Source organism: Actinosynnema sp. NPDC023658, assembly GCF_040639995.1.
GTDB lineage: Bacteria > Actinomycetota > Actinomycetes > Mycobacteriales > Pseudonocardiaceae > Actinosynnema.
The window spans coordinates 1-45,955 of sequence record NZ_JBFAAX010000008.1 but is presented as its reverse complement, the minus strand read 5'-3'; the positions used below and the strand labels follow the sequence as shown (position 1 = coordinate 45,955).

Genomic DNA, 45,955 nt, shown 5'->3' with positions numbered 1-45,955 from the left:
ATCACCGCAGGCGACTACAACGGCGACGGCCGCACCGACATCGCCGCCATCGACCCCGGCGACAACCTCATCCTCTTCGCCGGCAACGGCGCAGGTCAGATCGGCTGGACCGGACCCATGTGGCCCACCGGCAGCCAATGGGCCGGCTACAAGGCTCTCATTTGACCATCCCGGCATCCCGGCATCCCGAATCGTTGCTGCAGAGCAGTCCGTAAAAGTGGGGGAATTGTGAAGGCACGATATTCCAGGAAAGTGTTCAACGTGCTCGCCTTGGGTGTGGCCGTCACGGTAGCGCTGGCCAACGAGTCCATGGCCTCGGCGGACCCGGGTGATCCGTTGCGGGCGACGTCGACCGTCGCGACTTGCAGCCCCTCGGGCGTGACCTCCGAGGACGCCGCGCTGGCCAACGTGTTGCGCCCGCAGATCAGCTGGATCTCGGCGTACAACGTGTCGTGCGCCCGGGCTGTCATCAGACAGGTCAGAGCACGTGGGTTGAACCAGCGAGCCGCTCACATCGCCATCACGACGGTGCTCGCCGAGACGGACCTCAACAACTACGACGTCGCCTTGGACCACGACAGCCTCGGCCTGTTCCAGCAGCGGGAGAGCCAGAACTGGGGCACTCCCGCGCAACTGATCGATCCGGTGTACGCGACCAACGCATTCCTCAACGCCATGTTGCGGGCGTATCCGAACGGCAGTTGGAACTCGGGTGACATTGCGACCATCTGCCAGTCGATCCAGCACTCGAATTACCCCGATGGTTCCAACTACCGGGCGCGGATCAGCCAGGCCTCGGTGGTCGTCAACGGCCTGTGGAACTCCTTCGGCGAGCTGAGCCGCGATTTCAACGGCGACAACCGTGCGGACATCGTGGCGATCGATCCCGGCGACAACCTCATCCTGTTCACCGGCAACGGCGGGGGTCAGGTCGGCTGGGCAGGACCGATGTGGCCCACAGGAAGTCAGTGGGCCGGCTACAAGCACATCACGTCCGGAGACTTCAACGGCGACGGCCGCACCGACATCGCCGCGATCGACCCCGGCGACAACCTCATCCTCTTCGCCGGCAACGGCGCAGGGCAGGTCGGCTGGAGTGGGCTCATGTGGCCCACCGGGAGTCAGTGGGCCGGGTACAAGCACATCACCGCAGGCGACTTCAACGGCGACGGCCGCACCGACCTGGCGGCGATCGACCCCGGCGACAACCTCATCCTCTTCGCCGGCAACGGCGCAGGGCAGGTCGGCTGGACCGGGCCCATGTGGCCCACCGGCAGCCAATGGGCCGGCTACAAGAAGATCACCGCAGGCGACTACAACGGCGACGGCCGCACGGATATCGCCGCCATCGACCCGGGCGACAACCTCATCCTGTTCGCCGGCAACGGAGCGGGCCAGGTCGGCTGGAGTGGGCTCATGTGGCCCACCGGGAGTCAGTGGGCCGGCTACAAGCACATCACGTCCGGAGACTTCAACGGCGACGGCCGCACGGATATCGCCGCCATCGACCCCGGCGACAACCTCATCCTCTTCGCCGGCAACGGAGCGGGCCAGGTCGGCTGGACCGGGCCCATGTGGCCCACCGGCAGCCAATGGGCCGGCTACAAGGCATTCGCCTGACAGGGCCTGCTGACGCCAGTGGCCATCGCGGCGACACCGCGATGGCCACTGGCGTTCGAGCGATGACTGCCGATCAGGAGATCGCGACGGCGACCACCAGGCCCAGGGCGAGGTGCGCGGCGGCCACGACGACGCTGGCCGGGGCGAACCGGTCGGACTCGATCAGCGAACCGATGTCGAGCCTGGTCACCCACTCCAGCAGCCGGACCGCGAGGACCTGCACGATGATGCCGACGAAGCCGAAGATCAACGCCGACAGCAGGCCCTCGTCGAGCTTGCCCGCGGAGCTCCAGATCGCCACCACGATGATCAGTGCCATGCTCACCAGACCCGCGGAGGTCACGATGACGGCGTTCGGCGCACCATTGCGGACGATGGTGCTCAGCTTGCCGGGCGTCGTCCAGTCGATGGCGTAGAAGCCGAAGACCATCAGCACCAGGCCGACGATCGCGTAGAGCGCGATCGCGCCGAGACCCTGGCCGATGGCGCTGCCGAAGCCGGCGTCCAACGCGAGTTGGGAGTTCACGGACCCTCCATGTTGTGCGGGTTGACGCTCATTCGACGATCCTGTGCGGCACGAACGCCGCGCCGTCGTCGGTCACCAGGCCGACGGTCTCGCGGATGCCCAGACCCGCCGAGGCGTCGCCCACGACCCACGCACCGAGCGCCGGGCGGTAGCCGTCGAACTCGGGCAACGGGTCGAACAGCTGGTAGACGAAGCCCTCCTTGCCGTAGACCCCGCCGGTCTGGGTCTCGTAGCCGGGGGCGACGATCTGGATGTTCTGGCCCTCGCGCCCGAGCCTGGGCTTGCGCACGTACTCGGTGAGCAGACCGGGGTCGTCCAGGAACGCGGGCAGCAGGTTGGGGTGCCCGGGGTACATCTCCCACAGCACGGCCAGCAGCGCCTTGTTCGACAGCAGCATCTTCCACAGCGGCTCGACCCACAGCGTGCCGGGCAGGCTCTCCACCGCGTAGCGGCCGAACTGCTCGTCGACCACCCACTCCCACGGGTAGAGCTTCACGACGGTGCCCATCGGCGCGTCCTCGAGGTCGACGAACCGCTTGAGCAGCGCGTCCCAGCCGATCTCCTCGATGGCCAGGCCGACGGTGTCCATGCCGGCTTCGGCCGCCGTCTCCTGGAGGTAGGCCACGGTGACGTGGTCCTCACCGGAGGGGTCGGCGCCCGACCAGGTGAAGTGCAGCTCGTTGGACGGCAGCCGGCTGCCGATCTCGGCCCAGCGCTCGACCAGCTTCTCGTGGAGGGAGTTCCACTGGTCGTCCTCGGGGTACACGTCGGTCTTCCAGTTCCACTGGACGACCGACGCCTCCAGCAGCGACGTGGGCGTGTCGGCGTTGTACTCCAGCAGCTTGGCCGGTCCGCGACCGTCGTAGCGCAGGTCGAACCGCCCGTACACGTGCGGGTCGCGCCGCTTCCACGACTCCGCGATCGCGGGCCACAGCCACTCGTTGATGCCGAAGTCCCGGTAGCGCTCGGTGAGCACCACGTTGTCGACGGCCTCCAGGCACATGTTGTGCAGCAGCTCGACGTCGGCCTCCAGCGACAGCACGTCGCTCATGTCGAAGACGTAGTGCGCCGACTCGTCCCAGTACGGGCGTGGGCTGCCGTCCGCGGCCCTGGCCGGCGCACCGAACACGAGTCCCTGCTCGGAGACGGTGCGCTGCCAGTTCGGCCGCGGCGTGGAGGTCTCGCGACGCACTCAGCTGCCCCCGCTCTTGCTTCCGCCGGACACGCCGAACCCGCCGCGCTGGACGACGGTGCCGGACTTCGTGCTGATGTTCGCGCCCTTGGGCATGGTGTAGGTGCCACCGGTGACCTTGGAGCCGACCGGCACGCTGGAGCCGCCGTAGTGGTAGCGGTACGAGCTGCCGCCGATGTAGATGAAGCCGCCGCTGGAGTACCCGCCGTGGCTGCTGGCGTAGCTCTCGTCGCAGTACTGGTCGTCGACGACCACGTCGTCACGGGTGCACTGCGCCTCGACGTCGTCGGGGCTGGACACGGCGTACCAGATGGCCACCACGCCCACCACGCCGACGGCGACGCCACCGCCGACGAACAGGCGCTTGCGCACCTTGCGGCGGCGTGCCTCCTCGGCCTCGACGGCGAGCTGCTGCTCGCGCTGCTGCTCGATCGCCGCGGCGCGCGCACGCTGCTCGGCCAGCGTCGGCGGCCGGGGCTTGGTCCGGCCCGCCTCCTGGCTGCGGATCTGGCCGCGGCCACCCGTGGCCGGCGGTTCCTGCGGCGTCGGCGGCACGTAGGGCGGCGGCGACGCGCCACCGGCCTGCGGACCCGGTCCGTTCGGTTCGCTCGGTCCACCGCCCTGACCAGGCGTCGCGGCGCTACCGGCGTTGTCGTTCTCAGTCATCAGCCACTCCCGGCGGGGACGGTACAGAGATCGGCCGCCGAATGGGTGACGAGTGTCCCAAAAGCAACACAGCACACCCGCCCACACCCCTCGGCTACCGACACAGGCATCATTGAGTAGATGTCCGCGACCGCACGCTGGTTTCGTCGTGGTGACCACATGGTCATGCTCGGCGCGTTCGCGGGCGCGTTCTTGCTGCTCGCGCTGAGCACCTTCACGTCCTGGCCGGTGGGCGCGGGCGGTTTCGACGGCGCGGGCACCACTACAGTTAACCCCGTCATGGCCGCTCAGGCCGGCGACTGCCTGAACTGGACCAAACCGGACCTGTCGGACGTCGCCAAGGTCGACTGCGCCACCCAGCACCTGTTCGAGGTCACGGGTGTGGCGGACATCTCCGCCGCGCACGGCCCGCAGGCGCCGTTCCCGAACGACGAGCAGTGGCAGAAGATCAGCCAGGAGCAGTGCTCGCGGATGTCGCTGGACTACCTCGGCGGCAAGTTCGACCCGTTCGGCAAGTACACGGTCGGCCCGCTCAACCCGGGTGAGCGGCTGTGGGCCGAGGGGCAGCGCACGCTGCGCTGCGGCCTCCAGGTGGCGGGCCCGGCGGGCGGCCTGCTCCCGGCCTACGGCACCGCCCGCACCCAGGACCAGTCCGACGTCTACGACCCGGGCGTGTGCCTGGGCATCACCGAGGCCAAGTCGGTGGGCGACCCGGTGGACTGCGCGAAGCCGCACACGTTCGAGATCACCGGCGTGGTGCCGATGCCGCCCGGCGAGTTCGTGCCCCTGGACCAGCAGGACCGGCTGATGGTCGTCGAGTGCGCCCGGCTGACCGCCGAGTACACCGGCGGCGCCGACCTGAAGGCCCGCGGGCTCCTCGTCACCTGGGACAACAGGGTGGAGGAGAGCTGGGCCGCCGGGTCCAGGCTGGCGAACTGCAAGGTCGGTGCGCCGCCCGTGGACGACACCCTGCTGAGCGCGTGGGAGGGCAGCGTGCGCAACCCGAACGCGCCGCCGCTGACCACGTCGAACCCGCCCCAGACCACCGCCGTGCACCAGGACGAGCCGACCGGCGCCCCGCTGCACTCCGAGTCGAACTCCAGCTCCTCCGCACCGCCCTCGTCCGGCTCCAAGCCCCCGAAGTCGGACGAGACGACGACCGCCACGACCACGACCACACCGTCGAGGTGACGACATGCCGGTGGAGATGACCCGTCAACGGTTCGAGGAGCTGGTGGGCGAGGCGTTGGACTCCATCCCACCGGAGTTCGCGACGGCGATGAGCAACGTGGTGGTGCTGGTCGAGGACCGCAACCCCGAGGTGCCGAGCCTGCTGGGCCTGTACCAGGGCATCGCGCTGACTCGCCGCACCACCGACTACGGCGGCGTCCTGCCGGACCGGATCTCGATCTACCGCGAGGCGATCCTGGACATCTGCCGCACCGAGGACGACGTGGTGGAGGAGGTCGCCGTCACCGTGGTCCACGAGATCGCGCACCACTTCGGCATCGACGACGCCAAGCTGCACGAGCTCGGCTGGGGCTAGTCAGCCCTCGACCACGTCCACGCCGGTCCACGAGGTGCAGCGCCAGCCGTCCGCGCCGCGTTCCAGCACGACCCGGCCGGTGTTGGGCAGCAGACCCGCCTCGGCCAGCGCCGGGGTCACGTTGCGGGCCAGGGCGAGGGCGCCCATGCGCAGCGACGCGCCGTGGCTGACCAGCACCACCGTGTCGTCGTCACCGTGCCCGGCGGCGATCTTGTCGACCGCGGCCAGGTAGCGGTCCAGGACCTGCCGGCCGCTCTCGCCGCCCGGCAGCGGCACGTCCAGGTCGCCCGCGGCCCACTGCTTCACGGTCGCGATGAAGATCTCGAACGCCTCGCGGTCGTGACGGCCTTCGAGGTCGCCGCAGAAGATCTCCTGCACGCCGTCCACGACCTCGACCGCCAGGCCGTGCGCCGCGGCCACGGGTTCGGCGGTCTGCCGCGCCCGCAGCGCCGTGCTGGCGTAGACGGCCGTGACGGGCTCGGCGGCCAGCTCCTCGGCCAGCGCGGCGGCCTGGGCGACCCCCGCGTCGGTCAGCGGCGGCCCGGGTGGCAGCGAGTCCAGCGCCATCTTCACGTTCGACGCCGTCTCGCCGTGTCTGACCAGGATCAACCTCACGCGCCGTGCCCCCTCCGGACTGTTTCCACCCATTCGACCGCCGCCACGAAGTCCACGTTGCCCGCCACCTCGCCGCCCGGTTCGGCCTTCGGGTACGAGCCGAGGAACCGGGTCTGCGGGCAGTGCCGGTGCAGCGCGGCCAGCGCGTCGCCCACCCGGGGCTCGGCCACGTGGCCGTCGAAGTCGATGTAGAACCGGTACTCGCCCAGCCTGCCCTTGGTAGGCCGGGACTCGATGCGGGTCAGGTTGATGCGGCGCAGCGCCAGCTCCAGCAGCAGCTCCGACAGCGCGCCGGTCCGGTCGGCCGCCGTGCAGACGACGGACGTGCGGTCGTGGCCGGTGGGCTCGGGCAGCTCGCCGGGCGGTCGCAGCAGCAGGAACCGGGTCTTGGCGTCCCGCACGTCGGCCACGTCGGTGGCCAGCACCTCCAGCGAGTAGTGCCGCACGGCCACCGGCGCGCTCACGGCGGCGTCGAACTCGCCGTTCAGCACGGCGCGCGCGGCGGCGGCGGTGGAGGTGGTGGCGACGACGTCGGCCTGCGGCAGGTGCTCGGCCAGCCAGTGCCGGACCTGAGCGAGCGCGTGCGGGTGGCTGGCGACCGTGCGCACCGGCTCGCCGCCGGGCCGCACCAGCACGCTGAACCGCACCGGCAGCACCGACTCCGCGACCGCGACCAGGGGCTCGCCCTCGGTCAGCGCGTCCATCGTCGCGGGCACCGCGCCCTCGACCGAGTTCTCCACCGGCACGCACGCCGCCAGCGTGTCCCCGCGGCGGGTGGCCGCGAGCGCGGCGGGCACCGTGTCGAACGGCACCAGCTCCTGCTGCGGAGAGGCGAAGCCGCGTGCGGCCTGCTCGGTGAAGGTTCCCTGCGGTCCGAAGTAGGCGAGCACGGCCGCAACGATACGAGGACCACGGCCGGTGACCGCGTTGAGGCGAGGATCACCCGCCTGGCGGGTGCCCGCCCCCGTTCCGCACCAACGGGTTCTCCTGGAATGCTGGGAGATGTGTCCGCCGCCGATACGGAGGGTGAGATCAACGCTCCGGTAGCAGTTCCCCGTCTGGTGTTGTGCGCCGTCGACGAACCGCTGGCCCGTGCCTGGCTCGCGGTGGCCGAGGGCAGGACCGGCGTCGAGGTCCACCGGGGCTCGGTGCTCGACATCCTGGCCGAGGCCGTGGTGAGCCCCGCCAACTCCTCCGGCTGGATGCGCGGTGGCATGGACGCCGTGTACGCGCGGGCGTTCCCGCTGGTCGAGGGCCACGTGCGCAGTGCCGTGCTCGGTCTGCACGGCGGTGAGCTGCCGGTGGGCGAGGCGCTGGTCGTGCCGACCGGCGAGTCGGAGCCCGAGTGGCTGATCAGCGCGCCGACCATGCGGCAGCCCGGCGAGCTGCTGCCCGAGGACACCGTGCACCCGTACCTGGCCGCGCGGGCCGTGCTGCGGCTGTGGCTGGGCGGGCGGCTGGACGACGGCCGCCCGCTGCGCGCGGTCGTGCGGACGATCGCCATGCCCGGCCTGGGCACCGGTGTCGGCGGTGTCGCGCCCGCCACCTGCGCCCGTCAGGTCGCGGCGGCGTGGGACGAGGTGTTCAGCCCGCTGCCCAGCAGGTGACCGCCGAGTTGTGCACAACTTGTGGACAGCTCGGCTGGGGCCTGTGGACAACTAGCGCGGCGCGATCCAACGCTCCAGGTCCAGTTCGTCGGTCATGGGGATGCCGTACTCACCGACGCTGGGGATCTCCGGCTTGAGGCGGCGTGCCTCGCGCACCGCGTCCGGGCGCAGCGCGATGAGCCGGAAGCCGCGTCGTTGGTAGAAGCGCAGGGCGTCGAGGTTGTCGTTGGTCGTGGTGAGCCGCACCCGGGAGCAGCCGAGCTGGCGGGCGCGGTGCACGGCGGCGTCGACCAGCGAGCTGCCGACACCCCTGCCTCTTCGCAGGGCGTCGATGGTGACGATCTCCAGGTGGGTGTCGCCGGTGGCGTAGGTGAGCAGGCCGACGACCTGGTCCTGCTGCTCCACCAGGAATCCCGGCAGGCTCGCCGGGAAGAACACCCGGCCGTGGGCGACCGCGGTGTGCGCGCCCCACAGTTCCAGCACCAGCCTGCCGACGACGATCCGGTCGGCTTCCTCGATCGCGCGTACCAGCATTCCTGCACTGTCTTGGCGACCGCGCGCGGTGGGTACCGGCATTCGACCTATGGTGGGTTCGTGCCGGTGCGAGTGTTGCTCGTAGACGACCATGAGGTGGTGCGCAGGGGGCTGCGCGAACTGCTGGAGGACGAGGACGACATCTCGGTGGTGGCCGAGGCGGGCGGGGTGGACGAGGCCCTGGTCCGGGCCGGTGCGGCGCGGCCCGACGTGGCCGTGGTGGACGTGCGGCTGCCCGACGGCGGCGGGGTGGAGCTGTGCCGCCGGCTGCGCGCGCTGCCGGACGGGCCGAGGTGCCTGGTGCTGACCGCGTTCGACGACGAGGAGGCGCTGGTCGGCGCGATCATGGCCGGCGCGTCGGGGTACCTGCTCAAGCAGGTGCGCGGGCAGGACCTGGTGACGGCGGTGCGCGAGGTGGCGGCCGGCCGGTCGTTGCTGGACCCGCAGACGACGGCCCGCGTCCTGGACCGGATGCGGCGACCGGTCGAGGTGGACGTGCTGGACGCGCTGACGGAGCAGGAACGGCGGGTGCTGGAGCTGATCGGTGAGGGCCTGAGCAACCGGCAGATCGCGGAACGGCTGTTCCTGGCGGAGAAGACGGTGAAGAACTACGTGACCGCCGTGCTGTCGAAGCTGGGCATGGAGCGCCGCACGCAGGCGGCCGCCTGGGTGGCCCGCCGGTCGCGCTGAGCCCCGGGCGGATCGCGCCGGGGCGGTTCGCCGCCGGTCGTCACCGCAGCGGCACGTGCCAGGTGATCGTGGTGCCGGTGCGCGGCGACGACGTGATCTCGCACCCGCCACCGGCGGCCAGGGCGCGTTCCTCCAGGTGCCGCAGCCCGCGCTTGGCCACGCCGCGCGGGATGCCGCAGCCGTCGTCGACGACCTCCAGGTCCAGCCGGTCGGGCGTGCGGCGCAGCGCGATGCCCACGTGCCGGGCCCCGGAGTGCCGCACCACGTTCGACAGCGCCTCCCGCAGCGCCGCGCGGGCGTGGTCGGCCAGGTCCGCGGGCACGTCCGCCAGGTCGCCCTCGACGCGCACCTCCGGCTCGAACCCCAGCAGCTCGCCCGCCGTGCGCGCCTCCGCCAGGACCGAACCGCGCAGGTCGACGTCGCCGGGCCGGCCGGGGTCGGCGCTGCGCAGGGCGCGGACGGTCGCGCGGACCTCCGCCATCGTCCGGTCGAGCTGGTCGACGGCGTCCGCGAGCCGCTGCGCCTCCCGGCCTTCGAGCTTGAGCCGCCGGTCCAGCAGGTCGAGCTGGACGCCCGTCGCGTAGAGCCGCTGGATGATCACGTCGTGCAGGTCGCGGGCGATGCGCTCGCGCTCCTGGTAGACCGCGACCCGCTGGCGGGCCGTGGAGCCCTCGGCCAGCACCACCGCGAGCCCGGCCTGCGCGGCGAACGCGGCGAGCACCTCGACGGTGTCCGCGCTGAACGGGTGCGCGCCCTTGCGCCGGTAGACGGCGAGCGCGCCGATCCTGCGCTCCGTCGTGCCGAACGGCGCGACGGCGAACGGCCCGTACCCGCGCAGCGCCTTGGGCACGAACGGCGCGGTGCGCGGGTCGGTGGTGAAGTCGTCGGAGACCACCGGCACGCCGGTCCGCGCCGCCCGCGCGGCCGACGAACGGCTCGACAGCACGACGCCGACCGGGTCGTCGTCGCCGGTGGGGTGGCCCGAGGACGCCTCGACGGTCAACGTGCCGTCGTCCGCGGTGACCATGGCCAGCCCGAGGTCCGCGCCGGCCAGCTCCACGGCCCGGCGCACGACCAGCGGCAGCACGGCGTCCGGGTCGTCACCGGCCAGGGCGGCCGACGTGATCTCGGTCGACGCGGCGAGCACGCGGGCGGGGTCCACGGTGGTCAACGGTAGGCCTTGGCCCGCATCCGCCCCCCGGTGACTTCCAGCACCAGGTCGGCGCGCTCGGCCTCCCCCGGCCGGTGGGTGATGTGGATGACGGTCTTGTCCCGCAGGACGTCGTCCAGGCGCTCCAGCAGCGCGGCGGCGGTCGGCTCGTCGAGGTGCGCGGTCGGCTCGTCCAGCAGCACGAGGTCGGCGTCGTGGAGCAGCGCGCGGGCCAGCGCGACCCGCTGCGCCTCGCCGCCCGACAGCAGCGTGGGGCCGATCACCGCGTCGAGGTCGAGCCGGACGCCGGCGACGTCCAGCGCCCACCGCAGCCGTGCGTCGTCCGCGCGCGGGTCGCCCAGCCGGAGGTTCTCCCGGACCGTGGTCGACACCAGCATCGGCTCCTGCGGGCACCAGGCCACCCGCTCGGGCCGCCACACGAGCCCCTGCTCGGGTTCGAGGAACCCCAGCAGCAACGCGAACAGGCTCGACTTGCCCGCACCCGACGGACCCACCACCGCCACCTTCGCGCCGGCCGGCAGGTCGAGCGTCACCCGTTCCAGCACCGGTGCGGCGCCGCCCGGCCACCGCACCGCGACGCCTTCGAGCCCGACCGCTCCCCCGACCGCGCCCCGGTCGACCCGCGATCCCGGCGCGTCGAGCGGCGGCGCGGTGATCCGGCCGTACGACTCGCGCAGCGCGGCGCGGTGCTGCGCGGCGGTGGGCAGCGCGCCCAGCACCTCCGCCAACGCGAGCGGCACGAGGCCGAGGACGGGCACCAGCAGCGGGTCCACGCCGCCGGCCAGGCCGATGCACACCGCCGAGGCCAGCCCGGTCGTCAGGTGCACGACCGCGATCGCCGCACCCGCGCCGAGGGCCTGGCGGCGGGCCAACCGGGCCAGCTCGGCGTCCCGGCGGGCCAGCTCGGCGCGAACCGCGCGGTCGGCGCCGAACGCGATCAGGTCGGGCGCGGCGGTGAGCAGCGTCAGCACCTGCTCCGACACCTCCCGCCGCCCCCTGGCCAGCACGGCCGTCGCACGCCGCTCGGTGAGGACCGCGACGACCGGCGCGAGCGTGCCGCCGACGACCAGCGCCACCGCCAGGGCGAGGCCGGCGGCCGGTTCCACGACGGCGAAGAGCGCCACGGCCGCGATCGACACGCCCACCGCCACCAACGGCGGCTGGAGGACCCGAGGCACCAGGTCGCGGACCGCGTCCACGTCGTCCACCAGGCGGGTGAGGTCGGCCTGGCCGGGGCGCAGGCGGCGCCACAGCCGGACCCGCAACGACTCGGCGTGCCGGAACGCGGCGTCGTGCGACACCAACCGCTCCAGGTACCGCAGCACGCCCTTGGCCAGCGCGAACGTCCGCACGCCCACGACCAGCACGGACAGCGTCAGGATCGGCGGCTGGGTCGCGGCCCGCGCGATCAGGTGGGCCGCCACCGCCGTCAACGCCACCCCGCTCAGCGACGCCGCCGTGCCCAGCAGCGCGCCCGCCAGCAGCCGGCGGGTGGGTCGCGGCGTGCGCGGCGCGGTCGCCCGGTCGGCCACCACCTCGACCTCACGGCTCGCCGGGACGTCCTCGGTCGTGCCGCCGACCAGCCGGTGGGTGGCCTGCACGACGGCCGCACCTCCCGCAGCGGCCCTCCGCACGGCGGCCATCACCTTCGCCGCCGTGGCCTGGTCGAGGTGCGCGGTGGGTTCGTCCAGCAGCAGCACGGTCGCGCCGTCCCGGACCCGGGTCAGCGCCCGCGCGACCGCGACCCGCTGCCGCTCGCCGGTCGACAGCTCCGCGATCGGCCGCGCCACCAGGTGCTCGGCCGCCACCGACGCCAGCACGTCGTGGTCGACCCGTCCCGCGGTCAGCTCCAGCTCGTCGGCCACCGTCCGGCCGGCGAACGCGGGCCGCTGCGGCACCCAGGCGATCGTCGACCGGTCGACCGAGACCGAACCGCCGTCCGGCTCCACGAACCCCAGCAGCACCGCGAACAGCGTGGACTTGCCCGCCCCGCTGGGCGCGTCGAGCCGGTGCACCTCGCCGGGCCGCACGCGGAACGTGACGCCGTCCGGCGCGAACCGGTCCCGCCGCCGGACCCGCAGGTCCCGGACCTCCACCCCGGCGGGCGTCGGCCCCCGCTCGTCCACCGGCTCCGGCGCGGGGATCTCCGCGACCCGCCGCACCGCCTCCACGCCGTCCTCCGACGCGTGGTGCGCCGCACCGGCCGCCCGCAGCGGCAGGTAGCACTCCGGCGCGAGGATCAGCACGACCAGGCCCGTGACCAGCGTCATCTCCCCCGACACCAGCCGCAGCCCGATCCCCACCGCGATCAGCGCCACCGACAGCGACGCCAGGACCTCCAGCACCAGCGCCGACAGGAACGCCACCCGCAACGTCCCCATGGTCGCCCGCCGGTACCGCTCGCCCACCTCCCGCACCGCCGTCGCCTGCGCCGCCGCACGCCCGAACGCGGTCAGCACGGGCAGCGCGCGCACCAGCTCCGCCAGCCGCCCCGACAACCGCTCCAGCGCCGACGCCGCCTCGGCCACCCGGGCCGACGTGAACCGGCCGATCAGGATCGCGAACACCGGGATCAGCGGCAGCGTCACCGCGATCAGCACCGCCGAGGTGGGGTCGGTGAAGAAGATCCACGCGCCCACGGCCACCGGCACCACGGCCGTCGTCACCAGGGCGGGCAGGTAGCGGGTGAAGTAGGCGTCCAGCGCGTCCAGGCCCTTGGTCGCCGTCACGGTCAACGACGCCGGCCCCCGCGCCACGATCCACGACGGACCGAGCCCCAGCGCCCGGTCCAGCACCGCCGCCCGCAGCTCCTCCTTCGCGCCCGCCGCCGCCCGTGCCGCCACCGACTCGGTCGCCCAGGCCAACGCCGCGCGCACCACGACCGCGCCCGCCAGCACCCACAAGGACCCGCCGGTCACCAGCGCCGACGCCAGCGCCACGGCCTGCCACACCAAGGCGCCCGCGGTCAGCCCGGCCAGCAGCGCGCACCAGGCCAACGCCCGGCGCGCTGAACGCGAGAGCGCGGGCAGCGCGCCGAGCGGGCCCTTCCCCGGCTTCGTGGCGGAAGGGGCTCCGGGGAAGCTCACGGGACCTTCACCTCCGGGATGTGGCTGGTGCCGATCCGCTTGCGGAACACCCAGTAGGTCCACCCCTGGTAGACGAGCACCGCGGGCGTGCCGAACGCGGCCACCCACGTCATCACGGTCAGCGTGTACGGGCTCGACGCCGCGCCGGCCACCGTCAGCGACCACGCCGGGTCCAGGGTCGACGGCAGCACGTTCGGGTACAGCGCGCCGAACAGCGCCGCCACCGTCGCCGCGACGGCCACGCCCATCAGCGCGAACGCCTGCCCCTCGCGCCGCAGCACCAGCCGCCCGTACGCGCCCAGCGCGGCCAGCGCCACCACGATCGACGCGCCCCACGTCCACACCGACCCGAACCGCAGTTGCACGACCAGCAGCAGCACCACCAGCGGCAGCAGCGCGAGCGGCGCCACCTTCAGCGCCAGCGCACGCGCCCGTTCCCGCACCTCGCCCTCGGTCTTGAGCGACAGGAACACCGCGCCGTGCACGAGCGCGTACCCGGCCACCGCCGCCGCGCCGAGCAGCGTCTCCGGCCTGATCGCCGCGAACGGCGAGCCCACCCGGTCACCGACGGCGTCCAGCGGCATCCCGAACACGGTGGCCGACAGCACCAGCCCGACGCCGAGCGGGGCCACCCACGACCCGATGACGATCACCGCGTCCCACGCCCGCCGCCACCGCGCCGAGTCGACCTTGCCCCGGTACTCGAAGGCCACGCCGCGCCCGATCAGCGCCACCAGGAACAGCACCAGCGGCAGGTACGCGGAGCTGAACAGCGACGCGTACCAGTCGGGGAACGCGGCGAACGTGGCACCGCCCGCCACCAGCAACCACACCTCGTTGCCGTCCCACACCGGTCCGATCGTGTTGATCAGCACCCGCCGCTCGCGCTCCGACCGCCCCAGCACCGGGAGCAGCATCCCGACGCCGAAGTCGAAGCCCTCCAGGAACAGGTAGCCCAGCCACAGCAGGGCGATCACGCAGAACCAGAGCGTCTCCACGACCCGTTCCCCTCAGTACGCGAACGACAGGACGTCGTCGCGCTTCTCGTTGTCCTCATCGGGTTTCCGGTCCGGCAGCACGCCCGCGACTCCAGCGCGGACGTACCGCCGGACCAGGAACACCTCGACGACGGCCAGCACCCCGTAGACCAGCGTCAAGGTGATCAGCGACGTCAACACCTCCCCCGGTGTCGACGACGACACGGCACGCGCGGTGAACATCCACACCCCGTCCACCCCGCTCGGGTTCGGCACCACCACGAACGGCTGCCGACCCATCTCGGTGAAGATCCAGCCCATGCTGTTGGCCAGGAACGGCGTCGCGATGCTCCCCAGCGCGAGCCACCGGAACCACCGCCCGCGCGGCACCCGACCGCCGCGGGTGAGCCAGAGGACCAGCAGCCCCACGCCCGCCGAGATCGCGCCGAACCCGATCATCAGCCGGAAACCCCAGTACGTCACCGGCAGGTTCGGCACGTAGTCGATCGGCTGCCCCGACAGCTCACCCAGCCGCGGGTCGACCGGGTAGTTCGTGCCGTACTTCTCCTGGTACAGCGGCACGAGGTCCTCGATGCCCTTGACCTCGGTGGTGAAGTCGTTGTGCGCCAGGAACGACAGCAGCGCGGGCACCGTGATGCTCTTGACGTCCTCGCAGTCCTGCCGCGACACGTCCCCGATCGCGAACACCGAGAACGACGCGGGCGCCTCGGTGTGGCACAGCGCCTCGGCCGCCGCCATCTTCATCGGCTGCTGCTCGAACATCAGCTTGCCCTGGAAGTCGCCGCTGATCGCGAGCCCGGTGAACGCCACGACGCCCACCCACGTGCCGAGCTTCACCGACGCCCGCCACACCGGACCGTCGTCGTCGCGTCGCCGGTCGGCCCCGCGCCGCCACAGGTGCCACGCCGCGATGCCCACCAGGAACGCCGCCGCGACGGCGAACGCGCCGAAGACCGTGTGCGGGAACGCGGCCAGCACGGTGTTGTTGCCCAGCACCGCCCAGATCGACGTCAGCCGCGGTCGCCCGTCCACCAGCTCCACCCCGACGGGGTGCTGCATCCACGAGTTCGCGGCCAGGATGAAGTACGCCGAACCGATCGAGGCCAGCGAGAACGCCCACGCGCAGGCCAGGTGGACCTTCTTCGGCAGGCGGTCCCAGCCGAAGATCCACAGCCCCAGGAACGTCGACTCGACGAAGAACGCGACCAGGCCCTCCATGGCCAGCGGTGCGCCGAACACGTCCCCGACGAACCGGGAGTAGGCGCTCCAGGTCATGCCGAACTGGAACTCCTGCACGATGCCGGTCACCACGCCCATGGCGAAGTTGATCAGCAGCAGCTTGCCCCAGAACTTGGTCATCGCCAGGTACTTGCGGTCACCCGTGCGCACCCACGCGGTCTGCATCCCCGCCACCAGCAGGGAGAGCCCGATGGTCAGCGGCACCATCAGGAAGTGGTAGACGGTGGTGATGCCGAACTGCCACCGCGCCAGGTCGAGTACGTCCACGGGACGAACGTAGGCCGGGACCAGGGGCGTTCCTCAGGTACGACGGTCCCTCCCGGACCGGGACCTAGGTCCCGTGCGCACCGTCACGTGGGGGTCGTGCGCCCGTCCGGGGTATCGTGGGGACGCCAGAGGGGAGTAGTTCCCCCGGGTCACCACGACCGGGGCGAGAGGATCGACACACTGGTCCGCCGCGTGCGGACCCGGTCCCTCACCCGCTTCACCACGAGCGGGCGAACGAGACCTCCGGCCGGGCAGTGCACCACGCCCGGTCGGGGTCGTGCTGCCTCCGTCCGGGTTCACATCGGACGTCGGAGGTACCCGTGGCACCCGAACTCGTCGCCCTGGTGACGGCTTTCGCGATCGTCTTCCTGGCCGAGCTGCCGGACAAGACCATGGTCGCCACCCTCGTGCTCACCACCCGGTACCGGGCGTGGCCGGTGTTCGCGGGCGTCACGGCGGCGTTCGCCGTCCAGTGCGTCGTGGCCGCCACGTTCGGCGGCGTGCTCACCCTGCTGCCCGACCGGGTGGTCGCGGGCGTCGTCGCGGTGCTGTTCGCCGTCGGCGCGTTCCTGCTGCTCAAGGAGGGTTTCTCGACCGACGGCGACGAGTCGGGCGAGGCCTCTTCCGGACCCGGTCGGGTGACGTTCCTGCGGGCCGCGCTCACGTCGTTCGGCGTGCTGTTCGCGGCCGAGTGGGGTGACGCCTCGCAGCTGGCGACGGCCGCCCTGTCCGCCCGCTACGCCAGCCCGGTGTTCGTGGGCCTGGGCGCGTTCCTGGCGCTGGCCACCGTCGCCGCGATCGCGGTCCTGGTGGGCCGCCGCATCGCGACCCGCATCCCGACCCACCTGATCCAGCGGGTGAGCGGCTTCGTCTTCGCCGCGTTCGCCCTGTTCGCGCTCTGGCAGGTGATCGCGGGCTGACCGGGGACCACCGGCCGGTTCCCGCTCGTCGGGGGAATGGCGAACCGGCCGGGGTTCGTCCCGCGAGGAGGCGCGGACCTGCCGTCCGCCCACGTGGAGTCCACCGTCGTTCCGCGGCGACTTCGACGAGCGCGACGTGGAAACCGCGCAGCGCGCCTGTCGGGGCGCAGGACCGTGCTCACTGCGGACGGCTGCCCCGAAGTCCACCCGGCCTAGTCAGTCAATCCACGGCGGGGTGTCGAGATTCGGGTACTCGTTCACCGCAGCCGCGAGCTCGCCGTTGCTGATCACGGCGAGCACGCGGTACCGCGACTTCAGCACTCCGCGTTCCTGGTAGACGAGGATGTAATCGCACGCCTGCGGACCTGACCGGTCGAGATCGTGGAGCGTGCCTGCGACCGCGTCGAGTTCCTTTTGGCGCTGTCGCGAGACACCTCTTCTCCACCGCTTGTCCCCGAGCGGACCGCCATACTGCGACGGTGGGAGATCCAGGGCGTCCCGACTGATGGCCAGGAGTTCCTCTGCGACATCCGAGGGAGCCTTCAAGTACAGGTCTTCCGCCGCAGCATCAGTCCACTCCACGTCATACACGATCGACATTGTGTTCGATCACTCGATCGGGTATCCCCCAATTCGCCAAGCGACCACCCGTCCGGCCCAACAGCCCTACTCACCGTCAGGATGATCTCTACCGATTTCTGCGGTCCTCGATCTGCTGGGCCACTTCGGCAGGGGAGAGCACCTTCGGGTTCTCCTCGGCAGCGCGTTCGTCCAGTACTTGGCCGATCGTCCCGTGGGTGAGCACCAGTTCCTCGACTCGGACGTCCCGCAGTGGAGTGATGAGAGCGATGAAGCGACCATGCTTGGTGATGATCGCCGGCTGATCCGAATCGTTGATCTCGTCCAATACCTGAGCTGTGCTCTGATTCAGCTCACGCATGGTGTAGGTCTTGACGTTCGCCAGCTCGGTCCTCGTCCTCATCGCTTCTCCCCGGGATCAGTCACACTTCGACAAGCTAGTCGGAGGTGGTCGACACGTCATGCGGAATGGACGCAGTCACTGCGTTGAACGACCGGACTGACGCCTTCGCCCACCCATGAAGACGGGAACACGCTGCTTCGGTCGACATCCCGCGTCGGCCCGGCGCGGTGGTCCACTGCTGTCTGAAGCGCTTCGGCGCAGTAGGGCTAAGTCGGCCACGTCTTCTCGACGGTCGGAACGGAGCGACCGGGTGGTCATCATCGCCCGGTGGACCCGCAGCAGGTGTGCCAGCGCAGGCACTTCACGTTCTCGTGGACCGCTCTTGCGCGAGGGAGCCGTACCGCTCCCGCGTTCTGCCGGTCTCATGCGCCACTCCTCACGTCCACCGCCACGAACGGTGGTTGTAGTATTTTTGTATTACAACTCCTCCCGTTGTCAAGGGATACGGCCCATGGACGCCAAAGACACAGGTCAGAGCTTCAGCGGCGGGCTGGGCGGATCGACTCAGGAACTCGAGTCCATCCGGTCCGCGGCACGATGGCTCGTAGGCGCCTCGGCCGCGATCCTCGCCGTCCTGCTGGCCGGCGTGCAGGTGAACGCGATCAGCCGGATCGACGAGCTGACCCTCCTCCGGTTCCTCGGCTCGGTGCCAGCGGTGTTCCTCGCGCTCGGCTGCACCGGCGCGGTCCTCTACCTGGCGGCCCGGGTTCTCATCCCGCCCGGCTGGACCCTGACCGGCCTCGCGCATCTCGCGTCGACCAAGCCGCAGGTCTGGCACAGACACTGGGCGTACGAGGAGCTCCAGGGCAGGCGTGGGCTCCTGACCCCGACCGCGGAACTCGACCTGGACAAGCTCTACCGGCACCACCGCGCCATGTTCGTGGCACTCGTGGAACTGCGGGAAAGAGGAAGCACCACGCTGGGCTCGAGCCTGGTGGGGAATCCCGCCGGGAGCACCTCCTACTCCGTCGACGTGGACGGCGACGAGGAGCGGCTGACCCAGCGGTTGCACCTGGTCGAGGACATCACCGAACGCATCACGGCCACGGTGAACCTGGCCGACGTGCGACGCCGATACCGGCGGCTCATCCGGAGTCTGCCCTGGCTCGGAGTCGTCACCGCCCTCTCCGTCGCGGCATTCATCTGGGCGACCGCTCCGGCGACCGGCGCGCCGATCACCGCACCGGTCCGGGTGGAGGTCCACTTCATCGACGATCAACGCGTCCTGGTCGGCGAACGGATCCCGGTTGGCTGCGCCGGACGCACCGTCGCGGGCGTCGCACTCGGGGGCACGTTCGAGGAACCGGTCGTGACCAGCGTCGGAGATGCGGGGTGCATGCTCAACCAGGTGCGCCTCAGGAAGGGCGCGGCAGCGGTGGCACCGGCACCGTCAACCACCAAGTGACGCTCAGCGCAACGCGTCGGCCACCTCCTGGGCCGCCCGCACCACCTGCGGCCCCACCACGTCACCGTCTAGCCGTTCCAGGGCCACCACGCCCACGCTGGCCCGCAAGCCGGGCACCCCGCGCACCGGCGCCGCCACCCCGAACGCGCCCGGCTGGAGCTCGCCCGTCGAGTGGACCCACTGCCGCCCCTCCGGCGACAGCCCGATGGCCTTGCCCGCCGCACCCCGGTGCACCGGGTGGCGCGACCCGACCCGGTACGCCACGTGGTAGGCCGTCCACGACGGCTCGACCACGGCCACCGCCTGCGCCTCGCTGCCGTCGGCCACGGTCAGGTGCGCGGTCGCGCCCACGGCCTCCGCCAACGTCCGCAGCGCGGGCTGCGCGGCCAGCCGCAACTGCGGCAGCACGTTCGACGCCAGCCGCAGCACGCCCAGCCCGAGCCGCACCTTCGACCCCTCGCGCCGCACCAGCCCGCGCGACTGCAACGGCACCAGCAGCCGGTACACCGCGGCCCGCGACGCGCCGATGGCCGCCGCCAGCTCGCTGATCGACGGCGCCTCCGACTCCGCGTCGGCCACCGCCTGGAGCAGGGCCAAGCCCCGCTCCAGGGTCAACGAGCTCTCCTTGGACGCGGGTGCCGGCAGCCGGCCGCGGGGATCGGGTCTGACCACGCTCTACCTCTCGTCGGCGGGCGCGACCGTGCCGACCACCTCGGCCAGCCCGACGACCGAACCGCTCTCGCCCGGGGCCGTCGCGGTGATCCGCACCGTGTCGCCGTCCTCCAGGAAGGTCCGCTCGCCGTCGTCGAGCACCACCGGCTCCTTCCCGCCCCAGCTCAGCTCCAGGAAGGAGCCGCGCTCGCCGCGGGCCGGGCCGGACACGGTGCCCGACGCGATCAGGTCGCCCGGCCGAACGGTAGCGCCGTTCACCGACAGGTGCGCGAGTTGCTGGGCGAACGTCCACGACATCTCGCGGAACGGCGGCCTGGACACCACCGTGCCGTTCCACTCGACCTCGATGTCGATGTCGAGGCCCCACGACTGGTCCTCGACCAGGTACGGCAGCACGTCGTTGCCCAGCGGCGGCGGGGACACGCGGGCCACCGCGAACGCCTCCAGCGGCGTGATCCACGCCGAGATCGACGTGGCGAACGACTTGCCCAGGAACGGCCCGAGCGGCTGGTACTCCCACGCCTGGATGTCGCGCGCGGACCAGTCGTTGACCAGCGCCACGCCGAACACGTGGTCGACCGCCCGCGACGGCGTCAGCCGCGACGCGACGGGGCCGCCGCACACGAACCCGACCTCGGCCTCGATGTCCAGCCGTCCCGTGGGCCCGAACACCGGACCCGTCGACGACTGCCGCTGCCCGTGCGGCCGCACGACCGGCGTGCCGGACACGACGACCGTCCCGGCCCGGCCGTGGTAGCCGACGGGCAGGTGCGTCCAGTTCGGCAGCAGCGCCTGGCCGTCGGGCCGGAAGATGCGGCCGACGTTCTCCGCGTGGTGGCGCGACGAGTAGAAGTCCACGTAGTCGGCCACGGTGAACGGCAGCACGGCGCCGCCCAGGTCGACCAGCTCGGCGCCGCGCGGCGCGGACGTGGCCGACACGATCTCGACCAGCCGCGCCCGCAGCTCGCTCCACGCCGGCCGCCCGGCCGCCAGCAGCGCGTCCAGGGACGCCTCGGCCACCAACGGCTTCAAGCGCTGCCCCAGAGCCAGCCCGCGCAGCAGCAGCGCCCGGTCGCCCACCCGGACCGCGACACCGCCGGGCACGACGCCGTAGGGCAGCGTCTGCGGCCCGAACGGCGCGTCGGCGGTGAACGCGGGGTCCTCGATCCAGCTCACAGCAGACCCAGCTCTTCGAGGTCCGCGATCGGCTCGTCCAGCGAGCACGACCCGTAGGAGGCGAACACGCCGCGGACGGCGTGCGCGGCCTGGTCGGACAGCCCGGCGGCCTCCTCGCCCAGCGCGACCGCGTCCGTGCTGGACAGCGCCTCGCGCACGTCGCCCCCGGACAGCGACCGGGCGGTGGCGACGAGCAGGTTGAGGAAGCCGTGGTGGGTGAACCCGGTTGCCTCGTCGGTGCGCCGGACCGCGTGGTGCAGGCCGGCCGTCGCCTTGAACGCCACGCCGCCGCCGCTGACCACCGACAGGAAGTCCGCGACCTCGTCGACGCTGGGGAAGTTCTCCTTGCTCACGCCGCCGCAGCGCAGCTTGGGCCAGCTGCCGTGCTCGATGACGCGGCGCACGCCGTCCAGCCACTCGGCGCCGCCACGCCGGGGTTCGACGACCCTGATGACGTCCTCGGGCACGAACTCCGAGACGCGTTCGAGCCACACCTCGTCCACGTCGGACGGGGCGGGCATCTCGACCATCCGCAGCGCCAGCAGCTCGCTGCGGGACTCGACGATCGACACGGCCTTGGGCACACCCCCCAGACCCGTGTCGATGACCAGCGACAGGGCGACCGGCTTCACCGGCTTGACCTTGATCAGCTCGGTGATCAGCTCGGCCAGTCGGGACGCGGGGCACAGGAACAGCCCCACCGCACCGGCCCATTCCCCGGTACGTGCGTCGAGGTGGCCGCGGACCGCGTCGGACATGGTCGCGTTGCCCGGCGGGAACAGTGCCGCGTCGTCCACAAGCCTCGCGAGCAGGGGCGGAGTGCCGCGGGGACCGGGCGCACGGAGTTCGAAGGCGCTTGACACGGCTGACACGCTAGTGGCGTACCGGTCAATGAACAAAGATGTCCGACTATCGAACGCCCGGAGTGAACCATGGCGTACTACCGCCAGGTGGGTGAGATCCCCCGAAAGCGCCACACGCAGTTCCGCACACCGGAGGGCGGGCTGTACGCGGAAGAGCTCATGGGGGTCGAGGGCTTCTCAGCCGATTCGGCGCTGCTCTACCACCGCCACCTGCCGACCGCGATCGTCGACGCGGTCACCGTGGAGGAGACCCGCGGCGCGCTGGCGCCGAACCTCCCGCTCAAGCCGCGGCACTTCAGGACACCCGCCCTGACCTGGGACTCCGACACGGACGCGGTCACCGGCAGGCGGACGCTGCTCGGCAACTCCGATGTGGTCATCGGCTTCGTGACCGCCACCGCGCCCAGCCCGCTGTACCGCAACGCGGCCGGCGACGAGCTGCTGTACGTGCGGTCCGGCGAGGGCGTCGTGGAGACGATCTACGGCGCGCTGCCCGTCGGTGAGGGCGATTACGTGGTGCTACCGACGTCCTGCACCTACCGCGTGGTGCCGTCCGAACCGATGGACATCCTGGTGCTGGAGGCGACCGGTCACATCGGACCGCCGAAGCGGTACCTGTCGTCGAAGGGGCAGTTCCTGGAGCACTCGCCGTACTGCGAGCGCGACCTGCGCGGGCCGGTGGAGCCGTTGGTGGTCGACGGCGAGGACGTGGACGTGCTCGTGCGGCACCGCGCCGGCCTCACCCGGTTCACCTACGCCAATCACCCGTTCGACGTCGTCGGCTGGGACGGCTGCCTGTACCCGTGGGCGTTCAACATCCGCGACTTCGAGCCGATCACGGGCCGCGTGCACCAGCCGCCGCCCGTGCACCAGACGTTCGAGGGGCCGAACTTCGTGGTGTGCTCGTTCGTGCCGCGCAAGGTCGACTACCACCCGCTGGCAGTCCCGGTGCCGTACAACCACGCGAACGTGGACTCGGACGAGCTGATGTTCTACGTCGGCGGCAACTACGAGGCGCGCAAGGGCTCCGGCATCGGCCTCGGCTCGCTGTCGCTGCACCCGTCGGGCTGCACGCACGGACCCCAGCCGGGCGCGGTCGAGGCGTCGCTGGGCGTGGAGCGGTTCGACGAGACCGCGGTCATGGTGGACACCTTCCGACCGCTGGACCTGGGCGAGGCCGCGCTGGCGACCGAGGACCCGAAGTACGCCTGGTCGTGGGCACGTCGGGGTCCTGACCTGGATTGATCGACTTTTTGTCGGTGCCTGGCCCTAACGTCTGCCGGCATGGACGCACGAGCGCTTCTGGAGCAGGCCCCGGACGGCCAGGTGGCGAGCAGCGCCACCCGGCTGGCGGGGTCCTCCGGGTGGCAGGGGACGGGTCGCAGCGACACGGCCCTGTGGGGCCTGTGCAAGGGCAGCGGCAAGAACCCGTACCAGGTGTGCGTCGACCTGGGTGACCGCGCGACGAAGTGCTCGTGCCCGTCCCGCAAGTTCCCGTGCAAGCACGCGCTGGCGTTGCAGCTGCGCGACGCGCGCGAGCCGCTGCCCGCGGCGGAACCGCCCGACTGGGTGGACGAGTGGCTGACCCGCCGCCACCGCGCCGCCGCTGCCCCCGCCCCGGTCGACTCGCCGGAGGCGGCGCAGCGGAGGGCCAGGGCCAAGGAGAAGACGGCCTCGGCCAGGGAGAGCGCGGTGCGCGCCGGCGTGGCCGGGCTGACCGACTGGCTGGCCGACGTGGCCGGTGCGGGGCTGGCGGGGCTGCCCGCGCGGGACGCGGCGTGGTGGCACTCGATCCAGGCCCGGATGGTCGACGCGCAGGCCAAGGGGTTGGCGTCGGCGGTGGACGAGGTGCGCGGCATCGTCGCGGCCGGCGGGCCGGACTGGGCGCACGACGCGGCCGACCGGTTGGGCGGGCTGCACCTCTTGGCCCGGTTGGCGGAGTCGCCCGATCCGGTGGTGCGCCGCCGGTTGGGGTTCTCCGTGGCCGAGGAGGAGGTGCGCGGCGGTCCGGGGTGGTCGGACGACTGGGTGCCGTTGCTGAAGCTGGAGTCCGACGACGGCCTGGTGCGGACCGTGCGGCAGTGGGCGTGGGGGCGTGCGCACGGGTGGGTGGTGGCGGTGCGGCACGCCGGGGGCGGCGCCCGTCCGGTGCCGCCGTTGACGCACGGGGTGCTGGTCCAGGGGGTGCTGCACCCCTATCCCGGCGTGCCGCCGCACCGGGTGGCGGTGGGTGAGGTGCTGGCGGAGCGGCAGCCGTCGCCGGTGCCGGCGCCCGGGTCGTGGCGGGAGGCGCTGGCCGGGCTGGAGGAGTACCTGAAGGCCGACCCGTGGCAGCGCCTGCACCCGCTGGGGTGCGCGTCGGTGCGGGTCACCGAGGACACCGCGCGGCTGGTCGACGGTGCGGGTCACGGCGTGCGGGTCCGGGGGGACCTGGCGCTGGACCAGGCGCTGGCCGTGACGGGCGGGGGTCCGTTCGACGCGTGGGGCTTGTGGAACGGCCGTGAGCTGCGCCTGGGTGCCGTGGCCACGCCAGGCGGAACCCCGGAGGTGGTGGGATGATCATCCAGGCAAGGCGGCGGGCGAGCCTCCGGCTCCTGCGGCAACGGCTCCGGCCACACGATCGGGTGATCATGGCCCGAGAATGTACGGAAACACCGTTACCGCACCTCGGTTGCAAACGAGGAACCGCGACCCACCAACCCGCCCCGACCAACACCCCCGCCACGCCCGGCGGACACGACGAGCCGGTCAGGCTCAGCGGTGGACCGGGCGAGCCCGACCGTCCCCACCGGACCGCCCGAGCCAGTGCCGGCAGCCCGACCGACCGCAGTCGCCCCACCGTCCCGACCGACCGGGATCGCCGGACCAGCCCGGCCAACCTGAACCGCCTGATCGCCCCGGCCGACCGGGCTGATCGGATCGCCTCGGCCGACCGCGGTCTCCGACCCAGCCCGGCCCACCGGTCTCACCAAGTCGTCGCGGCCCACCGGTCTCACCGGGTCGTCGCGGCCGGCCGGGATCGTCGGGACATCCGGGCCGGTCGCACCAACGGACGTGGCCGGGGTGGTCGAGCGTGACCCTCCACGCCGAATGGGACGAGGCCGTGCAGGCGGCCCTGGTGGGTGCACACCGCTCGGGCACCACACCGGCCGCCCTGCTGGACCGGGTGGCCGCCTTGGGCGTGGCCGCGCACGGCGCGCAGCTACCGCCGTCGGTGGACGCACCGCTGCTGCCACCCGCCCCCGGGTCCGCCGACGTGCGCGCGCACCGGGCCGCGAGGTCCGTGCTGGCGCAGATCCTGGCCCTGGACGACCAGGTGCTGCTGACGGAGTGGTGCGGCATGGCCAAGGCGGCCGGCGTCGTGGCCGACCACCGCGAACTGCCCGCCCTGCTGGGCCTGGGCACCGCGCACCCCGGCCTGCGTCCGGCCGTGTCCGCCGTCCTCGGTGCCCGCGGCCGGTGGTTGGCGGGCATCCGGCCGGGCTGGACCTGGGCCGCGACCGGCACGACCACCGAGGAGGTCGACCTCGACCAGGCCCTCGACCTGCCCGGCACGTCCCGCCTCGCCGCCCTGCGCCGCGCCCGCAACCAGGATCCCGCCAGGACGCGGGATTTCCTGGCCGCCCAGTTCGACGTCCAGCGCCGCGCCACCGACCGTCAGGTGCTGGTCAGCGCACTGGAGGCGAACCTCGGGCCGGCCGACGAACCGCTCCTCGAACACGCGTTGGACGACCGCGCGATCGGCGTGCACGACGAGGCATTGCGCCTGCTGCGCACGCTGCCCACGTCGGCGCTGGCCGAACGCGCCGCCGAACGCCTGCACCGCGGCCTGTGGCTGACCAACGACGGGTTCGACGTGCAGACCGACGAGCTGTGGGCCGAGACCGCGCCCGAGCCCGACGAGGCCCGTGACCTGATGAAGGACGGGTCCGAGGCCGGTGTCGCGGGACGCATCCGGGGTGCGGCGGCGAGCGTCCCGCCGCAGCACTGGACCGGCCGCCTCGGCACCGACGACGCGGGCGCGGCGGCCGAGCTGGCCCGTGGCCCGTGGGCGAGTTCGCTGCTGCGCGGCGTCGCGCAGAACCTCAAGCTGGCCGACGACGCGCGGCCGTGGGCGGTCGCGGCGACCCGGTCGCTGACCGGCATGGAGCAGCTGGAGATGCTCGGCGGGTTGCCCGCCGACCTGGCCGCGCGCACCGTGGTCGAGGTGTCGCGCCAGTGGAACTACGACCTGCTCGACCACGCCTGTTCGCAGTTGCCCGGCCCGTGGAGCGCGCAGGCCACCGCGGACCTGCTCGACCGCTACGCCGCCATGCGCGACCCGAGGTGGCGTGCCGGCCGACCGCCCGCGGTGCTGCTGGCCAGGGGCGATGCCGAGGTGCTCGGCGCGAACTGGGCCCGCATCACCGAGCGCTGGCCCGAGCACACCGTCGAGCTGGACGTCCTGCGCCTGCGGATGCAGCTGCGCGAGGCGTTCAGCGGCGACGCGCCCGACCACCAAGCGTCAGACCACCAAGCGTCAGACCACGAGGCGTTCAACCACCGGGAGGAAAGCCAGTGACCACCGAAACCGTGCTGCGGCCCGCCGCGGAACAGCAGTACGCCGCCGAGCTCGCGGCCGTGGCGGCGGCGGACGACCGGCCCCGCCCGCCGCGGTGGCGGATGTCGCCCCAGGCGGTGGTCACCTACGTGCTCGGCGGCAGGCTCCCGGACGGCACGGTGATCACGCCGAAGTACGTCGGGGACCGGCGGCTGGTCGAGGTCGCCGTCGGCACCCTGGTCACCGACCGGGCGTTGTTGCTGGTCGGCGTGCCGGGCACGGCGAAGTCGTGGCTGTCCGAGCACATCGCGGCGGCGGTGAGCGGGAACTCGATGCTGGTCGTGCAGGGCACCGCGGGCACCGGCGAGGACCAGGTCCGCTACGGCTGGAACTACGCGCGGCTGATCGCGGAAGGTCCGTCCGAGGCGGCGTTGGTGGCGAGCCCGGTGATGACGGGGATGCGCGAGGGCGCGGTGGTCCGGGTCGAGGAGCTGACCCGGATGCCCGCCGAGGTGCAGGACTCGTTCATCACGATCCTGTCCGAGAAGACGTTGCCGGTGCCGGAGCTGGGCATCCAGGTGCAGGCCGTGCCGGGGTTCACCGTGATCGCCACCGCGAACGACCGCGACCGGGGCGTGAACCAGATGTCGTCCGCGCTCGCCCGTCGCTTCAACACGGTCGTGCTGCCGCCGCCCGCGACCGAGGACGACGAGGTGGAGATCGTGTCCGCGCGCGCCGCGCAGCTCGGTCGCGCGTTGCAGCTGCCCGCCGAGCCGCCCGCGTTGGAGGAGGTGCGCCGGGTGGTGCGGATCTTCCGCGAGCTGCGCAACGGGTCCACGGTGGACGGTCGCACGCAGCTGAAGAAGCCGAGCGGCAGCCTGTCCACGGCCGAGGCGATCTCCGTGGTGACCAGCGGCATGGCGCTGGCCGGGCACTTCGGTGACGGCACGATCACGGCGGACGAGCTGGCGTCCGGGCTGCTGGGCGCGGTGGTGAAGGACCGCGTGTCCGACGCGGCGGCGTGGCAGGAGTACCTGGAGGCGGTGGTGAAGGAGCGTGCCGAGTGGCGCGACCTGTACCGGGCCTGTCAGGACATGGTGGGCTGATGGTGCGGGAACAGCCGTTGCCGGAGCGGGTGACGCTGCTCGGCATCCGTCACCACGGTCCGGGTTCGGCGCGCATGGTCGAGGCGGCGTTGGCGGCCGTGCGGCCCGAGGTGGTGCTGATCGAGGGACCACCGGAGGGTGACGCGCTGCTGCGGCACGTGCCGGACCTGACGCCGCCGGTGGCGTTGCTGCTGCACGACGAGGCGGAGCCGGCGCGGGCCGCGTTCTGGCCGTTCGCGGAGTTCTCGCCGGAGTGGCGGGCGATGAGGTGGGCGCACGCGAACGACGTCCCGGTCCGGTTCTTCGACCTGCCGGCCGCGGCGTCCCTGGACGACACGACCAGCGAGTCCGACGGCTCGGACCAGCCGAAACCCGCGCTCGACCCGTTGGGCACGCTGGCGGAGGCGGCCGGTTTCGACGACCCGGAGCGCTGGTGGGAGGACGTGGTCGAGCACCACACCGACCCGCGTGACCTGGCGGAGGCGGTCGCGGAGGCGATGGGCGCGCTGCGGGAGGAGTTCGCCGATCAGGTGGACGCCCGCACGTTGCGCCGGGAGGCCGCGATGCGGCAGAACGTGCGGCAGGCGTTGAAGGACGTCGAGGGGCCGGTCGCGGTGGTCGCCGGGGCGTGGCACGTGCCCGCGCTGCGCACCCTGCCGCCCGCGTCGGTCGACGCCGCGGCGTTGAAGGGGTTGCCGCGCAGGAAGGTCTCGGGCACGTGGGTGCCGTGGAGCCACGGCCGGCTGGCGTCGTCGTCCGGTTACGGCGCGGGTGTCGACTCACCCGGTTGGTACGCGCACTTGTGGGAGTGCGCCGAGCGCGGTGACGCGGTGCCTCGGTGGTTCGCGAAGGCGTGCGCGGTGCTGCGGGCGGAGGACCTGCCCGCGTCGACGGCGAGCGCGGTGGAGGCCGTGCGGCTGGCGGACGCGTTGGCCGCGATGCGGGGTCGGCCGTCGCCGGGGTTGTCGGAGGTGATGGAGGCGTCGCTGGCGGTGTTGTGCGGCGGTGACGCCACCCCGCTGCGCCTGGTGCACGAGCAGTTGGTCGTCGGTGAGCGGTTGGGCGAGGTGGGCGACGAGGTGCCGACGTCGCCGCTGGCCGCGGACCTGGCGCGGCTCCAGCGCCGCCTCCGCCTGCCACCGGGTGCGGCCGTCAAGCCGATCCGCTTGGACCTGCGCAAGGACACCGATCGCGAGCGGTCGAAGTTGTTGCGGCGCTTGGAGGTCCTGGACGTGCCGTGGGGCACGCCGGACGCGACCCGCACGCTGGGCACGTTCGCCGAGGCGTGGCAGTTGCTGTGGCGGCCGGAGTTCGCGGTGGCGCTGGCGGTGGCGGCCCGGCACGGCACGACGGTCGAGGCGGCGGCGCGCACGGTGCTGATGACGCGTGCGTCGGCGGCCACCCGCGTGGTCGACGCGGCCGAGACCCTGAGCCGGTCGGTGGGGTGCGAGATCCCCGAGGCCGTCGCCGCGTCCCGCCAGGCCCTCGACCGCTGCGCCGCGGCCGCCACGGACGCGCTGGAGCTCCTGGCCGCGCTGCCGGACCTGGCCACCACCGTCCGCTACGGCTCGGTGCGCGGCACGGACCCGGAACTGCTGCGCGTGGCGCTGCACGGGTTGTTGGCGCGCGGTGCCGTCGGTCTGCCCCTGGCGTGCCGCGGGGTGGACGAGGACACGGCGGAACGCGCGGTCAGGGCGGTCGAGGGTGCGGACGACGCGGTCCGCCTGGCCGCCGACGAAGAGCACCGGGACACCTGGCAGCGGGCGCTGAAGTCGCTGGTCGCCATGCCCGACGCGCACGGCCTGCCGACCGGTCGCGCCACGCGGCTGCTGTGGGAGACGGGCGCGTTGGACTCGGACGAGGTGGCCGCCCGCCTGCACCGGGCGGTGTCGCTGGCGTCCGGGGCGACGGCCTTCGTGGCGGGCTTCCTGCGCGGATCGGCCGCCCTGCTCACCGCCGACCCGCGTCTGTTCGGCGTGGTGGACGAGTGGCTGACCGGCCTGTCAGGGGCCGATTTCGCGGCCGCCCTGCCGCTCCTGCGCCGCGCCGTGGGCGAGTTCAGCCCGGCCGAGCGCCGGATGCTGGGCGACCGGGTCCGCGGCACCGCGGCGGGTGGGGCGGTGGCGTCGGGCGACTGGGACGAAGACCTCGCCGCCCGGCTGGCCGAGCACGTGCGCGATCTGCTGGCGGCCCACGCATGACCCCGCTCCGCGTGCGGCCACTCGCGACACCCTCCCCCGCGCTCGACCGGGCCCGGGGTGGTGCTGGCGGCGGCGAGAGCCGCAGCTCAGGGCGGTGGGAGCGCAGAGCGGGGGCTGGGAGCGAGTTGGGAGCAGGGCGGCGGGCCGGGGGCAGGGATGCGGCCGGGGGCTGGGCAGCCAACGGGCGGGCCGGGAGCAGGGCGGGGGGCCGCAGGCCGTGGGAGCAGGACGGCGGGCCGGGAGAGCAGGACGGCGGCGGCCGGAGGGCCAGGGCGGGCCGAGGGGCAGGGCCGCAAGGCCGGGAGGCAGGGCGGGCCGAGGGGCAAGGCCGCAAGGCCGGGAGGCAGGGCGGGCCCAGGGGCAAGGCCGGGGCGCAGAGCGGGGACCGGGAGGCAGGGCGGGGCGAGGGGCGGAGTCGGGTGGGATCGGCGGGGGGGACGTAGGTCGTGGTTGGTCGGGGCTCCTCATGGTTTTAACCGAGGAGCGGTAACAGCGTTTCCGTACATATTCGGGTCATGATCACCCGATGGTGTGACAGAGGGTCTGGCTGGTCGGAGAGGGGCGGGTGGTCGGGGTGACGCAGGACAGCGCGGTCGAGAGGCAGCGGCGGTGGCGGTTGTTGTTGGGTGGGGCGGCCGGGGATCTCGGACCGCTCGGGGAGGATGACCAGCGGCGGGATGCCGCGCTGACCGGGTTGTACGGCGGCGGTGGGGATCCGGTCGACGCCGGGGGGAAGCGGAGTGCCGGGTTGGGTGGGTCGTCGCCCGTCCTGCACCGGTGGTTGGGCGACGTCCGCACGTACTTCCCGAGTTCGGTCGTGCAGGTCATGCAGAGGGACGCCGTCGAACGGTTGGGGCTGCGCCAACTGCTGCTGGAGCCGGAACTGCTGTCGAGCGTCGAACCGGACGTGAGCCTGGTCGGCACGTTGGTCTCGCTGTCGCACGCCATCCCCGAACGGACCCGCGAGACCGCCCGCGCCGTCGTCCGCAAGGTCGTGGAGGACATCGAGCGCAAGCTGGCCGACCGCCTCCTGGCCGCCGTGCACGGCGCGATCGACCGGTCCCGCCGCACGAGCCGGCCGCGACTGTCCGATGTGGACTGGAACCGCACGATCCGCAAGAACCTGCGCCACTACCAGCCCGACCAGGGCACGGTGATCGTGCAGGACCTGGTCGGCAACAGCCGTCGCAGCCGCCAGGCCTCGCTGCGGGACGTCGTCCTGCTCGTCGACCAGTCCGGCTCGATGGCCGAGTCGGTCGTCTACTCCGCCGTCCTCGGCGCGTCGTTGGCGTCGTTGAAGGCGGTCGACACGAAGCTGGTCGTGTTCGACACCGAGGTGGTCGACCTGACCGAGCAGCTGAAGGACCCGGTCGACCTGCTGTTCTCCACCCAGCTCGGCGGCGGCACGGACATCAACCGCGCCGTGGCGTACGGCCAGTCGCTGGTCCGCCGCCCGACGGACACGGTGATGGTGCTGATCAGCGACCTGTACGAGGGGGGTGTGGCGCGGGAGTTGCAGCGGCGGGTGCGGGAGCTGGTGCAGAGCGGGGTGACGGTCGTCGTGCTGCTCGCCCTGTCGGACAGCGGCACGCCCGCTTACGACCACGAGCTGGCGGCGCAGTTGTCGGAGCTGGGTGCGCCCGCGTTCGCCTGCACGCCAGACCGGTTCCCGGACCTGCTGGCGACGGCGTTGCGGCGGGAGGACGTCGGCGCGTGGGCCGAGCAGAGCGGCATCCCGGTGGGCCGCTGAACCGCCGAGCCACCTACATGCCGGAGAACGGCCTCAGCGGATCACGACCCGGCCGAGGGTCATGAACGGAGCGCCCCGGGTCAGCACCGCGGCCCGGCCGCGCGGGTCCGGCCCGGCCAGCCAGACGCGTCCGCCGCGGCGGATGTTCTCGCGCACCCGCTCGGGGATCTCGGCCAGCCGCAGGAACGTGCGGTCGGAGCCCGCGGTCTCCAGGTACGTCTGCCGGCCGACTCGCGTGCGCCCCGGCACGAAGTGCACCGACACGGCGTGCCGCGGGTAGGTGTCGAGCAGTCGGCGGAGGCTTCGGCGGGAGAAGAAGTGCCGCAGTCCCGGCACGGCGAACTCCACGCACAGCGGCGTGAGCAGGAACACCCAGCGCGAGCCGACCCACTCCGAGACGACCCAGAGGGTCAGCATCGCGAACAGCGCAAGCGCGATGAACCCGACGGCGCGGCGATCCGCGCTAGTCAGGCACTTGTCCACCCAAGTTTCGCCCACCACTGCTCCCAGGAAACCAGAAGTCCCGTCCGGGGGGTATCCGATTAGATGATCAGCGAAACTCAGCGGCGCACGACCTTCGCCGGGAAGAGCTTCGGCACGCCGCGGAACGTCACCACGGTGTTGCCGCCGCGGTCGGGTGCCACGACCCACGCCCGCCGGTGCCGGTTGATCCGCCCGCGGGCGAGAGGTCCGGCGCTGACGTCGAGCACGAGGGGTCGGGGTCCGCGCACCACGAGCAGCCCCGCGCGCCAGTGGACGCGCACGTAGACCCACGTGTGGTCGCCCATGACGCTGGTGAACGGCTGCCGCCGGGTGAGGCCGAACCCGAGGACGAGCACGGAGAACAGCAGCAGCAGGAGCGGCAGCGCCGAGGACACCGCGAACACGAGGATCAGCGCGAGTTGCAGCACGAAGGCCAGCGCGCCGACCACGACCCAGCCGAACGCCCGCCGGCTCGCGATCTCCAGGCAGTACCGCGTCCACAGGTCATCGAGAGCCGCCCCCCGGGTGGACGGCTTGTCGGGCACGACCACGAGCCACCTCCGCCAGGCGAGCCCAGGTTACGACGGACGCGCGGCCCGCCGAATCGCCCAACCGGACCGATCCGCGTCCGCCGGCCACCGAGTGACACCGAGGCAACACCGAGGCGACGACGAGTCGCGCAACCCGCCGAGACACGCCGGACACCCTGCTGGGCACCTCCCGGGCGGACCCCCTAACCTGCGGGAACGATTCCCGCGCCGGGCCGGCGGCAGTAAGCCGGTCGTGGGACTACCGCCACGGGCCTCCTCCAAGTTAGGCTGCCCTAAGTTGGGAGGTGAGCGGTTGAACGAGACACGTCGACCGCCGGCACCGCATCCGGCGGAGCGGGCTCGCACCATCGCCGCCCGGGTCGGGCGCGCGGCACTGATGCCGTCCGGCGGCACGGAGAACCGGATCACCCCGGTGCTGCACCACGTTCACCCGGACGGTGACACGACGATCGTGCTGCCCGACGAGCACCCGCTGGTCGAGGCGGCCCGCCGGACCGAGCTGACCGCGATGCTGGAGGTCGCCGACCAGGCGCCGGTGCAGCTGCGCGAGCCGGTCCGCGGCCTGCTGTGGATCACCGGCTGGCTGCGCACGTTGTCCGTCGAGGAGGCCCGGGAGGCGAGCCTCCAGGTCGCTGAGTCACGCCCGGACCCGAGGCTGCTCGACGTCGGGCACGGCGCGTCCGCGCTCAGGCTGTCGCCCGCGTCGCTGGTGGTGGCCGACGCCGAGGGCACCACGTCCCTGCGGCCGGAGCTGTTCGCGCAGGCGGAGCCGGACCCGTTCGCCGCGCACGAGGACCACTGGTTGCGGCACCTGGAGCTGTCGCACCGGGACGTCGTCGGCCTGCTCGGCCGGCACCTGCCGGACGACCTGAAGGGCGGTCACGTCCGCCCGCTGGGCCTGGACCGCTTCGGCCTGCGGCTGCGGGTGGAGATGGCGGACGAGGACCACGACGTGCGGATCGCGTTCTCCCACCCGGTGGGGACGGCGCAGGAGCTGGCGGCGGAGCTGCGCCGCCTGATGGGCTGCCCGTTCCTCGCACAACGCCGCTAGGGGCCGCGGTTAGCGTATGGGTGTGATCGAAGCCCAAGCCCTCGACGACCGTGCGCGTCGCGGCTACCGGTGGGAACTGCTGCTCGTCTTCGCCGTGACGCTCGGTCTGTCCGGGGTGCGGAGCCTGGTGCGGTTGCTCGACAGCCTGCTCGACCCGGTGCCGCTCAACGAGCAGAAGGTCGCGATCAACGTCCCGCAGGCGCGGTTCGACCTGCTGGACCTGATCGCGCAGCTGCTGAGCGTGGTGCAGCTCGCGGCGTGGGGCGGGCTCGGGCTGTACCTGCTGTGGCAGGGCGGCATCAAGCTGCGCGCGCTGGGCCTGGACCGGACCCGGATCGGGCCGGACGTGCTGGGCAGCCTCGGGCTGGCCGCCGTGATCGGCATCCCCGGTCTGGTGTTCTACCTGGTGGCGTGGAACCTGGGGCTGAACCTGGCCGTGCTGCCGTCCACGTTGGACCAGTCGTGGTGGCGCAGCGTGGTGCTCGTGCTGTCGGCGGCGGGCAACGCGTGGGCGGAGGAGGTGCTGGTCGTCGGGTACTTCATCACCCGGCTGCGGCAGCTCGGGTGGCGGGACAACACGGCGTTGCTGGCCAGCGCGGTGCTGCGCGGCTCGTACCACCTGTACCAGGGGTTCGGCGGGTTCATCGGCAACGTCGTGATGGGCCTGGTGTTCGGCAAGGTGTGGCAGCGCACGAACCGGCTGTGGGTGCTGGTCGTCGCGCACGCGTTGCTCGACGTGGTCGCGTTCGTCGGCTACACGGCGTTGCGCGGTCACGTGTCCTGGTTGCCGTGAGCGCACGTCCTCCTCGCGGAGGACGCCGCGTTCGGCCCCGGGAAGGACGCGGGCGGGCGGGCGCGGCGAGAGCATGGAGCCCCGACGAGGGGGAACCTCATGTGCGTCACCGCACCGGCCGGTACGACCTCGCCGCGTGCGGTTCACCGCAGGAAGCGAGGGTGGAGATGACCGACTTGACCTTGACCTTGACCTTGGCCGACGAGCTGGCGCTGCTGGTCCACGACGATGACGACGGCGCGCGCAGGCTGGGCCAACCTGCGCTCGGGTACGGCCTGGCGGGCGCGCTGCTGGTCGAGCTGGCGCTGGCCGAGCGGATCGACGTGGCCGACAAGAAGGTCACCGTCCTGGACCCGACGCCGGTCGGTCACCCCGTGCTCGACCAGGCGTTGGCCAGGATCGCCGGTGACAAGCCGCGCAAGCCCGCGCACTGGGTCGACAAGCTCAGCAAGAAGCTGACCGAGCAGGTGCTGGACGGCCTGGTGGCCGGTGGCGTGCTGCGGCGTGAGGAGGACCGGGTGCTGCTGGTGTTCCCGCGCACCCGGTTCCCCGCGCCGGACGGCGTGCAGCCGGAGGCGGAGACCGACGCCAGGGCGCGGATGACGGCGGCGGTCACGTCCGACGGGCCGGTGGATCCGCGCACGGCGGCGCTGTGCGCGCTGGTCAAGGCCGTCGGTCACGACCGGAAGGTGTTCGCCGGGCTGCCGCGCGCGGAGGTGCGCAAGCGCCTGAAGACGATCTCCGAGGGCGACTGGGCGGCGACCGCCGTGCGCAAGGCGATCGAGGAGGTCCAGGCGGCGGTCATGGTGGCCGTCATCGTGCCCGCCGCGGTGAGCTGACGCTGAGCGTTGAACTCAGGTGTCCCGAACGTAGGACTCTCGCGACGTGAACGTAGGACTCTCGCGTTCCGGAGGTAGGACACGCGCGTTCTGAAGGTAGGACACGCGGGAGGGGGTCAGCCCACGAGGAGGAAGCGGGAGGCAGTGCGGGCGGCGGAGGTGATGACGGTGCGGGCCACGCCGGCCGAGTCGAGCAGGGCGGGGTCCAGGTCGGTGACGGCGAGCGCGGCGTTCTCGGCGATGCGGTGGGCCGGTTCGGCCAGGGCGGCGGCGAACGCACGCCAGCCGGCGACCTCCTCCGGTGTGCCGGTGGCGTCCAGGGCGAGGCGGGAGCCCAGCTCGGCCAGGCCGACGCCGCCGCCGCGCAACACACCCTCGTGGGCGGCACTGCGCACGGCACGCACGGCGCGCTCCGCCTTCGGCACGTCGGAAGCGGCGGCCCGGATCAGGCTCGCCGGGTCGCCGGTCCGCGAACGGCCGTCGTAGACCAGGGTCTCCCGCGCGGTGGCGACGACCTTCCCCGCCCGCCCGAACGACCGCGTCCCCGCCGTCCCGAGCAGGTCCACGTCGAGGACGGTGCCGCCGACCACGTCCCGGATCCGGTTCAGCCGGTCCAGGTCGGTCACGGCGGCGAGGACCGGTCGGCTCGCGCCGAGCTTCAGCAACCCGGTCAGCGCGCTGTGCGACAGCTCCTCGCACACCACGAGCACGCCTTCACCATCGCCGGCCACGTGCGCGATCGCGTCACCCGCGTCGTCCGGCAGGAACCCGCTCACCAGCACCACCCGCGCGTCCACCAGCACCGCTTCCTGCCGCACGGCGTCGGTCACGAACAGGCTCGACGCGTAACCGCCGTCGAAGCGCACGCCCCGGCCGATCTCGTACTCCAGGCCGAACCCCACGCCCTCCTCCACCAGCACCGGACCACGCCGCCCGGTCACCGCGACCACGTGCCCGACGAGCCTGCCGACCTTCACGTCACCCGCCGCGGCCACGGCCAGCGCCGGCACGTCCGCCGTCCCCAGCTCGACCGCGGCGTCCGCGAGCAGCTCGCCGGCACGGGCGGCGGCGGCCGTCACGCCGCGCATCAGCCGCACCGGGTTGTGCCCGTCGCGCATTGCCTCGACCAACCCGCTGATCGCGCCGCGCGCCACGGCCACCGTCGACGCCGCACCGTCACCGGCCTCGCGCCGCACCTCGCGCACCAGGTCCCGCACGTACCCGGCGCCGAGCGAGTCGCGCGGGTCGTCGGGCTGGAACGCGGCCACGATGGCCGACGCGTCGCCCAGCTCCACCGGTCGCCGGTCCACGAACACCACGGCCCGCCGGCCCATCGGCCCCAACGTCCGGCACACCGGTTCGGCGGCGGCCCGGAAACCGCGCGCCACCAGCAGTTGCCCGGACGTGTACGACGCCGTGCCCCGCACCGCACGACCCGAAGTCCCACTCCCCCGAGCCGCACGACCCGCCGCCCCACCGGCCCGCGCGATGCGCAACGGCTGCGACGAGCCGTGCGCGAAGTACTGCGGCGTCTGGTCTGGACGACGGCGGCGCACCTCGCCCTGCGCGTACTTGAACAGCTCGTCGACGTCGACCCAGCCGTCACCGTCGAGGTCCGCGCCGCCGCCGGCCAGGCCCTCGATCAGCACGTCGGTGAACAGCGACGCGACCGGCGCGTCCAGCGACAGCGAGTCCTGCTCGAACGCGTACTCGTAGGCGTTGGACGCGGTCATCACCACGTAGCCGGAGCCGACGTCGTCCAACACCGACGTGCCGGCCGCCTTGAAGCCCTCCACGAACGCGCCGCTGAAGCAGCAGTCCAGCAGCAGCACCCGCCCGGACGCCCGGCAGTCCTCCAGCTGCTCGTTGAGGAACGACCGCGGGATCGCGGTGCCGGCGGGCCGGTCCTGCACGGTGTTCGCCGCGGCGAAGTACAGCCGGCGGGCGGGCGTGGTCAGGCCGTGGCACGAGAAGTACAGCAGCACCAGGTCGTCGGGCTCGCGCGGCGCGAGGACGTCCTCGACCGCGCGGCGGATCTCGTGGTCGGTCCGGTCCCGCAGCACCTCCACGGTCGTGAACCCGCCGACGTCGGGGTCCTCCAGCACGGCGGCGAGCCGTTCCACGTCCTGCTCGGGCGCGCGCAGCCGGCTCAGCCGGACGTCGTCGTACTCGCCGGTGGCGACGAGGAGGGCGTGCCGGCCCACCTCACCCCTCGCCCTCGTGGTCGCGCAGCCACGCCTCCACCAGCGCCTTCTGCGTCTTCGCGTCCACGCCCTGAACGCTGATCTGGTCGTCGCCGGACTTGATCGTCACCTTGCGCGCGCTGCCGCGCTGCACGAACGCCGTGACCACGGACGCGACGGCGGCGGCCACCGCGGCGGGCAGCGCGCCGTTGAGGACCAGCTCCGCGATGGTCGCGCCCGCGCCGCTCTTGGACCCCTCCGGCGACTCGGCCGGCGCGGGCCTCGCGTCGACCTTCGCGGCCCTGACCAGCTCCTGGAGCAGCTGGGTCGTCGCCGTGGCGGTGTGCCCCGGCGCGTCGATGAACAAGCGGATCTCCGCCACGGGTCCTCCCCCGGTAGAACACGATCATCCCGCAACCATCCCGACGGACCGGTAGTCCATCCGACAACGCAACGTTCGTTCGGTCATACCCCGCATATGTGCAACGAATCGCCGTTCCAGCGTCGTCGTACGATCGAGTTCGCTGGAAAGGGCTCCGCCGAGCTGCTGATCCCACCGGTCTCGGGTTACGCTCGATGGCGTGACTGCGCACATCGCCCAGACCGCGTCCACCGACACCGAGGCGGCACCCGCGCCGCGCGTCGACAGCGAAGTCGGCCCCCTGCGCACGGTGCTGCTGCACCGACCGGGAGCCGAGCTCAAGCGGCTCACCCCCCGCAACAACGACCAGCTGCTGTTCGACGGCGTGCCATGGGTCGACCGGGCGCAGGAGGAGCACGACGCGTTCGCCGAGCTGCTGCGCGGGCGCGGCGTCGAGGTGCTGCTGCTGGCGGACCTGCTGGTCGAAGCGCTGCACGACGACCGGGCCCGGATCGCGGGCATCCACAGCGCGGTCAACGAACGGCGGCTGGGCATCGACCTGGCCGACGCGCTGCGCTCGCACCTGGCCTCGATCGGCCCGGAGCAGCTAGCCGGCGCGCTGATGACCGGCATGACGTTCGAGGAGCTGCCCGCGGCCGAGGGCGCGTCGCTGGTGCGCAAGATGCACCACCCGATCGACTTCGCCGTCGACCCGCTGCCGAACCTGCTGTTCACCCGCGACTCGTCGGTGTGGGTGGGCGACCGGGTCGCGATCACGTCGCTGGCGCTGCCCGCGCGCGACCGGGAGACCGCGCTGACCGACCTGATCTACGCCTACCACCCGCGGTTCCGCCGCACGGGCCGCGCGTACGGGGCGCACTCCGCGCCGGTCGAGGGCGGTGACGTGCTGCTGCTCGCGCCGGGCGTGCTGGCGATCGGCGTCGGTGAGCGGACCACACCGGCGGGCGCGGAGTCGTTCGCCCGGTCCGCCCTGGCCGACGGCCTGGCGCACACCGTGCTGGCCGTGCCGATCACGCAGGACCGGGCGACCATGCACCTGGACACGGTGTGCACGATGGTCGACCGGGACGCCGTGGTGATGTACCCGGCGGTGCGCGACAACCTGTTCGCGTACCCGGTCCGGTCCGACGGCGCGGGCGGCGTCGTGGTCGAGGACCGGCGACCGTTCCTGGAGGTCGCGGCCGAGGCGATGGGCATCGACCGGCTGCGGGTGATCGACACCGGGCTCGACCCGGTGACCGCGGAACGCGAGCAGTGGGACGACGGGAACAACACGCTCGCCGTCGGGCCGGGGCTGGTCGTGGCCTACGAGCGGAACGTGGAGACGAACGCGCGGCTGGAGGACGCGGGCGTCGAGGTGATCCGGATCAGCGGTTCGGAACTGGGTTCCGGCCGCGGCGGACCGCGCTGCATGTCGTGCCCGATCGACCGGGCCGCCCTGGTCTGAATAACGCGGAAAGGGTTGCCTAAGCTTTCTTCGGTGACCCTTTCCTCACTGTCGTAAGCCTTACCTGAAATGCATAGAAGCACACTTTCGGTTATTCTTCGGGTATGGCTGTCAACTTGAAGAAGATTACCTCCGCGCGTTCCTCGAAGTTCCACGACCTGCTTCAGGAGCAGGTGCGCAACGAGTTCACGGCCTCGCAGCAGTACGTGGCCATCGCGGTCTGGTTCGACGGCAACGACCTGCCGCGGCTCGCCGCGCACTTCTACAAGCAGTCGTTGGAAGAGCGCAACCACGCGATGATGATCGTGCAGTACCTGATGGACAACGGGCTGCCGGTGAGCATTCCCGGCGTGGACGACGTGCGCAACGACTTCGTCGCGCCGCGCGACCCGGTCGCGCTCGCGCTGGAGCAGGAGAAGAAGGTCACCGAGCAGATCGTCGCGCTGGCGAAGACGGCCCGCGACGAGGGCGACTACATCGGTGAGCAGTTCCTCCAGTGGTTCCTGAAGGAGCAGGTGGAGGAGGTCGCGTCGATGAGCACGCTGCTCACCGTGGTCGACCGCGCCGAGGGCAACCTGTTCCACGTGGAGAACTTCCTGACCCGCGAGACCGTGGGCGAGGAGGCCGACAACGGCTCCCCCCGGGCCGCGGGCGGTGCGCTGTAACCGGCTCGACCACGAGGACCCCGGAAGTGCCCGAGCGGCGTTCCGGGGTCCTCGTCAGTTCAGGCAGCCGTGGCCTTCGCGGGTCAGGCCGATGCCGGTGAGGGTCTCGCCCGCGTCGCGGAAGTAGAACCAGTACCGGGTCCGCTCGTCGGCCATCCGGACGAAGCCGTGCGGTGTCTGCTCCACGTCCGGGTACACCTCGCGCATCCGGTCCCGCGAGTCCCCGATCCGCAGCCCCTCCGGCGTGCGGGCCCCGGACTCGACCCGGATGTCCACCGCCACACCGCCGTCGACGCCGACCCAGCCCCGCACGGCCTTCAGCTCGTGCACCGGGCAGGCGAACTCCGGCGTGGTCACGTCGCCGCCGACCTCGCCGGTGGCCTCCAGCTGCGCCACCGTCATGTCCAACCGGACCCCGCCGAGGCCGCCGGGTTCGAGCACCGGCGCGGCGTCCGCCCCGGAGGTCCGGCCGACCGTGACCGCCGTCGGCTCCACCGCCTCGGGCGACGCGTCGCACGCGGTCAGCAGCAGCGCCGCCGCGACCACCAGCCGCCTCACCGCGCACCCCGGGCGCAACCGCGGCCGATCGACCCCATCCGCACGTCCGACACCCGACCAGCGTCGTCCAACGGGAACGCGCACCGCCACTCGGGAGGGCCACGGTCAGGTCACAGCACGGGCAGCGGCCGGAACGCGCCGTCGGCGTCCGGCGCGAACTCGTGCACGGCCACCACCGCGTCGGCCGGGACGGGCCCGTAGACGTGCGGGAACCACGGGCCGTCCTCGGTCTCGCCCGGCTCCCACAGCACCGGCAGGCCCTCCGGGTCGATCACCAGGAGCACCAGGTCGTGCCGGTTCGGGTAGAGGCGGTTGGCCGGCAGGTGCACCGTGCCCGGGTCCGAGCAGTGCACGAACCCGTCCGGGTCGAGCGGGATCGCGCCGGCCTCCCGGTCCCGCGTCCAGTCGGCCTTCCGGCTGATCCGCAGGATCAACTCCGCCTCCTAGTTGTCCACAGAACCTGTGGACAAAGCTGGGGATACCTGTGGACAGGTTCAGCGCAGGGTGATCTGCCGACCCCGCAGGCCGTCCCGCGACCGCCGTTCCGCCTCGGTCAGCGGTTCGCCGTCGAGGCTGGTCAGGGCGTCCTGCAAACGCTTGCCCAACGCCTCCGCGCCCGGTGCCCACTCGCTCGAGTGCAGCTCGCGGTCCAGGTCCCAGACGGGGACCAGCAGGCCGTGCGCGCGGAACGACCCGGCGTACCGGGAGCCCTCGCCCAGGTCCAGCTCGCCGCGCACGGACAGCCGGGCGAGCGCCGCGAGGAGCTGCTCCTCCGGCTCGGGGCGGACCCAGCGCAGGTGCGCCTTGTCGCCCGCGTCGACCCAGTAAGCGCCTTCGACACCGGCCGCGGAGAGGCGTTCGGTGGGCAGGATGGCGGCGTTGGCCCGTTCCAGGGACAGGGCGACGTCGCCGGTGGGCTCGTTGTCCGGCGGCAGCCACCACGCGAAGTCGGAGTGCAGCTCGGGGCTCAGGCCCGCCTCGGCGTCCACCAGGTCCTGCAACCGGCCGGGGTTCGAGCCGTCGTCCGGGCCGACGACCGCGAGGGCGTCACCGGTCTTGGCCGTCAGCGCCCACTGCACGGCACGCGCGAGGTCGCGGCTGAGGTCGCCGGACCGCGTCTGCACCTGGAGGCCGACGAACGCGGTGCCGTCCGCGCGCACCAGGCCCGCCGCGGCCATCGGCAGCACGGTGGCCAGCACGACCTCGCGCGGGGCGTCGTCCTTCAGGGGCAGCTTCACCGTGGCCGAGGGCACGAACTCGCGCAGCGCGATCAGCTCGACCTCGGAGGCCAGGCCCTCGAACGGGCGGGAGACGATCACGTCCGCCGCGCCGCCGGCCGCGCCGTGGCACGCCTTGTAGCGCTTGCCGGAGCCGCACGGGCACGGCTGCCGCGGGTTGACGCCGTCCGCCGGCTTGTCCTTCACGGCTGTCCGCTTCGCCACCGCGCCTCCTCGGTACTCAGGGCTGGTCGGGCGTCAAGTTATCCGCAAGGCGCTCGCGCGTTTCCTCCGGGTTGTTGGTGGCGAGGAACCGCACGCCGCGCTCCCGGCACAACGCTATGTCCGCCGGGTCGTCCACCGTCCACACGTAGGTCCCCTCCCCCCGATCCGGGTGATGCCTGAGCAGGTGAACGCCCGGTCCGGCGTAGTCCGCGAAGCGGGGCAGGTTCCTCGGCCACAACCGGTCGTAGAGCAGGACCGTCGGCACGTCGGGCCGGAGCTGCTTGAACCGGTGCACGGCGAAGACGGAGAACGACATCATCACCACGTCGACGCGGTGCCTGCCCAGCTCCTCCGCGAGCCTGCGCTCCACCCGGGCCCCGTACCGGACGGGGTGCTTGGTCTCCACGAACAGCCGCGTGCCGTGGTCGGCCGCGAGCCCGAGCAGCGCCTCCAGCGTGAGCACCTCGGCGGGTTCGCCACCGTGCCAGCTGCCGAAGTCCTGCCGGCGCAGCTCGGCCAACGTCATGGTGCTGACCACGCCCGAGCCGCCGCTGGTGCGCTTGATCGTGCGGTCGTGCACGCACACCAGGTGCCCGTCCCTGGTCAGCCGCACGTCGCACTCCAACCCGTCCGCGCCCTGCCGCAGGGCCAGGTCGTAGGCGGCGAGCGTGTGCTCGGGCCGGCGGGTGGACGCGCCGCGGTGGGCGACGACTTCAGGGGGCACGCCGACGATGCTCCTGGTGGAGTACTGACGAGGTCAACTCGGCCACCCCCATGTCACAGCTCGCTTAACGTTTGCGGCTTCAACCACTCTCCGATGGACGCGAGGCGCGCTCGGACCTACCGTCCGTCCGTGACCGTGGCAGCCTTCGACCAGCACGATCCGGCCTTCATCGCGGATCCGTACCCCGTGTTCGCCGCGATGCGCGCGGGAGGCGAGGTGCACTGGCACGAGGAGATGGGCGTCGCGCTGGCGGTGTCGCACGCGGCGTCGTCGGCCGTGCTCCGGCACCGGTCGCTAGGCCGGATCTGGACGGACGCGAAGCCGGTCGAGCAGTTCGGCTCGTTCAACCTGCTGCACCGCAACTCGCTGCTGGAGAACGAGCCGCCCACGCACAGCCGGCTGCGCAGGCTCGTCGCCGCCGCGTTCGGCCGCGGTCACGTGGAGCGGCTGCGGCCGTGGATCGCGGACCTCGCGGACCGGCTGGTGGACGGGCTGGTGGCCGAGATCGGGTCCGAGGGGCGGGCCGACCTGCTGTCGCACGTGGCCACGCCGCTCCCCGTCGAGGTGATCGCGGAGCTGCTGGGCGTGCCCGCGGGCGACCGGGCGCTGCTCCAGCCCTGGTCGAACGCCATCGTGAAGATGTACGAGTTCGGCCTGGCCGAGGACAAGAAGGTCGCGGCCGAGCGCGCGGCCACCGAGTTCGTCGCCTACCTGCGCGAGCTGATCGCGCTGCGGCGCACCTCCCCCGGTGACGACCTGGTGTCCGACCTGGTGGCGGTCACCGACACCGACGGCGCGAAGCTCACCGAGGACGAGCTGGTGGCGACGGCCGTGCTGCTGCTGATGGCGGGCCACGAGGCCACGGTCAACGTCATCGGCAACGGCGTCCGGGCGCTGATGAACCACCAGGACCAGTGGCGTCGCCTGGTCGACGACCCCGCCCTGATGCCCACGGCGGTGGAGGAGCTGATCCGCTACGACTCGCCGCTGCAGCTGTTCGAGCGCACCGCCACCGAGCCCGTGACCATCGCCGGGCACCGCGTCGAGCCGGGTCAGAAGATCGCCGCGCTGCTCGGTGCGGCGGCCCGCGACCCCGAGGTCTTCACCGACCCGGACACCTTCGACATCGGCCGCAACCCCAACCCCCACCTGGGGTTCGGCATGGGCATCCACTACTGCCTGGGTGCGCCGCTGGCCCGCATCGAGGTCCAGGCCGCCCTGTCCTCGCTGGTCCGCAAGCTGCCGGACGCGGAACCGGCCGCCGAACCGCGCCGGCGGGCCGAGTTCGTCATCCGGGGCCTGCACGACCTGCCGCTCACGTCCCGGGGGCGCTGACCGCGTCACCGACCGCAGGGGCCGCGGTGGCACCCGTGGGTCAGGAGCCCCAGTGCCGCAGGAACGACGACCACTGGACGGCGGGGAACGCGAGCGTCGCCGCACCGGGGTTCTTCGAGTCCCGGACCGCCACCGCCGGCCCCGCGAACGCCACCTCGACGCAGTTGGCGTTGCTGGCACCGTTGCTCCGGCTGCTCTTCCGCCACCGCACCCCGGAGAGGTCCACTGTGGACACGGCCATCGCCTCTTTCACTCGGCCAGAACCCGTTCGATCAAGGCCACCGAACCCTCCGGGCTCAGCGCCTGGGAGGCCACGAAATCGAACGTCAGTCTAGCCTCCCGGAGCTCCCGCTCCTCCTCGATGTGCAGCGCTCCGGTCAGGTACTCGATGTACAGCACCTCGGGTTCGTCCGGGCCCGGGAAGCCCAGCAGCGTGAAGGCCGTGGCCATGCCGTCGACCACGCCCTGCTCGGCGGACACCAGTTGGATCGTCACGTTGGGCCGCTCGGCCATGTCGAGCAGGTGGGCCAACTGCTCGTGCATGACCTCCCGACCGCCCACCACCTTGCGCAGCGCGGCCTCCTCGATGATCGCGTGCAGCCGCAGCGGGTCGTCCCGGCCGGTCAGGCGCTCCTGGCGGATCTGCCGGACGCGGATGTCGTTCTCGAGCCAGCGCTTGGTCCGCTTCAGCCGGTGCGCCTCGAACATGGCGCGCATGTACCCGGTCGTCTGGAGCAGGCCGGGGATGATCAGCGGTGAGAGGTCCCGGACGGTGCACGCCTCGGTCTCGACGTCGATGTAGCCCTGGTTCTCGATGCCGAAGGTGGTCCACCAGCCGGGCTCGCGGGCCCGCAGCGCCTGGTCGACGAGGTCGGGGTCGTACTGGTCGTAGAGGTCCATCATCGACTTGGCGAGGTGGACGTCCAGGATCGTCTCGCCCCTCTCCAGCCGGTGCAGCGTGGACTTGGTGCGGTAGAGGGCTCGGGCGGCCTCATCCAGGGTCATCCTGGCCCCGGCCCGCATCCGGGCGAGCTTGCGACCCAACCGACGGCGGCGGAACGGTGGCGGAGTGGGCACAGGGCAGCATGATCCGGCGGGACGTGCGGAAGCGGGATTCCCGCCGCGCTTCACCGCATGGGGTGGATCTCCCGGCGGGACAGTCGGCGGTGTGGAAGCGAACCTGTTCAGCCTGGTGGACGCGACCGACCGCACCCGGGTCTTCGCCTGGGGCATGGAGATCATGGAGGAGGACACGACGAACGCGATCGTCTACCGGCGCGACCCGGACACCGGCAGGACGTTCATCGGGCAGCACACCTCCGCCGAGTCGGCCCTCGGCCGCTACGGCAGGCGCGTGCCCCTCGCGCTCGTCTGGGAGTTCGAGGACCAGCCCTGCTGACGGGCGGTCAGCGCGGGGAGCCGGACGGGCGGACCGGGCGCAGGGTGGGGGCCGGGGCGTCCTTGACGTCGACGACCCTCATCCGGCGGATGGCGCCGGCGTCCACCGGCAGCAGCAGCGCGGTCACGTGGCGGACCACGAGCGCCGTCACGATCGCCACGGCGGCGGCCAGGAGGTCGGTGACGGCGTGCAGCAGCACGCCGTCCGCCAGTGCTTGGACGCTGGAGCGGAAGCCCCAGGCCACGGTGAAGGCGAAGAACAGGCCCGTCACCACCCACAGGCCCCACCACCAGCGGACCAGCTTGGACGGGTTGGGTCGGGTGGTGGCCGGTTCGCGGAGGGCCGCGTGCTCCAGCTCGGCCAGCACCGAGCCGGGCACGACCAGGTTCACGCCGGGCACGACGAGGCAGATCAGGACCTCCCGGTCCGACCTCGACGGGCCGTAGCCCGCTTCCGCGGCGGCGGCGTTGCGCGCCCGGCGCAGCCACAGCAGGGTGAAGACCAGCGCCGTCGAGGACGCCACGAACGTCACCACCGACGACGCCACGACCATCGCGTCCGACACGCCGACCGTCGTCTCCGACAGCGCGCCGTACCGGCTGAGCAGCAGCAGCACGTAGCGCCAGACCTCGCTGCCCGCCGCCCACAGCGCCGTCAACGCGGCCAGGCCGAGGGCGTGCGACGCGGTCCGGGCCAGGCGCTGCGCCTGGTCGACGGTGTCGGCGGGCCGG

The 45,955-nt window shown here is 72.5% G+C and carries 47 protein-coding genes; 21 read left to right on the top strand and 26 right to left on the bottom strand.

Annotated elements, in window-relative coordinates:
• Together AB0G02_RS02370 and AB0G02_RS02365 are read left to right on the top strand one after the other, a co-directional pair.
• Entirely contained in the window at positions 1–165 is a 165-nt protein-coding gene (locus tag AB0G02_RS02370) for an FG-GAP-like repeat-containing protein (RefSeq protein WP_360788091.1), read from the top strand.
• A gap of 87 nt (positions 166–252) precedes the next feature.
• Complete coding sequence (locus AB0G02_RS02365; RefSeq protein WP_360788085.1) at positions 253–1,620, top strand: VCBS repeat-containing protein; 1,368 nt, start codon at positions 253–255, stop codon at positions 1,618–1,620.
• Between the two features lie 73 nt (positions 1,621–1,693).
• Here the strand turns inward: AB0G02_RS02365 and AB0G02_RS02360 are convergent, their stop codons facing one another.
• From AB0G02_RS02360 to AB0G02_RS02350, 3 genes are read right to left on the bottom strand one after another with little or no spacing between them, the layout of a single operon-like run.
• Complete coding sequence (locus AB0G02_RS02360) at positions 1,694–2,146, bottom strand: DUF350 domain-containing protein (protein WP_360788082.1); 453 nt, start codon at positions 2,144–2,146, stop codon at positions 1,694–1,696.
• A 28-nt stretch (positions 2,147–2,174) separates the two neighbouring features.
• Complete coding sequence (locus AB0G02_RS02355) at positions 2,175–3,338, bottom strand: glutathionylspermidine synthase family protein (RefSeq protein WP_360788079.1); 1,164 nt, start codon at positions 3,336–3,338, stop codon at positions 2,175–2,177.
• Entirely contained in the window at positions 3,339–4,004 is a 666-nt protein-coding gene (locus tag AB0G02_RS02350) for a hypothetical protein (RefSeq protein WP_360788076.1), read from the bottom strand.
• A gap of 120 nt (positions 4,005–4,124) precedes the next feature.
• Here AB0G02_RS02350 and AB0G02_RS02345 point away from each other — a divergent pair, with 120 nt between their 5' ends.
• A complete protein-coding gene (locus AB0G02_RS02345) occupies positions 4,125–5,195 on the top strand; it encodes a septum formation family protein (protein ID WP_360788074.1) in 1,071 nt (356 codons plus the stop codon).
• Positions 5,196–5,199: 4 nt separating this feature from the next.
• Complete coding sequence (locus tag AB0G02_RS02340) at positions 5,200–5,550, top strand: metallopeptidase family protein (RefSeq protein ID WP_360788071.1); 351 nt, start codon at positions 5,200–5,202, stop codon at positions 5,548–5,550.
• Here the strand turns inward: AB0G02_RS02340 and AB0G02_RS02335 are convergent, their stop codons facing one another.
• Both AB0G02_RS02335 and pheA read right to left on the bottom strand, forming a co-directional pair.
• Positions 5,551–6,165, bottom strand: coding sequence for a histidine phosphatase family protein (locus AB0G02_RS02335; RefSeq protein WP_360788069.1), 615 nt, complete (start codon positions 6,163–6,165; stop codon positions 5,551–5,553). It abuts the gene before it with no gap.
• A complete protein-coding gene (pheA, locus tag AB0G02_RS02330) occupies positions 6,162–7,055 on the bottom strand; it encodes a prephenate dehydratase (protein WP_360788067.1) in 894 nt (297 codons plus the stop codon). Before pheA ends, AB0G02_RS02335 begins: the two co-directional genes overlap by 4 nt.
• Positions 7,056–7,157: 102 nt before the next feature.
• Here pheA and AB0G02_RS02325 point away from each other — a divergent pair, with 102 nt between their 5' ends.
• Complete coding sequence (locus AB0G02_RS02325) at positions 7,158–7,772, top strand: macro domain-containing protein (protein WP_360788064.1); 615 nt, start codon at positions 7,158–7,160, stop codon at positions 7,770–7,772.
• 51 nt (positions 7,773–7,823) lie between these two features.
• Here the strand turns inward: AB0G02_RS02325 and AB0G02_RS02320 are convergent, their stop codons facing one another.
• On the bottom strand, positions 7,824–8,306 hold the full coding sequence (locus AB0G02_RS02320; RefSeq protein ID WP_360788060.1) for a GNAT family N-acetyltransferase: 483 nt from the start codon (positions 8,304–8,306) through the stop codon (positions 7,824–7,826).
• Between the two features lie 60 nt (positions 8,307–8,366).
• Here AB0G02_RS02320 and AB0G02_RS02315 point away from each other — a divergent pair, with 60 nt between their 5' ends.
• Complete coding sequence (locus AB0G02_RS02315; protein ID WP_360788057.1) at positions 8,367–8,996, top strand: response regulator transcription factor; 630 nt, start codon at positions 8,367–8,369, stop codon at positions 8,994–8,996.
• Positions 8,997–9,036: 40 nt separating this feature from the next.
• On the opposite strand, the gene AB0G02_RS02310 is transcribed toward AB0G02_RS02315, so the two are convergent.
• Genes AB0G02_RS02310 through AB0G02_RS02295 form a run of 4 tightly spaced genes read right to left on the bottom strand, consistent with a single transcriptional unit; the run spans position 9,037 to position 15,757 of the window.
• A complete protein-coding gene (locus AB0G02_RS02310; RefSeq protein ID WP_360788054.1) occupies positions 9,037–10,158 on the bottom strand; it encodes a GAF domain-containing protein in 1,122 nt (373 codons plus the stop codon).
• Between the two features lie 5 nt (positions 10,159–10,163).
• Positions 10,164–13,253 (bottom strand): thiol reductant ABC exporter subunit CydD, encoded by a 3,090-nt coding sequence (gene cydD, locus AB0G02_RS02305; protein WP_360788051.1) that lies wholly within the window; start codon positions 13,251–13,253, stop codon positions 10,164–10,166.
• A complete protein-coding gene (gene cydB, locus AB0G02_RS02300; protein WP_360788048.1) occupies positions 13,250–14,251 on the bottom strand; it encodes a cytochrome d ubiquinol oxidase subunit II in 1,002 nt (333 codons plus the stop codon). Before cydB ends, cydD begins: the two co-directional genes overlap by 4 nt.
• A 12-nt stretch (positions 14,252–14,263) precedes the next feature.
• A complete protein-coding gene (locus tag AB0G02_RS02295; protein ID WP_360788045.1) occupies positions 14,264–15,757 on the bottom strand; it encodes a cytochrome ubiquinol oxidase subunit I in 1,494 nt (497 codons plus the stop codon).
• 320 nt (positions 15,758–16,077) lie between these two features.
• Between AB0G02_RS02295 and AB0G02_RS02290 the strand changes: the two genes are divergently transcribed.
• Positions 16,078–16,677 carry a TMEM165/GDT1 family protein gene (locus AB0G02_RS02290; RefSeq protein ID WP_360788042.1) on the top strand — a complete coding sequence of 200 codons (600 nt, stop codon included), beginning with the start codon at positions 16,078–16,080 and terminating at the stop codon, positions 16,675–16,677.
• Between the two features lie 216 nt (positions 16,678–16,893).
• Here AB0G02_RS02290 and AB0G02_RS02285 read toward each other — a convergent pair whose 3' ends face one another.
• Positions 16,894–17,268, bottom strand: a complete 375-nt coding sequence (locus AB0G02_RS02285; protein WP_360788039.1) for a hypothetical protein — start codon at positions 17,266–17,268, stop codon at positions 16,894–16,896.
• A 97-nt stretch (positions 17,269–17,365) separates the two neighbouring features.
• Positions 17,366–17,659, bottom strand: coding sequence for a type II toxin-antitoxin system prevent-host-death family antitoxin (locus AB0G02_RS02280; RefSeq protein WP_360788036.1), 294 nt, complete (start codon positions 17,657–17,659; stop codon positions 17,366–17,368).
• A gap of 364 nt (positions 17,660–18,023) precedes the next feature.
• On the opposite strand from AB0G02_RS02280, the gene AB0G02_RS02275 reads away from it, so the two are divergent.
• Positions 18,024–19,064, top strand: coding sequence for a hypothetical protein (locus AB0G02_RS02275; RefSeq protein ID WP_360788033.1), 1,041 nt, complete (start codon positions 18,024–18,026; stop codon positions 19,062–19,064).
• A gap of 3 nt (positions 19,065–19,067) precedes the next feature.
• Here the strand turns inward: AB0G02_RS02275 and AB0G02_RS02270 are convergent, their stop codons facing one another.
• Genes AB0G02_RS02270 through AB0G02_RS02260 form a run of 3 tightly spaced genes read right to left on the bottom strand, consistent with a single transcriptional unit; the run spans position 19,068 to position 21,775 of the window.
• Complete coding sequence (locus tag AB0G02_RS02270; protein ID WP_360788030.1) at positions 19,068–19,736, bottom strand: helix-turn-helix domain-containing protein; 669 nt, start codon at positions 19,734–19,736, stop codon at positions 19,068–19,070.
• A 3-nt stretch (positions 19,737–19,739) separates the two neighbouring features.
• Positions 19,740–20,912, bottom strand: coding sequence for a fumarylacetoacetate hydrolase family protein (locus tag AB0G02_RS02265; protein WP_360788027.1), 1,173 nt, complete (start codon positions 20,910–20,912; stop codon positions 19,740–19,742).
• Complete coding sequence (locus tag AB0G02_RS02260) at positions 20,909–21,775, bottom strand: hypothetical protein (protein ID WP_360788024.1); 867 nt, start codon at positions 21,773–21,775, stop codon at positions 20,909–20,911. Before AB0G02_RS02260 ends, AB0G02_RS02265 begins: the two co-directional genes overlap by 4 nt.
• Before the next feature lie 69 nt (positions 21,776–21,844).
• Here AB0G02_RS02260 and AB0G02_RS02255 point away from each other — a divergent pair, with 69 nt between their 5' ends.
• The 6 genes from AB0G02_RS02255 to AB0G02_RS02230 all read left to right on the top strand — a co-directional run bounded on the left by AB0G02_RS02255 (position 21,845) and on the right by AB0G02_RS02230 (position 31,372).
• Positions 21,845–23,020, top strand: coding sequence for a homogentisate 1,2-dioxygenase (locus AB0G02_RS02255; RefSeq protein WP_360788021.1), 1,176 nt, complete (start codon positions 21,845–21,847; stop codon positions 23,018–23,020).
• 39 nt (positions 23,021–23,059) lie between these two features.
• Positions 23,060–24,334, top strand: a complete 1,275-nt coding sequence (locus AB0G02_RS02250; protein WP_360788018.1) for an SWIM zinc finger family protein — start codon at positions 23,060–23,062, stop codon at positions 24,332–24,334.
• A 514-nt stretch (positions 24,335–24,848) separates the two neighbouring features.
• On the top strand, positions 24,849–26,336 hold the full coding sequence (locus AB0G02_RS02245) for a DUF5691 domain-containing protein (RefSeq protein ID WP_360788016.1): 1,488 nt from the start codon (positions 24,849–24,851) through the stop codon (positions 26,334–26,336).
• Positions 26,333–27,421, top strand: coding sequence for an AAA family ATPase (locus tag AB0G02_RS02240; RefSeq protein ID WP_360788014.1), 1,089 nt, complete (start codon positions 26,333–26,335; stop codon positions 27,419–27,421). The genes AB0G02_RS02245 and AB0G02_RS02240 overlap by 4 nt, the downstream gene beginning before the upstream one ends.
• Complete coding sequence (locus AB0G02_RS02235; protein ID WP_360788011.1) at positions 27,421–29,622, top strand: DUF5682 family protein; 2,202 nt, start codon at positions 27,421–27,423, stop codon at positions 29,620–29,622. Before AB0G02_RS02240 ends, AB0G02_RS02235 begins: the two co-directional genes overlap by 1 nt.
• Positions 29,623–30,196: 574 nt before the next feature.
• Complete coding sequence (locus tag AB0G02_RS02230; RefSeq protein WP_360788009.1) at positions 30,197–31,372, top strand: VWA domain-containing protein; 1,176 nt, start codon at positions 30,197–30,199, stop codon at positions 31,370–31,372.
• Positions 31,373–31,405: 33 nt separating this feature from the next.
• Here the strand turns inward: AB0G02_RS02230 and AB0G02_RS02225 are convergent, their stop codons facing one another.
• Entirely contained in the window at positions 31,406–31,870 is a 465-nt protein-coding gene (locus AB0G02_RS02225) for a hypothetical protein (protein WP_360788006.1), read from the bottom strand.
• A 62-nt stretch (positions 31,871–31,932) separates the two neighbouring features.
• Positions 31,933–32,406, bottom strand: coding sequence for a hypothetical protein (locus AB0G02_RS02220; RefSeq protein ID WP_360788003.1), 474 nt, complete (start codon positions 32,404–32,406; stop codon positions 31,933–31,935).
• Positions 32,407–32,698: 292 nt separating this feature from the next.
• Here AB0G02_RS02220 and AB0G02_RS02215 point away from each other — a divergent pair, with 292 nt between their 5' ends.
• The 3 genes from AB0G02_RS02215 to AB0G02_RS02205 all read left to right on the top strand — a co-directional run bounded on the left by AB0G02_RS02215 (position 32,699) and on the right by AB0G02_RS02205 (position 35,089).
• Positions 32,699–33,457 (top strand): DUF2470 domain-containing protein, encoded by a 759-nt coding sequence (locus AB0G02_RS02215; RefSeq protein WP_360788000.1) that lies wholly within the window; start codon positions 32,699–32,701, stop codon positions 33,455–33,457.
• 22 nt (positions 33,458–33,479) lie between these two features.
• Positions 33,480–34,250 carry a CPBP family intramembrane glutamic endopeptidase gene (locus tag AB0G02_RS02210; RefSeq protein WP_360787997.1) on the top strand — a complete coding sequence of 257 codons (771 nt, stop codon included), beginning with the start codon at positions 33,480–33,482 and terminating at the stop codon, positions 34,248–34,250.
• A gap of 167 nt (positions 34,251–34,417) precedes the next feature.
• Complete coding sequence (locus tag AB0G02_RS02205) at positions 34,418–35,089, top strand: GPP34 family phosphoprotein (protein ID WP_360787994.1); 672 nt, start codon at positions 34,418–34,420, stop codon at positions 35,087–35,089.
• Positions 35,090–35,205: 116 nt separating this feature from the next.
• Here AB0G02_RS02205 and AB0G02_RS02200 read toward each other — a convergent pair whose 3' ends face one another.
• Both AB0G02_RS02200 and AB0G02_RS02195 read right to left on the bottom strand, forming a co-directional pair.
• Complete coding sequence (locus tag AB0G02_RS02200; protein WP_360787992.1) at positions 35,206–37,293, bottom strand: caspase family protein; 2,088 nt, start codon at positions 37,291–37,293, stop codon at positions 35,206–35,208.
• A gap of 1 nt (position 37,294) precedes the next feature.
• Positions 37,295–37,654, bottom strand: coding sequence for a hypothetical protein (locus AB0G02_RS02195; protein WP_360787989.1), 360 nt, complete (start codon positions 37,652–37,654; stop codon positions 37,295–37,297).
• A 199-nt stretch (positions 37,655–37,853) separates the two neighbouring features.
• Between AB0G02_RS02195 and AB0G02_RS02190 the strand changes: the two genes are divergently transcribed.
• Together AB0G02_RS02190 and AB0G02_RS02185 are read left to right on the top strand one after the other, a co-directional pair.
• Positions 37,854–39,101 carry an arginine deiminase gene (locus AB0G02_RS02190; RefSeq protein ID WP_360787986.1) on the top strand — a complete coding sequence of 416 codons (1,248 nt, stop codon included), beginning with the start codon at positions 37,854–37,856 and terminating at the stop codon, positions 39,099–39,101.
• 104 nt (positions 39,102–39,205) lie between these two features.
• Positions 39,206–39,766 (top strand): ferritin, encoded by a 561-nt coding sequence (locus AB0G02_RS02185; RefSeq protein WP_360787983.1) that lies wholly within the window; start codon positions 39,206–39,208, stop codon positions 39,764–39,766.
• Positions 39,767–39,820: 54 nt separating this feature from the next.
• Here the strand turns inward: AB0G02_RS02185 and AB0G02_RS02180 are convergent, their stop codons facing one another.
• The 4 genes from AB0G02_RS02180 to AB0G02_RS02165 all read right to left on the bottom strand — a co-directional run bounded on the left by AB0G02_RS02180 (position 39,821) and on the right by AB0G02_RS02165 (position 42,490).
• On the bottom strand, positions 39,821–40,324 hold the full coding sequence (locus AB0G02_RS02180) for a hypothetical protein (RefSeq protein ID WP_360787980.1): 504 nt from the start codon (positions 40,322–40,324) through the stop codon (positions 39,821–39,823).
• A 110-nt stretch (positions 40,325–40,434) separates the two neighbouring features.
• Positions 40,435–40,755, bottom strand: a complete 321-nt coding sequence (locus AB0G02_RS02175) for a DUF952 domain-containing protein (protein WP_360788088.1) — start codon at positions 40,753–40,755, stop codon at positions 40,435–40,437.
• Between the two features lie 63 nt (positions 40,756–40,818).
• Positions 40,819–41,766 (bottom strand): DUF5926 family protein, encoded by a 948-nt coding sequence (locus AB0G02_RS02170; RefSeq protein ID WP_360787978.1) that lies wholly within the window; start codon positions 41,764–41,766, stop codon positions 40,819–40,821.
• A 16-nt stretch (positions 41,767–41,782) separates the two neighbouring features.
• Positions 41,783–42,490 (bottom strand): glycerophosphodiester phosphodiesterase family protein, encoded by a 708-nt coding sequence (locus AB0G02_RS02165; protein WP_360787975.1) that lies wholly within the window; start codon positions 42,488–42,490, stop codon positions 41,783–41,785.
• A 93-nt stretch (positions 42,491–42,583) separates the two neighbouring features.
• Here AB0G02_RS02165 and AB0G02_RS02160 point away from each other — a divergent pair, with 93 nt between their 5' ends.
• Complete coding sequence (locus tag AB0G02_RS02160; protein ID WP_360787972.1) at positions 42,584–43,825, top strand: cytochrome P450; 1,242 nt, start codon at positions 42,584–42,586, stop codon at positions 43,823–43,825.
• A 40-nt stretch (positions 43,826–43,865) separates the two neighbouring features.
• Here AB0G02_RS02160 and AB0G02_RS02155 read toward each other — a convergent pair whose 3' ends face one another.
• On the bottom strand, positions 43,866–44,066 hold the full coding sequence (locus AB0G02_RS02155) for a DUF397 domain-containing protein (RefSeq protein WP_360787969.1): 201 nt from the start codon (positions 44,064–44,066) through the stop codon (positions 43,866–43,868).
• A gap of 8 nt (positions 44,067–44,074) precedes the next feature.
• Positions 44,075–44,902 (bottom strand): helix-turn-helix transcriptional regulator, encoded by an 828-nt coding sequence (locus AB0G02_RS02150; protein WP_360787966.1) that lies wholly within the window; start codon positions 44,900–44,902, stop codon positions 44,075–44,077.
• Between the two features lie 91 nt (positions 44,903–44,993).
• Here AB0G02_RS02150 and AB0G02_RS02145 point away from each other — a divergent pair, with 91 nt between their 5' ends.
• Entirely contained in the window at positions 44,994–45,224 is a 231-nt protein-coding gene (locus AB0G02_RS02145) for a hypothetical protein (protein ID WP_360787964.1), read from the top strand.
• A 7-nt stretch (positions 45,225–45,231) separates the two neighbouring features.
• Here the strand turns inward: AB0G02_RS02145 and AB0G02_RS02140 are convergent.
• Positions 45,232–45,955: DUF4328 domain-containing protein (locus AB0G02_RS02140; RefSeq protein WP_360787961.1), on the bottom strand; the 724-nt coding region annotated here is incomplete at its 5' end.

What these genes read in the sequence shown, in the direction of transcription:
- AB0G02_RS02205 (WP_360787994.1), top strand. Translation starts at nt 34,418, where the DNA reads ATGACCGACTTGACCTTGACCTTGACCTTGGCCGACGAGCTGGCGCTG.
- AB0G02_RS02250 (WP_360788018.1), top strand. Translation starts at nt 23,060, where the DNA reads ATGGACGCACGAGCGCTTCTGGAGCAGGCCCCGGACGGCCAGGTGGCG.
- AB0G02_RS02280 (WP_360788036.1), bottom strand. Translation starts at nt 17,659, where the DNA reads ATGAGGACGAGGACCGAGCTGGCGAACGTCAAGACCTACACCATGCGT.
- AB0G02_RS02155 (WP_360787969.1), bottom strand. Translation starts at nt 44,066, where the DNA reads ATGGCCGTGTCCACAGTGGACCTCTCCGGGGTGCGGTGGCGGAAGAGC.
- AB0G02_RS02340 (WP_360788071.1), top strand. Translation starts at nt 5,200, where the DNA reads ATGCCGGTGGAGATGACCCGTCAACGGTTCGAGGAGCTGGTGGGCGAG.
- AB0G02_RS02325 (WP_360788064.1), top strand. Translation starts at nt 7,158, where the DNA reads ATGCTGGGAGATGTGTCCGCCGCCGATACGGAGGGTGAGATCAACGCT.
- AB0G02_RS02275 (WP_360788033.1), top strand. Translation starts at nt 18,024, where the DNA reads ATGCGCCACTCCTCACGTCCACCGCCACGAACGGTGGTTGTAGTATTT.
- AB0G02_RS02185 (WP_360787983.1), top strand. Translation starts at nt 39,206, where the DNA reads ATGGCTGTCAACTTGAAGAAGATTACCTCCGCGCGTTCCTCGAAGTTC.
- AB0G02_RS02350 (WP_360788076.1), bottom strand. Translation starts at nt 4,004, where the DNA reads ATGACTGAGAACGACAACGCCGGTAGCGCCGCGACGCCTGGTCAGGGC.
- AB0G02_RS02320 (WP_360788060.1), bottom strand. Translation starts at nt 8,306, where the DNA reads ATGCTGGTACGCGCGATCGAGGAAGCCGACCGGATCGTCGTCGGCAGG.
- AB0G02_RS02160 (WP_360787972.1), top strand. Translation starts at nt 42,584, where the DNA reads ATGGACGCGAGGCGCGCTCGGACCTACCGTCCGTCCGTGACCGTGGCA.
- AB0G02_RS02255 (WP_360788021.1), top strand. Translation starts at nt 21,845, where the DNA reads ATGGCGTACTACCGCCAGGTGGGTGAGATCCCCCGAAAGCGCCACACG.
- AB0G02_RS02345 (WP_360788074.1), top strand. Translation starts at nt 4,125, where the DNA reads ATGTCCGCGACCGCACGCTGGTTTCGTCGTGGTGACCACATGGTCATG.
- AB0G02_RS02235 (WP_360788011.1), top strand. Translation starts at nt 27,421, where the DNA reads ATGGTGCGGGAACAGCCGTTGCCGGAGCGGGTGACGCTGCTCGGCATC.